Origin of the sequence: Kitasatospora griseola (assembly GCF_014648555.1) — a bacterium.
GTDB lineage: Bacteria > Actinomycetota > Actinomycetes > Streptomycetales > Streptomycetaceae > Kitasatospora > Kitasatospora griseola.
This window is the reverse complement of record NZ_BMRI01000024.1, coordinates 21,772-77,327: the sequence shown is the minus strand read 5'-3', so window position 1 is coordinate 77,327 and position 55,556 is coordinate 21,772. Positions and strand designations below refer to the sequence as shown.

At 73.1% G+C, this 55,556-nt stretch carries 55 protein-coding genes and 1 pseudogene; 27 read left to right on the top strand and 29 right to left on the bottom strand.

Features of this window, described 5'->3' with window-relative positions:
- Positions 1-70: 70 nt before the first annotated feature.
- The 14 genes from IEZ12_RS25825 to IEZ12_RS25765 all read left to right on the top strand — a co-directional run bounded on the left by IEZ12_RS25825 (position 71) and on the right by IEZ12_RS25765 (position 10,417).
- Positions 71-892, top strand: coding sequence for an alpha/beta fold hydrolase (locus tag IEZ12_RS25825; protein ID WP_189275143.1), 822 nt, complete (start codon positions 71-73; stop codon positions 890-892).
- The gene (locus IEZ12_RS25820) at positions 892-1,470 is read left to right on the top strand and encodes a TetR/AcrR family transcriptional regulator (protein ID WP_189275141.1); all 579 of its coding nucleotides are present in this window, start codon (positions 892-894) and stop codon (positions 1,468-1,470) included. The genes IEZ12_RS25825 and IEZ12_RS25820 overlap by 1 nt, the downstream gene beginning before the upstream one ends.
- A 31-nt stretch (positions 1,471-1,501) precedes the next feature.
- Complete coding sequence (locus tag IEZ12_RS25815) at positions 1,502-1,687, top strand: hypothetical protein (protein WP_043915533.1); 186 nt, start codon at positions 1,502-1,504, stop codon at positions 1,685-1,687.
- 168 nt (positions 1,688-1,855) lie between these two features.
- Positions 1,856-2,071: a hypothetical protein gene (locus tag IEZ12_RS25810; protein ID WP_043915532.1), complete on the top strand. Its 216-nt coding sequence runs from the start codon at positions 1,856-1,858 to the stop codon at positions 2,069-2,071.
- A gap of 185 nt (positions 2,072-2,256) precedes the next feature.
- Positions 2,257-3,519: a sensor histidine kinase gene (locus IEZ12_RS25805; protein WP_189275139.1), complete on the top strand. Its 1,263-nt coding sequence runs from the start codon at positions 2,257-2,259 to the stop codon at positions 3,517-3,519.
- On the top strand, positions 3,503-3,913 hold the full coding sequence (locus IEZ12_RS25800) for a roadblock/LC7 domain-containing protein (RefSeq protein WP_043915531.1): 411 nt from the start codon (positions 3,503-3,505) through the stop codon (positions 3,911-3,913). The genes IEZ12_RS25805 and IEZ12_RS25800 overlap by 17 nt, the downstream gene beginning before the upstream one ends.
- 23 nt (positions 3,914-3,936) lie before the next feature.
- Positions 3,937-4,254, top strand: a complete 318-nt coding sequence (locus tag IEZ12_RS25795; RefSeq protein WP_229847988.1) for a DUF742 domain-containing protein — start codon at positions 3,937-3,939, stop codon at positions 4,252-4,254.
- Entirely contained in the window at positions 4,232-4,828 is a 597-nt protein-coding gene (locus IEZ12_RS25790) for a GTP-binding protein (RefSeq protein WP_189275137.1), read from the top strand. The genes IEZ12_RS25795 and IEZ12_RS25790 overlap by 23 nt, the downstream gene beginning before the upstream one ends.
- Positions 4,825-6,228: a cytochrome P450 gene (locus tag IEZ12_RS39110; RefSeq protein ID WP_229847987.1), complete on the top strand. Its 1,404-nt coding sequence runs from the start codon at positions 4,825-4,827 to the stop codon at positions 6,226-6,228. Before IEZ12_RS25790 ends, IEZ12_RS39110 begins: the two co-directional genes overlap by 4 nt.
- Entirely contained in the window at positions 6,213-7,301 is a 1,089-nt protein-coding gene (locus IEZ12_RS25785) for a cytochrome P450 family protein (RefSeq protein WP_229847985.1), read from the top strand. Before IEZ12_RS39110 ends, IEZ12_RS25785 begins: the two co-directional genes overlap by 16 nt.
- A gap of 71 nt (positions 7,302-7,372) precedes the next feature.
- The gene (locus tag IEZ12_RS25780) at positions 7,373-7,633 is read left to right on the top strand and encodes a hypothetical protein (protein WP_189275134.1); all 261 of its coding nucleotides are present in this window, start codon (positions 7,373-7,375) and stop codon (positions 7,631-7,633) included.
- Positions 7,634-7,779: 146 nt separating this feature from the next.
- Positions 7,780-9,492, top strand: coding sequence for a pyruvate dehydrogenase (locus IEZ12_RS25775; RefSeq protein ID WP_189275183.1), 1,713 nt, complete (start codon positions 7,780-7,782; stop codon positions 9,490-9,492).
- Positions 9,493-9,608: 116 nt separating this feature from the next.
- A complete protein-coding gene (locus tag IEZ12_RS25770) occupies positions 9,609-10,214 on the top strand; it encodes a helix-turn-helix domain-containing protein (RefSeq protein WP_100588942.1) in 606 nt (201 codons plus the stop codon).
- A gap of 38 nt (positions 10,215-10,252) precedes the next feature.
- Positions 10,253-10,417, top strand: coding sequence for a DUF6126 family protein (locus IEZ12_RS25765; RefSeq protein ID WP_157815763.1), 165 nt, complete (start codon positions 10,253-10,255; stop codon positions 10,415-10,417).
- 7 nt (positions 10,418-10,424) lie between these two features.
- On the opposite strand, the gene pdxR is transcribed toward IEZ12_RS25765, so the two are convergent.
- The gene (gene pdxR / locus IEZ12_RS25760; RefSeq protein ID WP_189275132.1) at positions 10,425-11,849 is read right to left on the bottom strand and encodes a MocR-like pyridoxine biosynthesis transcription factor PdxR; all 1,425 of its coding nucleotides are present in this window, start codon (positions 11,847-11,849) and stop codon (positions 10,425-10,427) included.
- Between the two features lie 50 nt (positions 11,850-11,899).
- Here pdxR and IEZ12_RS25755 point away from each other — a divergent pair, with 50 nt between their 5' ends.
- The 5 genes from IEZ12_RS25755 to IEZ12_RS25735 all read left to right on the top strand — a co-directional run bounded on the left by IEZ12_RS25755 (position 11,900) and on the right by IEZ12_RS25735 (position 17,404).
- Positions 11,900-12,370, top strand: coding sequence for a carboxymuconolactone decarboxylase family protein (locus tag IEZ12_RS25755; RefSeq protein ID WP_189275130.1), 471 nt, complete (start codon positions 11,900-11,902; stop codon positions 12,368-12,370).
- A gap of 77 nt (positions 12,371-12,447) precedes the next feature.
- Positions 12,448-12,915, top strand: coding sequence for an SRPBCC domain-containing protein (locus IEZ12_RS25750; RefSeq protein WP_189275128.1), 468 nt, complete (start codon positions 12,448-12,450; stop codon positions 12,913-12,915).
- Positions 12,916-12,978: 63 nt separating this feature from the next.
- Positions 12,979-13,725, top strand: a complete 747-nt coding sequence (locus IEZ12_RS25745) for an HAD family hydrolase (RefSeq protein WP_189275126.1) — start codon at positions 12,979-12,981, stop codon at positions 13,723-13,725.
- Complete coding sequence (locus tag IEZ12_RS25740) at positions 13,722-16,121, top strand: glycoside hydrolase family 65 protein (RefSeq protein WP_189275124.1); 2,400 nt, start codon at positions 13,722-13,724, stop codon at positions 16,119-16,121. The genes IEZ12_RS25745 and IEZ12_RS25740 overlap by 4 nt, the downstream gene beginning before the upstream one ends.
- A 113-nt stretch (positions 16,122-16,234) precedes the next feature.
- Entirely contained in the window at positions 16,235-17,404 is a 1,170-nt protein-coding gene (locus IEZ12_RS25735; RefSeq protein WP_189275122.1) for a S53 family peptidase, read from the top strand.
- A gap of 93 nt (positions 17,405-17,497) precedes the next feature.
- Here IEZ12_RS25735 and IEZ12_RS25730 read toward each other — a convergent pair whose 3' ends face one another.
- A complete protein-coding gene (locus tag IEZ12_RS25730; RefSeq protein WP_229847984.1) occupies positions 17,498-18,094 on the bottom strand; it encodes a GNAT family N-acetyltransferase in 597 nt (198 codons plus the stop codon).
- A gap of 123 nt (positions 18,095-18,217) precedes the next feature.
- Between IEZ12_RS25730 and IEZ12_RS25725 the strand changes: the two genes are divergently transcribed.
- Entirely contained in the window at positions 18,218-18,757 is a 540-nt protein-coding gene (locus IEZ12_RS25725) for a SigE family RNA polymerase sigma factor (RefSeq protein WP_229847982.1), read from the top strand.
- A gap of 47 nt (positions 18,758-18,804) precedes the next feature.
- Complete coding sequence (locus IEZ12_RS40420) at positions 18,805-20,028, top strand: LCP family protein (RefSeq protein ID WP_189275120.1); 1,224 nt, start codon at positions 18,805-18,807, stop codon at positions 20,026-20,028.
- 7 nt (positions 20,029-20,035) lie between these two features.
- Here IEZ12_RS40420 and IEZ12_RS25715 read toward each other — a convergent pair whose 3' ends face one another.
- A complete protein-coding gene (locus IEZ12_RS25715; RefSeq protein WP_189275118.1) occupies positions 20,036-20,920 on the bottom strand; it encodes a phosphotransferase enzyme family protein in 885 nt (294 codons plus the stop codon).
- Between the two features lie 329 nt (positions 20,921-21,249).
- Between IEZ12_RS25715 and IEZ12_RS40670 the strand changes: the two genes are divergently transcribed.
- The 5 genes from IEZ12_RS40670 (at position 21,250) to IEZ12_RS25690 (ending at position 26,878) form a co-directional block, all read left to right on the top strand.
- Positions 21,250-22,962, top strand: coding sequence for a carbohydrate binding domain-containing protein (locus tag IEZ12_RS40670; protein WP_373295528.1), 1,713 nt, complete (start codon positions 21,250-21,252; stop codon positions 22,960-22,962).
- Positions 22,963-23,225: 263 nt separating this feature from the next.
- Positions 23,226-23,462, top strand: coding sequence for a hypothetical protein (locus tag IEZ12_RS25705; protein ID WP_189275116.1), 237 nt, complete (start codon positions 23,226-23,228; stop codon positions 23,460-23,462).
- 166 nt (positions 23,463-23,628) lie between these two features.
- On the top strand, positions 23,629-23,823 hold the full coding sequence (locus IEZ12_RS25700) for a hypothetical protein (RefSeq protein ID WP_100588951.1): 195 nt from the start codon (positions 23,629-23,631) through the stop codon (positions 23,821-23,823).
- A 55-nt stretch (positions 23,824-23,878) separates the two neighbouring features.
- Positions 23,879-25,723 carry an AfsR/SARP family transcriptional regulator gene (locus IEZ12_RS25695; protein ID WP_189275175.1) on the top strand — a complete coding sequence of 615 codons (1,845 nt, stop codon included), beginning with the start codon at positions 23,879-23,881 and terminating at the stop codon, positions 25,721-25,723.
- A gap of 159 nt (positions 25,724-25,882) precedes the next feature.
- Complete coding sequence (locus tag IEZ12_RS25690) at positions 25,883-26,878, top strand: helix-turn-helix domain-containing protein (RefSeq protein WP_189275114.1); 996 nt, start codon at positions 25,883-25,885, stop codon at positions 26,876-26,878.
- Positions 26,879-26,905: 27 nt separating this feature from the next.
- Here the strand turns inward: IEZ12_RS25690 and IEZ12_RS25685 are convergent, their stop codons facing one another.
- The 25 genes and pseudogenes from IEZ12_RS25685 to IEZ12_RS40660 form a co-directional block, all read right to left on the bottom strand.
- A complete protein-coding gene (locus IEZ12_RS25685) occupies positions 26,906-28,612 on the bottom strand; it encodes a DHA2 family efflux MFS transporter permease subunit (protein WP_189275112.1) in 1,707 nt (568 codons plus the stop codon).
- A 40-nt stretch (positions 28,613-28,652) separates the two neighbouring features.
- Positions 28,653-29,819 carry a hypothetical protein gene (locus tag IEZ12_RS25680; RefSeq protein WP_189275110.1) on the bottom strand — a complete coding sequence of 389 codons (1,167 nt, stop codon included), beginning with the start codon at positions 29,817-29,819 and terminating at the stop codon, positions 28,653-28,655.
- Positions 29,816-29,968, bottom strand: coding sequence for a hypothetical protein (locus IEZ12_RS25675; RefSeq protein ID WP_161801115.1), 153 nt, complete (start codon positions 29,966-29,968; stop codon positions 29,816-29,818). The genes IEZ12_RS25680 and IEZ12_RS25675 overlap by 4 nt, the downstream gene beginning before the upstream one ends.
- Positions 29,965-30,351 carry a hypothetical protein gene (locus IEZ12_RS25670; protein ID WP_189275108.1) on the bottom strand — a complete coding sequence of 129 codons (387 nt, stop codon included), beginning with the start codon at positions 30,349-30,351 and terminating at the stop codon, positions 29,965-29,967. The genes IEZ12_RS25675 and IEZ12_RS25670 overlap by 4 nt, the downstream gene beginning before the upstream one ends.
- Entirely contained in the window at positions 30,348-31,337 is a 990-nt protein-coding gene (locus IEZ12_RS25665; RefSeq protein ID WP_229847980.1) for a 4'-phosphopantetheinyl transferase family protein, read from the bottom strand. Before IEZ12_RS25665 ends, IEZ12_RS25670 begins: the two co-directional genes overlap by 4 nt.
- 8 nt (positions 31,338-31,345) lie before the next feature.
- The gene (locus IEZ12_RS25660) at positions 31,346-33,667 is read right to left on the bottom strand and encodes a beta-ketoacyl-[acyl-carrier-protein] synthase family protein (RefSeq protein WP_189275104.1); all 2,322 of its coding nucleotides are present in this window, start codon (positions 33,665-33,667) and stop codon (positions 31,346-31,348) included.
- Positions 33,667-34,704 carry an aminomethyl transferase family protein gene (locus IEZ12_RS25655; protein ID WP_189275102.1) on the bottom strand — a complete coding sequence of 346 codons (1,038 nt, stop codon included), beginning with the start codon at positions 34,702-34,704 and terminating at the stop codon, positions 33,667-33,669. Before IEZ12_RS25655 ends, IEZ12_RS25660 begins: the two co-directional genes overlap by 1 nt.
- Before the next feature lie 37 nt (positions 34,705-34,741).
- Entirely contained in the window at positions 34,742-36,769 is a 2,028-nt protein-coding gene (locus IEZ12_RS25650) for a GNAT family N-acetyltransferase (RefSeq protein ID WP_189275100.1), read from the bottom strand.
- 43 nt (positions 36,770-36,812) lie between these two features.
- Positions 36,813-37,331, bottom strand: a complete 519-nt coding sequence (gene fabZ / locus IEZ12_RS25645; RefSeq protein WP_189275098.1) for a 3-hydroxyacyl-ACP dehydratase FabZ — start codon at positions 37,329-37,331, stop codon at positions 36,813-36,815.
- A 2-nt stretch (positions 37,332-37,333) separates the two neighbouring features.
- On the bottom strand, positions 37,334-37,624 hold the full coding sequence (locus tag IEZ12_RS25640) for an acyl carrier protein (RefSeq protein WP_189275096.1): 291 nt from the start codon (positions 37,622-37,624) through the stop codon (positions 37,334-37,336).
- A gap of 55 nt (positions 37,625-37,679) precedes the next feature.
- A complete protein-coding gene (gene fabG, locus IEZ12_RS25635; RefSeq protein ID WP_189275094.1) occupies positions 37,680-38,432 on the bottom strand; it encodes a 3-oxoacyl-ACP reductase FabG in 753 nt (250 codons plus the stop codon).
- Positions 38,429-39,457 carry a 2,3-diaminopropionate biosynthesis protein SbnB gene (gene sbnB, locus IEZ12_RS25630; RefSeq protein ID WP_189275092.1) on the bottom strand — a complete coding sequence of 343 codons (1,029 nt, stop codon included), beginning with the start codon at positions 39,455-39,457 and terminating at the stop codon, positions 38,429-38,431. The genes fabG and sbnB overlap by 4 nt, the downstream gene beginning before the upstream one ends.
- Complete coding sequence (gene sbnA, locus IEZ12_RS25625) at positions 39,454-40,509, bottom strand: 2,3-diaminopropionate biosynthesis protein SbnA (RefSeq protein WP_043915507.1); 1,056 nt, start codon at positions 40,507-40,509, stop codon at positions 39,454-39,456. Before sbnA ends, sbnB begins: the two co-directional genes overlap by 4 nt.
- Entirely contained in the window at positions 40,506-42,848 is a 2,343-nt protein-coding gene (locus tag IEZ12_RS25620; RefSeq protein ID WP_189275090.1) for a lantibiotic dehydratase, read from the bottom strand. The genes sbnA and IEZ12_RS25620 overlap by 4 nt, the downstream gene beginning before the upstream one ends.
- Positions 42,845-44,050, bottom strand: coding sequence for an aminotransferase-like domain-containing protein (locus IEZ12_RS25615; RefSeq protein WP_189275088.1), 1,206 nt, complete (start codon positions 44,048-44,050; stop codon positions 42,845-42,847). The genes IEZ12_RS25620 and IEZ12_RS25615 overlap by 4 nt, the downstream gene beginning before the upstream one ends.
- Before the next feature lie 13 nt (positions 44,051-44,063).
- Positions 44,064-44,312 carry an acyl carrier protein gene (locus IEZ12_RS25610; protein ID WP_035864761.1) on the bottom strand — a complete coding sequence of 83 codons (249 nt, stop codon included), beginning with the start codon at positions 44,310-44,312 and terminating at the stop codon, positions 44,064-44,066.
- Entirely contained in the window at positions 44,293-45,876 is a 1,584-nt protein-coding gene (locus IEZ12_RS25605; RefSeq protein WP_189275087.1) for a class I adenylate-forming enzyme family protein, read from the bottom strand. Before IEZ12_RS25605 ends, IEZ12_RS25610 begins: the two co-directional genes overlap by 20 nt.
- Positions 45,863-46,813 (bottom strand): ACP S-malonyltransferase, encoded by a 951-nt coding sequence (locus IEZ12_RS25600; RefSeq protein ID WP_189275085.1) that lies wholly within the window; start codon positions 46,811-46,813, stop codon positions 45,863-45,865. Before IEZ12_RS25600 ends, IEZ12_RS25605 begins: the two co-directional genes overlap by 14 nt.
- Positions 46,814-46,880: 67 nt before the next feature.
- Positions 46,881-47,675: an ABC transporter permease gene (locus tag IEZ12_RS25595; protein ID WP_189275083.1), complete on the bottom strand. Its 795-nt coding sequence runs from the start codon at positions 47,673-47,675 to the stop codon at positions 46,881-46,883.
- Positions 47,675-48,652, bottom strand: a complete 978-nt coding sequence (locus IEZ12_RS25590; protein ID WP_052509848.1) for an ABC transporter ATP-binding protein — start codon at positions 48,650-48,652, stop codon at positions 47,675-47,677. The genes IEZ12_RS25595 and IEZ12_RS25590 overlap by 1 nt, the downstream gene beginning before the upstream one ends.
- 273 nt (positions 48,653-48,925) lie before the next feature.
- Positions 48,926-50,611, bottom strand: a complete 1,686-nt coding sequence (locus tag IEZ12_RS25585; RefSeq protein WP_189275081.1) for an LCP family protein — start codon at positions 50,609-50,611, stop codon at positions 48,926-48,928.
- Between the two features lie 74 nt (positions 50,612-50,685).
- A pseudogene (locus IEZ12_RS40665) lies at positions 50,686-51,118 on the bottom strand (phosphorothioated DNA-binding restriction endonuclease); the annotation flags it as partial.
- Between the two features lie 64 nt (positions 51,119-51,182).
- A complete protein-coding gene (locus IEZ12_RS25580) occupies positions 51,183-51,650 on the bottom strand; it encodes an NUDIX hydrolase (protein WP_189275078.1) in 468 nt (155 codons plus the stop codon).
- Entirely contained in the window at positions 51,637-52,260 is a 624-nt protein-coding gene (locus tag IEZ12_RS25575) for an XRE family transcriptional regulator (protein WP_308431077.1), read from the bottom strand. Before IEZ12_RS25575 ends, IEZ12_RS25580 begins: the two co-directional genes overlap by 14 nt.
- A gap of 664 nt (positions 52,261-52,924) precedes the next feature.
- Positions 52,925-53,182 carry a helix-turn-helix transcriptional regulator gene (locus IEZ12_RS40660; RefSeq protein ID WP_189275074.1) on the bottom strand — a complete coding sequence of 86 codons (258 nt, stop codon included), beginning with the start codon at positions 53,180-53,182 and terminating at the stop codon, positions 52,925-52,927.
- 364 nt (positions 53,183-53,546) lie between these two features.
- Here IEZ12_RS40660 and IEZ12_RS25565 point away from each other — a divergent pair, with 364 nt between their 5' ends.
- A complete protein-coding gene (locus IEZ12_RS25565) occupies positions 53,547-54,761 on the top strand; it encodes a PP2C family protein-serine/threonine phosphatase (protein ID WP_189275072.1) in 1,215 nt (404 codons plus the stop codon).
- A 49-nt stretch (positions 54,762-54,810) separates the two neighbouring features.
- On the opposite strand, the gene IEZ12_RS25560 is transcribed toward IEZ12_RS25565, so the two are convergent.
- Positions 54,811-55,179 carry a DUF5994 family protein gene (locus IEZ12_RS25560; RefSeq protein ID WP_268250269.1) on the bottom strand — a complete coding sequence of 123 codons (369 nt, stop codon included), beginning with the start codon at positions 55,177-55,179 and terminating at the stop codon, positions 54,811-54,813.
- Positions 55,180-55,556: the final 377 nt, after the last annotated feature.

Sequence of the window (55,556 nt, the reverse complement as noted above, 5' to 3'; positions counted from 1 at the left end):
TATGGCTATCGGCAGTCGGCCGGGCCTCCAGCGCCCGGCGCACCGCACCCGCCCGCCCAGGAGGCCCACCATGAACAGCACCCTCGGCACCACCCGGTACCTCGACGTCACCGGCGGCCGGATCGCCTACGACGACACCGCCGGCGAGGGCGTCCCGGTGGTCCTGCTGCCCGGCATGCTCGACAAGCGCGCCGCCTACCGGCACCTCGTCCCGCTGCTGACCGCCGCCGGGCACCGGGTGGTCACCATGGACCTGCGCGGCCTCGGCGAGTCCTCCACCGGCTTCACCGACCACTCCCCCGCCGCGATCGCCGAGGACCTGGTCGCCCTGCTCGACCACCTCGACCTGCGCGGCGCCGTCCTGGCCGGCAGCTCGTACACCGGCGCCACGGTGGTCCGCGCGGCCGCACTCGCCCCCGGGCGCACCGCCGGGGTGGTGCTGATCGACGCCTTCATCGAGAACCTCCCGCTGAACGGCTTCCAGAAGGCGATGTTCGGGCTGGCCGCCCCGCTGGTGTCCGCCTTCCCGGGCCTGTGGAGCGCGCTGCAGAAGTTCTACTACCCGACCGAGCGACCCGCCGACTTCGACGCCTACCGGGCCGGCCTCGCCGAGATGCTGCGCGAGCCCGCCCGCAAGGCCGCGCTGCGCGGCTACCTCAAGGGCGACTCCGCGCCGGTCGGCTGGTGCGAGGCCGTCGAGGTCCCCGCGCTGGTGCTGATGGGCAGCAAGGACCCCGACTTCCCGGACCCCGGGCTGATCGCCGACCGGCAGGCCGCCGCGCTGCGCGGCCGTAAGGTGATGATCGAGAACGCCGGCCACTACCCGATGGCCAGCCACCCGCAGGCGGTCGCCGACGCCCTGCTCCCCTTCCTGAACGAGGTCGCCCGCTGATGGCCCGCGCCGGACTCTCCCCCACCGCGGTGGTGGACCACGCCCTCGACCTGATCGACGCCCAGGGCGCCGAGACGCTCACCCTGGCCGCCGTCGCCGCCAGGGCCGGGGTCGCCACCCCCTCGCTGTACAAGCACGTCGCCGGGGGCCTGCCCGAACTGCGCCGCCTGGTCGCCGTCCGCACCCTCGACGACCTCACCGACCACCTGGCCGCCGCCGTCCTCGGCCACTCCCGCGACGAGGCGGTCGCCGCGCTGCTCACCGCGTACGCCGGGTACGCCACCGGGTTCCCGCGGCGCTACGCCGCACTGCCGCAGGCCCCCGACCCCGACCCGGAGCTCACCGCGGCCGGCGAGCGGCTGGTGAACGTGCTGTTCGCCGTCCTGCGCGGGTACGGCCTGGAGGGGTCCGAGGCGGTGCACGCCGCGCGCACGCTGCGTGCCGTGGCCCACGGGTACGCCTCGTTGACCACGGCGGGGGCGTTCCAGCTCGCCGAGGGCCTGGACGTGACGCTGGAGCGGCTGATCGGAGTCGTGGTCGACGGCCTCGCCGACTGGCCGGGCGGGCGGACGGCGTGACCTGAGGGGGGTCGGGCGCGTTCTACCCGGTATGAAGAAGCGCAGCCTGCTCGCCTTTGCCTCGCTCGCCGTCGGCGTGGTCGCCTCGCTCACCGCGCCCAGCGCGGCGCACGCCTCCCACGAGCACGCGGGCGGCACCACCCCGCACACCGACACCCTCTCCGCCCCGGACCGGCCGCTCGCCGAGAACGTCCAGGAGGACGGCACACCCGCCTGACCGCAGCCCACCTGCGCACACGCCCCCCGCGCGCGCCCCTCCACACCTTTTCGCAACCGGTCCACCACCGTTCTGTCACCACCGGTGCGTAACACTGTCCTTCGGTCGGGAAGTCATACCGCGTAGAGAACTTCCACGGTGTGACCGACAAGCACGGAGGACAGCGCAATGTCGCAGGCGACTCAGCACACCCGCACGGGACTGATCCCCGCCCCGCGGACCGCCCCGGACGGGTCGGCGCCCGTCGCGCGGGCCGTCGAGCCCCGGCCGGAGCGGTGGGGGGCGGTGCTGGCCCGCTGCTCCGCGGTGGCCCGGGGGCTGCGCTCGCTGCGGCCGGTGGCGGCGAAGGAGCAGCCGTCGTACGGCGAGGTCGACGGCCAGTAGTCGTCGCCCGTCGAACATGACGGAGCGTGAACGTCGGCCGGTCACCGGCACGTTGCCTTCCGGCCGTCGACCGGCCGATTTTCGGACATCTGGCCCTGCCGGTTCTGTCCGATATTGGCGCGCTCTGAACAGCAATGCTTCGATCAGTTCATACGGAAGTAGGAAGTCCACCCTAGAATTCGCGCGTGACGACCACTCAATGGTGCTTGGCAGCAGCCGCATTGCTCGCTCTTCTCGCTCTCGCGGCCACCGCTCGGTCCCGCGCCGTCACCCGAACCCTGCGCGGCCGGCTGGCCGACGCCGAGGACGAACTCGCCGCCGCCCGTGACCGGCTGGCCGCCGAGCTGGCAGACCGTCAGGCCGGTGCCGAATCGGTTCTGCGCGAGCAGGAGATGAACGCGGCCACCCACCGCGCCTTTCTCAGCGTGGCCCGCCGCATCCTGGTGATGGCGCACGACCAGCAGGCCGGTCTGGACGAGATGGAGCGCACCCACGACGACCCGGTGCTGCTCGAAGGCCTGCTGCGCGCCGACCACGCGGCCGCCCAGCAGGCCCGGCTCGCCCAGACCCTGGCGGTGCTCTGCGGCTCCCGCGCGGGCCGGCACTGGCCGGAGCCGGTCTCGCTGGAGGACGTGGTGCGCGGCGCCCAGTCGCGCATCCTGCCGTTCCAGCGGGTGGTCGTGCACAGCCGGGTCGACACCGCCGTCCTCGGCGCCGCCGCGGAGGCGCTGATCCACGCGGTGGCCGAACTGCTCGACAACGCCACCCGCTACTCGCCGCCCAGCTCGCAGGTCTACGTCACGCTGATGCCGGTCCACAACGGCGCGGTGATCGAGATCGACGACTGCGGCGTCGGCATGACCGAGGTGACGGTCGCCAAGGCGGGCGCCGCGCTGTCCGGCGGCGGCTCGCTGGAGGTGTCCCGGATCGGCGAGGTCCCGCAGCTGGGCCTGGCCGCGGTGGGCCGGCTCGCCGAGCAGTACGGCTTCCGGGTCACCATCAACTCCGCGCCCTCGCCGTACGGCGGTGTGCGGGTGGTCGTGCTGCTGCCGTCCGCCCTGCTCACCGACCCGCTGTCGGTGCCCGTGAGCCTCCCGCGCACCGAGCCGACGCCGGCCGCGGCCGCCGCGGTCTCCCGTCCGGCCGTCGTCGCCGCGGACCCCGGCCGACCGTCCGTTCCCACGCAGGGCGGCACCCTGCCGCGGCGGGTCAATCGCCGCAGCAGCGCCCCGCAGCAGACCGAGTCCCGGGCCGAGGAGCAGCCCGCGCCACCGCCGCGCTGTGCGCGCGAGGCGCAGACGTTCATGTCGCTGTTCCAGGCCGGGACCGCCAGCGGCCGTTCGGCCGCCCAGCAGGACCGGCGGTCCGACCAGGACCGCCACGACGAATTCCCCGCTTCCCCCCAACTTCCCCGGCGCGCAGGAGAATCCCATGACCGCAACCCCTGATCTCGGCTGGCTGCTGACCGACATCGTCGCCGTTCCAGAGGTCCAGCACGCCGTCGTGGTGTCCAACGACGGCCTGGAGATGGGCCGCAGCCCGAAGATCGGCCGGGACGACGCCGAGCGGCTGGCCGCCGCCTGCTCCGGACTGCAGTCGCTGTCCCGGGGCGTGGCGCAGGGCTTCGGCGACGGCCCGACCCGGCAGATCATCATCGAGTTCGGCGGCGGATACCTGTTCGTGGTCGCCGCCGGCGCCGGGACCCACCTGGCGGTGCTGGCCACCGAGGCCGTGGACGCGGGCCTGGTGGCCTACCAGATGCAGACGCTGGTCGAACGGATCGGCAGCCACCTGACCGCGGCACCGCGGCAGGAGCACGCCACCGCCGGGGACGTGCGGTGAGGCGGGGGCCGGTTCGGCCTTACGTGATCACCGGCGGCCGCAGTCGGGCCAGCCGGAACGTGCTGGAGTTCGAGAGCCTGGTGCGGACCGTGCCGGGGGCCGCGGTCGACCGTACGGCCTTGAACCGCGAACAGCAGGCGATCCTCGGGCTCTGCCGGGAACTGCTGTCGATAGCCGAGGTGGCCGCCCACCTCGGCCTGCCGATCAGTGTGCTGAAGGTGCTGGTCGGCGATCTCTTGGACCTCGGGGCCGTGCAGGTCCTGCCGCCGGTGCGGCAGGCCGAGCAGGTCCCGCTCGCACTGCTCGAGGAGGTGCTGGTTGGCCTCCGTCAACTCCGTTGAGCCGACCTATCTGCCGTCCACCGTCCAGGGGGCGGTCAAGATCCTGGTCACCGGCCCGTTCGGGGTCGGCAAGACCACGCTGGTCGGTGCGCTGAGCGAGATCGCTCCGCTGCGCACCGAGGAGACCATGACCGCGGCCGGCGCCGGGGTGGACGACCTGACGGGCCGTCCGCAGAAGACCACCACCACGGTGGCGCTGGACTTCGGGCGGATCACCCTCAACCAGCACCTGGCGCTGTACCTGTTCGGCACGCCCGGCCAGCAGCGGTTCTGGCCGCTGTGGGAGGACCTGTCGCGCGGCGCGCTGGGTGCGATCGCGCTGGTGGACTCCCGGCGGATCGAGGAGTCCTTCGACATCCTCGGCCTGCTGGAGGAGCACCGCATCCCGTTCGCGGTGGCGGTCAACGTCTTCCCCGACACCCCCGTCTACCCGGACGATGAACTGCGGGCCGCCCTCGACCTGCTGCCCGACGTCCCGATCCTGGCCTGCGACGTCCGCGACCAGGACGCCGCGCACCAGCTGCTGGTCGACTTCGTCGACCACCTGCGGGCCGCCGCCGAGGAGCTCTCATGACCGTCCCCGACCACCGGGCGGCCACCGGCTGCCCGTACACCGTCTCCCAGGGCTCCGCGCTCTACGGGGCGGCGGTCGCCGAGAACCCGCACAGCCTGTACGCCCGGCTGCGCGCGCAGCACGGCCCGGTCGCGCCGATCGAGCTGGAGCCCGGTGTCGAGGCCTGGCTGGTCCTCGGCTACCAGGAGCTGCTCGAACTGACCCGCAACGAGCAGCTGTTCTCCAAGGACTCGCGGCGCTGGCGGGTGCAGCGGGAGGGCCGGCTGCGGGTCGACTCGCACCTGATCCCGATGACCATGTGGCGCCCCACCCTGCAGAGCATGGACGGCGCCGCCCACCACCGGCTGTCCACCGCGATCGCCGACACGCTGGCGAAGATCGACCACCAGCAGCTGCGCGAGACCACCGAGGAGGCCGCGCTCGCGCTGATCGAGAGCTGGGGCCCCGACGGCACCGCCGACCTGGTCACCCAGTTCACCCGGCGGCTCCCGCTGCTGGTGTTCACCCGGCTGCTCGGCCTGCCCCCGGAGGACGGTCCGCGCCTGGTCGGGCTGATCACCGCCCTGGTCGACAGCAGCAAGGACTCGCAGCGCGCCGCCGCCGAGTTCTTCGGCCTGCTGATGGACCTGGTGGTCAGCCGTCGCACGCAGCCCGGCGCCGACCTGGTGTCCTGGCTGCTGGCCCACCCGGCCGGGCTCAGCGACGAGGAGATGGTGCACAACCTGATGGTGATGCTGGTGGCCGGCAACGAGCCGTCCATCAACTGGATCGGCAACGCCGTCCGGCTGCTGCTCACCGACCGCCGCTTCCGCACCACCCTGACCGGCGGCCGGGCGACCGTCGCGGACGCCCTCGACGAGGTGCTGTGGCGCGACCCGCCGGTGCAGAACTTCCCCGGCCGGTGGGCGGTCTCCGACACCATCCTGGGCGGCCAGTACATCAGCGCCGGCGACATGCTGGTGCTCGGCCTGGCCGGCGCCAACGACGACCCGTCCGCGCACGGGCCGGACGGCATCGCCGGCAACCGGGCGCACCTGGCCTGGGGCGCGGGACGGCACGTCTGCCCCGCGCAGGACCCGGCCCGGCTGATCGTCGAGACCGCGATCGAGACCCTGCTGCACTGTCTGCCGGACCTCCAGCTCGCCATCCCCGCACACGAGTTGACGTGGCGTCCGTCGCCCTGGTCGCGCGCCCTGGTCAGCCTGCCGGTGCTGTACAGCGCCTTCGTCCCGCCCCGCCCCGCCACGCCCGAGAGGACCGCATGGACACCGCAGACCAGCTCCAGCCCGTCAGACTCGACCCCGTCGGGGCCGACCAGCACGCCGAGAACGAGCGGCTCCGCGCCAACGGACCGGCCACGCTGGTGGAGCTACCTGGTGGAGTGGTGGTCTGGGCGATAACCCACCACGACACCCTCCAGGAGCTGCTCGCGGACCCCCGGGTCGGCAAGGACGCCAAGCACTGGAACCTGTACCGGGAAGGCCGGCTGCCCGAGGGCTGGCCGCTGATGACCTTCATCACCGTCCCCGGCATGACCACCTCCGACGGCGCCGACCACCGCCGCCTGCGCGGCCTGGTCTCGCAGGCGCTCACCCCGCGCCGGATCGCCGAACTGGCCCCCGCCATCGAGCAGCGGGTGGCCCGCCTGCTGGACGGCGTCGCCGACCTCGAAGGCGACTTCGACCTGCGCACCCACTTCGCCTACCCGCTGCCCATGCAGGTGATCGGCGAACTCCTCGGCCTGGCCGAGGAGCAGCAGGGCCTGCTGCACGAACTCTCCAACACCCTGGTCAGCTCCTCCGCCACCCCCGGCGCCGGCGCGGCCGCCGCCCGCAATCTGGCCGGACTGCTCGCCCAGGTCGCCGCCGCGAAGCGGGCCGAGCCCGCGAACGACCTGACCACCGCGCTGATCGCCGCCCGCGAGGAGCAGGACCGCCTCAGCGAGGCCGAACTCATCGGCATCCTCATGCAGTTGGTGGTGGCAGGCCACGAGACCACCCTCAACCTGATCTGCAACGCGGTGCGCGCCCTGCTCGCCAACCCCGACCAGCTGGCGCTCGTCCTCGACGGCACCGTCTCCTGGTCCGCGGTGGTCGAGGAGACGCTCCGCTACGACGGCCCGGTCGGCCAGTTCCCGATGCGCTACGCGCTGGAGGACATCCAGGTCGGCGACGTGCTGATCCGCCGCGGCGAGGCGATGCTCGCCTCGTACGCCGCCGCGGGCCGCGACGACCGCCACTACGAGGACCCGAACCGCTTCGACCTGACCCGGGAGAACAACCGGCACCTGGCGCTCGGGCACGGGCCGCACTTCTGCATCGGCTCCTCGCTGGCCCGGCTGGAGGCCGAGACGGCGCTGCGCGAGCTGTTCGCCCGCCACCCCGGCCTGCGGATGGCCGACGACGCGGACCCGCGGCCGATCGCCTCCTTCGTCAGCAACAGCGTCAGCACCCTGCTGGTGCGCACCTCCTGACGTTCCCTCTGGGCCGTCCTCGCCGGGTCACCGCACGTGACCGGGCGGGGGCGGCCCTCGTTCTACCAGCCATGAACAAGCTCACCGCGCTCGTCGCCCTCTCCCTCTCCGGCCTCGCCCTCGGCGCGACCCCGGCCCACGCCGACGCTCCGATCATTCAGGTCAGCGGCCTCGACGAGGTCCACGGCATGGACAACGGCTACCTCGACGGCATGCCCCCCGCCACCGAGCTCTGCCACCGCGACCTCGCGAACTACCCGATCGTGGGCGAGACGGTCGACCGCACGACGGGGGTGTGCGAGGCGCTCGGCAAGACACTGGACCGGCGGTAGGCGCAGGCGGGCGCGGGAGCAGGGGGCTCCACGCGCCCCTGTTTTCGCGCCCGCCTGCGTTCCATGCCCGTTTTCACCCGATATGTTCGGCTCGTCCGAAACTTCTCGTGGCATGAGGTGATCCCGTGGGCAGCGTGGCCGACCAGATGGTGGAAGTGCTTCAGCAGGCGGGGGTCGAGCGGGTCTACGGGGTGGTGGGCGACAGTCTGAATCCGGTGGTGGACGCGATTCGGCGGGCCGAGGGGATTTCCTGGGTGCACGTCAGGAACGAGGAGGCGGGGGCGTTCGCGGCGGCGGCCGAGGCCGAGCTGACGGGGCGCCTGGCGGTCTGTGCGGGGAGTTGCGGGCCGGGCAACACGCATCTGATCCAGGGCCTGTACGACGCGCACCGCAGTGGCGTTCCGGTGCTGGCGCTGGCGTCGCACATTCCGTCCGCGCAGATCGGGACGGGGTTCTTCCAGGAGACGCATCCGGAGCGGGTGTTCACCGACTGCAGCGGTTGGTGCGAGTTGCTGTCGAGCCCGGCGCAGCTGCCGCGGCTGTTGCGGGTGGGCATCCAGCACGCGTTGGGGGCGCGCGGTGTCGCGGTGCTGGCGTTCCCGGGCGATGTCGCGGCGCTGGCGGCTCCGGCGCCGACCGGGCACAGCACGTTCCTGACCGAGCAGGCCGTGGCGGCGCCGCCGTGGTCGCAGGTGCAGGCGCTCGCCGAGGCGTTGAACGCGGCGCGGACGGTGGCGGTGTTCGCGGGCGCGGGGGTGCGGGGCGCGCACGAGGAGCTGATGAAGCTCGCCGGGACGCTGCAGGCGCCGATCGGGCACTCGTTGCGGGGCAAGGAGTGGGTGCAGTTCGACAACCCGTACGACGTCGGGATGAGCGGGCTGCTCGGCTACGGGGCGTGCCACGAGGCTTTGCACGAGGCCGAGTTGGTGCTGCTGCTGGGCACCGACTTCCCGTACGACTCGTTCCTGCCGCAGGCCCGCACCGTGCAGGTGGACCACGACGCGACCCGGCTGGGCCGGCGTACCGCGCTGGAGCTGGCGGTGCACGGGGACGTGGCGGCGACCTTGCGGGCGGTGCTGCCGCTGTTGGAGCAGAAGACCGACCGGTCGTTCCTGGACGGTCTGCTGACCCGGCACTGCCGGGCGCTGGAGACGGTGGTCGGGGCGTACACGTCGGGGATCGAGAAGCACCGGCCGATCCACCCGGAGTACGTGGCATCGGTGCTGGACGAGGTGGCCGCCGACGACGCGGTGTTCACCGTGGACACCGGCATGTGCAACGTCTGGGCGGCCCGCTACCTGACCCCGAACGGGCGGCGGCGGGTGATCGGTTCGTTCCTGCACGGCTCGATGGCGAACGCGCTGCCGCATGCGATCGGCGCCCAACTGGCGTTCCCCGGGCGGCAGGTGGTGTCGATGTCGGGCGACGGCGGGCTGGGCATGCTGCTGGGTGAGCTGCTGACGGTGGCCAAGCACCGGCTGCCGGTGAAGACCGTGGTGTTCAACAACGGGGCGCTCGGCATGATCAAGCTGGAGATGCTGGTCTCCGGCTACCCGGAGTTCGAGATCGACAACGGCGACGTGGACTACGCGGCGATCGCCCGGGCCTGCGGCATCCCGGCGAAGCGGGTGACCGACCCGGCGAAGGTCCGCGAGGTGCTGGCGGACGCGCTGGAGCGCCCAGGTCCGGCCCTGGTGGACGTGGTCACCGATCCGAACGCGCTGTCCATCCCGCCGCGCATCACCGCCGCCCAGCTCAAGGGCTTCGCGCTGGCCGCCGGGCGGACGGTGCTGGCCGGCGGCGTCGGCCGGATGATCGACCTGGCCCGTTCCAATCTGCGCAACGTGCCCCGTCCCTGACCTGTCATTGACGGTCGGATAAGGGCGAGGAGACTGGAAACCGAAGGGGGATCCACCCGATTTGCCTGTGGGGCAAAGATGTTGCCTATGAGGCACGGAGGGTGTGGACTGGAGTCATGACAGACAGTCCACTCGGCGACGACCAGGAAGTCGCGGGCCTCGGCGCGCGGCTCCGGGAACAGCGGGTCTCCAGCCGGCTCACGCTGGAGACGGCGGCGGCCCGGGTCGGCCTGTCGCCAGCCTACTTGTCGCGCCTGGAGACCGGGCGGCGCCAGCCTTCGCTGCCGGTGCTGCTCGGCCTCGCCCGGGCGTACGGGACCAGCGTGTCCGGGCTGCTCGGCGAGCAGGTGGCCGAGCCCGATCCGGTGATCCGCGGCGGTGTGGTCGAACCCGGCCGGGCCGGCGGCTGGGGGTACCGGCGCGCCGGTGCTCCGGGCCGGGCCATGCAGGCCCTGCGGGTGCACGTCCCGCCGGGCACCCAGGACTCGGTGGTGCGGGTGCACCCCGGCGAGGAGTGGCTGTACGTCACCAAGGGCCGGATGAAGCTCACCCTGGGCGACCGGGTGCACCTGCTCGCCGAGGGCGACTCGGCGCACTTCGACTCGCTGACCCCGCACGTCATCGCGGCGGACTCCGAGGCCGGAGTCGACCTGATCTTCGTCCACACCCTGCTGCAGAGCCCCGCCGGCGACCTGTGCCTCGGCGACGCCCCCCGCCTGTAGCCCCCGAACCCGTCCGCCACCACCGTCAGGAGACCGCCATGGCCGACACCAAGCCCGCCGTTCCGCAGTACAAGGAGACCGTCGACGCGGGCTACCGCGCCTCCAACCGGGTGTGGATCCGGGTCTGGATCTACATCGTGTCGGGCCACGGCTTCGTGGGCTTCCTGTTCCTGCTGTTCTACGTCGGCCGCCACGGCAAGTGACCGACCGTCAGGGGCCGAGCACGGCGCACAGCGCGTCCAGGGCGGCCTCGAAGGCGTGGTCGGGCGGCGTGCCGTAGCCGATCACCAGCGCCGGGGGCCGCTCCGGCGGCCGGTCCGCCGCGTCCACCCGGCTCCACCCCAGGGTGTGCACCCGCAGGCCCGCCCGCAGCGCCCGGGCCTGGCACTCCTCCTCGCCCGGGGACCCCTCGGGCAGTTCCAGGACGGCGTGCAGGCCCGCGCTGATCCCCGTCACCCGCACCCGCGGGGCACGCTCGGCGAGCACCTCGACCAGCCGGTCGCGGCGGCGCCGCAGCAGGTGGCGGCTGCGGCGGATGTGCCGGTCGTAGCCGCCGGACTCGATCAGCTCCGCCAGCGTCAGCTGCTCCAGGGCGCCGCTCTGCCCGTCCGCCAGCTGCTTGTGCCGCGCCACCGGCTCCACCAGCGCGGCCGGCAGCGCCAGCCAGGCCAGTCGCACGCCCGGCGCCAGCGACTTGGACGCGGTGCCCGCGTACACCACCCGCTCCGGGTCCAGCGCCTGCATCGCCCCGATCGCGTGCCGGTCGTAGCGGAACTCGCCGTCGTAGTCGTCCTCCAGCAGGTACCCGCCGACCTGCCGCGCCCAGTGCACCGCCTCCGTCCGCCGACCCGCCCGCAGCACCGCCCCGGTCGGGAACTGGTGCGCCGGCGTCAGCAGCGCCAACCCGGCGTCCGTGCCGCCCAGTCGACTCGTCACCGCGCCGCCCTCGTCCAACCGCAGCGGGCGCAGCGCCAGCCCCTGCGCGGCCAGCACCGCGTGCTGCGGGGGCAGCCCGTACGCCTCCACCGCGACCGCCCCCAGGCCCTGCTCGCGCAGCGCCGCGCACACCAGGCCGAGACCCTGCTGCACGCCCGAGCAGATCAGCAGCCGCTCCGGGTCGGTGCGCACCCCCCGCGCCCGGGCCAGGTAGCCGGCGAGCGCCCGGCGCAGCTCGATCCGGCCGCGCGGGTCGCCGTACCCGAACGCGTCGTGCGGGGCGGTCGCCAGGGCCCGGCGGGCCGCCGCGAGCCACGCGCCGCGCGGGAACCCGCTCAGGTCGGGCGAGCCCGGCTTCAGGTCGTACCGCACCGCGACGGGCTGCCGCAGGCCCGGCGGCGGAGCGGACGGCGCCGGCTGCGGGCCGCGCTCGGCGACCACCGTGCCCGACCCCTGACGGGACATCAGCCAGCCCTCGGCGACCAGCTGGGTGTACGCCTCGGCGACGGTGTTGCGGGCGATCCCGAGATCGGTCGCCAGCGCCCGGGAGGACGGCAGCCGGGTGCCCGGCGCGAGCCGTCCGTCGCGCACGGCCGTCCGCAGCGCGTCCTCCAGCGCGGCGCGCAGGCCGAGACCGCGGGCGCGGCCGGCGGTCAGGTCGAGGTGCAGGTCACCACCGAAAGTGGCCCAGGAACTCATCCCTCAAATGAACCACACCGGTAGGACAACTCCCGCCTAGCGTGGACCTCATGACCGACGACGCCACCGTTCCCGCCCCTGCCCAGCGCCTCGCCCTCGCCAAGGCCGCCCCCGAGTTCCACCGCAACCTGATCGCCCTCGACCGCCTCGCCCGGACCGGCCTCGGCGACCCGGTCGTCGCCGAACTGGTCAACCTGCGCGCCTCCCAGCTCAACGGCTGCGCGTTCTGCCTCGACGCCCACTCCCGCGACGCCCGCAAGAACGGCGAGTCCGAGCACCGCCTCCACACGCTGGCCGCCTGGCGCGAGACGCCCTTCTTCACCCCGCGGGAACGCGCCGCGCTGGCCCTCACCGAGGCCGTCACCCTGGTCGCCTCCACGCACGTCCCGGACGAGGTCTTCGACGAGGCCGCGAAGCACTTCTCCGAGACCGAACTCGCCCACCTGATCGGCGTCATCACCACCATCAACGCCCTCAACCGCGTGGGCGTCTCGACCCGGATGTCGCCTGCGGCAAGGTGACCGCCCCCGTCGGTGCGCCCGCCTGCGTTTCGCACACGAGTGCGTTTCGCGCGATGGTGGGTGGTGAGGTGAGTGCGATGGCCGAGATCGCCTTGCAGGTCGATGTCGCGGCGTCCCGGGAGCGGTTGCTGGCGGCGTTGGACACCCGGGTGGGGTTGACGTCGTGGTGGAGCACAGGGATCGACCGGGACGGGGAGGATCTGCTGGTCACGGTGCCGGGTGCGCCGGAGCCGCTCCGGCTCCGGCGTGAGCGGGCGGACCTGGACCGGGTGGGGTGGCGCAGTGTCGGGATGTATCCGCCGACCTGGCAGGGCACCACGGTGACGTGGGACCTGTTCGACCATCCGGACGGGTCGCGGCGCACGCTGTTGCTGCTGCGCCACCTCGGGTGGGGCCCGGACACGGTGGCGTCGGTTCCGGCGACGGCGGGCGGTTGGGCGGAGGCGATCGTCCGGTTGAAGGACTACGCGCAGAGCGGGCGTCCGCAGCCGCTGTTCGTGCCGGACGGCCACTCGCACCCGGGGGTGCACGCGGCGGCGGACTGATCGCGACGCGCCGTTTCGGGCGATGACCGGCATGGAGCGGCGGCGACGGGTGAGACTGGCTGCATGTTGGGACTTCCGGACCGCATCAACGCCTTCCTGTTCGACCTGGACGGGGTGCTGACCCAGACCGCGAAGGTGCACGCAGCCGCGTGGAAGGACATGTTCGACGCTTTCCTGCGGTCGGAGGCGGAGCGCACCGGCGCTCCGTTCGTCGCGTTCGACCCGGTCGAGGACTACGACCGGTACGTGGACGGCCGGCCGCGGTTGGACGGCACCCGGCAGTTCCTGGCCTCGCGCGGCATCGAACTGCCGGAGGGCGCCTCGCAGGACCCGCCGGGGTCGCGGACGGTGAACGGGCTGTCGGCCGCGAAGAACGACACCGTGCTGCGGATGATCCGCGAGCAGGGCGTGCAGCCGTACCGGGGTTCGGTGGCGTACCTGCAGCGGCTGCGGGAGTTGGGGCTGCCGCGGGCGGTGGTCTCGTCCAGTGCGAACTGTCGGGACGTGCTGAAGGCCGCCGGGATCGACGGGATGTTCGACGTGGTGGTGGACGGGATCACCGCGGCCCGTGACCACCTGGCGGGCAAGCCCGCGCCGGACACCTTCCTGGCCGCGGCGGAGCAGCTGGGGGTGGCCCCGGAGCACGCGGCGGTGTTCGAGGACGCGCTGGCGGGCGTCGCGGCCGGCCGGGCCGGCGGGTTCGGCACGGTGGTCGGGGTGAACCGCACCGGGCAGGCCGCGGCGTTGCGGGAGCACGGCGCGGACGTGGTGGTCGACGACCTGTCGGAGCTGCTCGGGGAGCGCGGATGAGCCCGTCCGAGGCGTTCACCGTCGATCCGTGGGGCATCAGCGAACACGGGCTGGACCTGCCCGGGCAGGCCCGTGCGGAGTCGGTGTTCGCGCTGTCCAACGGCCACATCGGGCTGCGCGGCAACCTGGACGAGGGCGAGCCGCACGGCCTGCCCGGCACCTACCTGAACGGCGTGTTCGAGCTGCGTCCGCTGCCGTACGCGGAGAGCGGCTACGGCTTCCCGGAGTCCGGGCAGAGCGTCATCAACGTCACCAACGGCAAGCTGATCCGGCTGCTGGTCGACGACGAGCCGTTCGACCTGCGGTACGGCGAGCTGCGCAGCCACCGGCGCAGCCTGGACTTCCGGGACGGCATCCTGCGCCGGGAGGCCGAGTGGACCTCGCCGGCCGGGCGGACGGTGCGGGTCAGCTCCCGGCGGATGGTGTCGCTGACCCAGCGGGCGGTGTGCGCGATCGACTACACCGTGGAGGCCGTGGACGGCCCGGTGCGGATCGTGCTGCAGTCGGAGCTGGTCGCCAACGAGCAGCTGCCGGGCGGCGGGGACGGCGATCCGCGGGCCGCGGCCGTGCTGGAGGCGCCGTTGGCGTCGGAGCTGCGGCACGCGGAGGGCACGAAGGGCGTGCTGGTGCACCGCACCCGGTTCTCGGGGCTGCGGGTCGCCGCGGGGATCGACCACGCGATCGACGGCCCGGAGCGGATCGACACCGCCGCCGAGGCCTCGGACGACCAGGCCCGGCTCACCGTCACCACGGTGCTGAAGTCCGGCCAGAAGCTGCGCCTGGTGAAGTTCGTGGCGTACGGCTGGTCGGCGACCCGGTCGCTGCCCGCCGTCCGCGACCAGGTGGAGGCGGCGCTGACCGCCGCCCGCTACACCGGCTGGGACGGGCTGGTGGCCGAGCAGAAGGAGTTCCTCGGCCGGTTCTGGGGCGACAACGACGTCGAGATCGAGGGTGACGTCGAACTCCAGCAGGCCGTCCGGTTCGCGCTGTTCCACGTGCTGCAGGCGGGCGCCCGCAGCGAGGAACGGGCCATCCCCGCCAAGGGGTTGACCGGGCCGGGCTACGACGGGCACTCGTTCTGGGACACCGAGACCTTCGTGCTGCCGGTGCTGACCTACTGCCTGCCCGAGGCGGTCAAGCAGGCGCTGCGCTGGCGGCACACCACGCTGCCGATGGCCCGCGAGCGAGCGGCCCAACTCGGCCTGGCGGGCGCGGTGTTCCCGTGGCGGACGATCCGCGGCGAGGAGTGCTCCGGGTACTGGCCGGCCGGCACGGCCGCGTTCCACATCGGCGCGGACATCGCGGCCGCGGTGGTCCGCTACGTGCGGGCCACCGGCGACACCGAGTTCGAGCGCACGCACGGCCTGGAGCTGCTGGTGGAGACCGCCCGGATGTGGCGTTCGCTGGGCCACCACGACGCCAAGGGCAACTTCCGGATCGAGGGCGTCACCGGCCCCGACGAGTACAGCGCGGTCGCCGACAACAACGTCTTCACCAACGTGATGGCACAGTCCAACCTGTGGAACGCCGCCGACACCGCGCTGAAGCACCTGAACGAGGCGTCGCTGCTCGGGGTGGACACCGAGGAGGCCGCCGCCTGGCGCGACGCCGCCGACAAGATGTTCATCCCGTACGACGAGCAGCTCGGCGTGCACCCGCAGGCGGACGGCTTCACCGACCACCAGATGTGGGACTTCGACGCCACCCCGCCCGAGAAGTACCCGCTGCTGCTGCACTACCCGTACTTCGACCTGTACCGGAAGCAGGTCGTCAAACAGGCCGACCTGGTGCTCGCCATGCAGGTCCGCGGCGACCTCTTCACCCCCGAGCAGAAGGCCCGCAACTTCGCCTACTACGAGCGCCTGACGGTCCGCGACTCCTCGCTGTCCGCCTGCACCCAGGCCGTGATCGCCGCCGAGGTCGGCCAACTCGACCTGGCCTACGACTACACCGCCGAAGCCGCCCTGATGGACCTGCACGACCTCGGCGGCAACACCCGCGACGGCCTGCACATGGCCTCGCTGGCCGGCGCCTGCATCGCCCTGGTGACCGGCTTCGGCGGCCTGCGCGACGCGGGCGAACAGCTCGCGTTCCGGCCCCGGCTGCCCGCCGGGCTGCAACGGCTGTGCTTCTCGATGTCCGTGCACGAGCACCTGCTGCGGGTCGACATCACCCACGCCGCCACCACCTACACGCTGCGCCGCGGCAGCGTGCTGACGATCCTGCACGACGGGGTGCCGCTGCGCGTCGAGGTCGGCAAGTCCGTCAGCCGGCCCACCGCGAAGGTCAGCGCCCCCGCGGATCGGCCCGGCCAGCCGCCCGGCCGCGAACCGGCCCGCCGGCACAGCCAGGCCGGCGTCCAGGTCGGCGGCGTCGACCATCTACCGGCCGAGTGACCGGACGCATAAATCGCTGACTCCGCGTCAACACTCTCTGTACGAACCGTGACCGGTCGTGCAGGGAGCTCCACGCGCGCCACCGGTCCGCCGTCCCGACCGGAGGCCCGTCCGTGCGCACCTTCGCCCTCACCACCGCCGCAGCCCTGCTCACCACCCTCACCGCCGCCGCCCCCACGCACGCCGACACCCACCACCACGCCGCCCGCTGGGTGCGCAGCTGCGCCCGCCCCACCGCCGCCGACACCGCCGCCTGCAACGCCCTGCGGGTCGTCAGGCCGGCCTCCGACCAGGGCGGCTACGGCCCCGCCGACCTGCTCGACGCGTACGGGCTGCCCGCCGACGGCGGCGAGGGCGCCACCATCGCCGTCGTCGACGCCTACGACGACCCGAACGCCGAGGCCGACCTCGGCGTCTACCGCAGCCACTACGGCCTGCCGTCCTGCACCACCGACAGCGGCTGCTTCCGCAAGACCGACCAGCGCGGCGGCAGCCGCCTCCCGCGCACGGACAGCGCGTGGGCCGGCGAGACGGCGCTCGACCTCGCCATGGTGTCCGCGATCGCTCCGCGCGCCCACCTGATCCTCGTCGAGGCCGACAGCGCCGGCATGTCCGACCTCGGCACCGCCGTCAACACCGCCGTCGGGCTCGGCGCCAAGTTCGTCTCGATCAGCTGGGGCGGGCCCGAGAGCGTCAACTCCGCGACGTACGACAGCCGTTACTTCGACCACCCCGGGGTGGCCATCGCCGTCGCCTCCGGGGACGGCGGCTACGGCGTGATCTTCCCGGCCTCCTCGCCGCACGTCACGGCCGTCGGCGGGACCTCCCTCCGCACCGACGTCTCGCTGCGCGGCTGGACCGAGAACGTCTGGTCGACCACCTCCTCCGAAGGCACCGGCAGCGGCTGCTCCGCCAGGCTCGCCAAGCCCACCTGGCAGAAGGACACCGGCTGCACCCGCCGCACCGTCGCCGACGTGGCCGCCGTCGCCGACCCCGAGACCGGCGTCGCCGTCTACCAGAGCTTCGGCGGCTCCGGCTGGTACACCTACGGCGGCACCTCCGCGGCCGCCCCCATCATCACCGCCGCCTACGCCCTCGCGGGCGCCCCGCCCGCCGGCAGCAACCCCGCGAGCTTCCCGTACGCCCACTCGGCCGCGCTCAACGACGTGGTCACCGGATCCACCTCCACCTGCCGCCCGGCCTACCTCTGCACGGCGGGCCCGGGCTACGACGGGCCCACGGGGCTGGGCACCCCGAACGGGGTAGGGGCGTTCCGGAACTAGCCGGGCGACCGACGGCGAAGTCGGGGAGAGCACCATCAGGGACGCGTGGGGGCGCCCGGGTGTGCTCTCCCTGTTCTCGTGCCCCTCAGCCGGCTACCCGTCCTCGCGCCACTCCGTGCTGAGCACTCCCATCTGGACCTGGTCGTGCCAGCTGCCCGCGCGGAAAACGGCCTCGCGGCGGCGGCCCTCCTCGGTGAAGCCGGCGCGGCGGTAGGCGGCGAGGGCGCGGGTGTTGTAGCCGTTGACGGTGAGTTCGATGCGGTGGAGGCCGAGCTCCTCGAAGCCGTAGCGGATGGTGGTGCGCAGGACGTCGGTGCCGAGGCCGCGGTCCTGGTGGGGCGGGCCGATGATGATGGCGAGGGTGGCGCAGCGGTCCTTGGGGGTGGCGCCGTAGAGGGTGACGTGGCCGGCCAGGTCCTCGGAGTCGAGGGTTTCGACGGAGAGGCCGAGGTCGGTGCCGGTGTTCTGGCTCCAGGCGCGGAACATGTCGGCGAGGCGGCCGTCCGGCTGGGGGTGGACGGGGCCGGTGACCTGCTGGATGGCGAGGCCGGGTTCGCGCCACCAGGCGGCGAGTCGGGGGAGGTCGCTCTCGCGGAGTTCTCTGAGCCGGACGAGTCTGCCGGTGAGTGGATCGTGGGTGATGGCCATGGCGAACTCCAGCGCGGGGGACGAACGGTGGGGCTGTTCCATCCTTCCAGCGGGCGGGCCTTGGGGAGCTGTCCGCTACCGGACAGGAATCTTTTCGGGGGCTGGATGAAACATCCTGGCCGTGCCGGGTCGTCATAGGGCGGACTCGGCGGAGGGAGAGGAAACGTGGCCACAGCTCGACGGCGGGCGGCCCTGGAGGAGGAGTTCGTCGCGTTCGCGACGGCCCGGTCCGGGCAGCTCTACCGCTCGGCGTACTTCCTCACCGGCGGTGACTCGCACCTGTCCGAGGATCTGGTGCAGGAGACGCTCGGTCAGATGTACACCCAGTGGCACCGGCTGCACCGGCCGAGCTGGGCGGGGCGGATCGACAATCCGGCCGGGTACGCGCAGACCGTGCTGGTGCGGGCGTACCTGACGCATCAGCGACGGCGCAGCAGCAGTGAGCGGCCGAGCGAGGTGCTGCCGGAGGTGGCCGCGCAGTCGCCGGACTCGGCCCTGCGGCTGGCGCTGGTCGACGCGCTGGGCCAACTGCCGCCGCGGGACCGGGCGGTGGTGGTGCTGCGGTACTGGGAGGACCGCAGCGTGGAGGAGACCGCGGCCATGGTGAAGGACAGTTCGGCGGCGGTGCGCACCCGGTCTTCGAGGGCGCTGGCCAAGTTGCGGACCTTGCTGGGCGGGGAACTGGCGGAGCTGGTGGCGCGGTGAGCGGGGCGTACGGGGAGCACGGGGAGCTCGGTCGAGGGAGTGGTGAAGTGAACGGCGGGGACGGGGAGTTCGAGGTGCAGTTGGAGGCGGCCTTCGGGCAGGCGGGGGGCGGTCCGGGGCCGGAGGTGACGGCGCGGCTGGTGGACGGCGGGTTGGCGATCGGCCGGCGGCGCAAGCGGGCCCGGCGGCGGGCGGTGCTGGCGGCGAGTGCGCTGACCGCGGCCGTGGTGGTCGGGGCGGGGATGCTGACGGTGCCCCACGGGGTGCCGGGGACGCGGTCGAACGCGATCGACATGGCCGATTCGACATCGCCGCCGCATGCACAGCCGGTGGACAAGGGCGTGACGATCCTGCTGATGGGGCTGGGGCCCGGCATCGACACGCTGGGCGGGCCGGTGCCCACCGATCCGTTGCTGCGCCACCAGGACATCCCCGACACGCTGATCCTGGTGCACATCCCGCCGGACGGCGGTGAGGTCCGGCAGCTGTCGATCCCCCGGGATCTGTTGGCGCCGGACGGGCGCAGCTGGGACGGCCCGGTCAACGGGGTGTACCCGAAGGCGGAGGCCGCCGAGCTGGACCGGCTGCGCGGGCAGAACCTGTCCGACGACGAGCTGCGCCGGCGCGCCCGGGAGGCCGGGCGGGCCGCGCTGATCACGGCTGTGACGCGGCTCGCGGAGCTGCCGGTGGACCACTTCGCCGAGATCTCGATGGCCGGCTTCGTCCGGGCGGTGGAGGCCCTCGGCGGAGTGCCGGTCTGCCTGAACGAGGCGGTGAAGGACGCCTGGAGCGGGATCCGGCTGCCCGCCGGGAAGCAGGAGGTGGGTCCGGCGCAGGCGCTGGCGTTCGTCCGGCAGCGGCACGGCATCGGCGACGGCTCGGACGTACAGCGGACCACCCGGGCCCAGGCGCTCCTGGCGGGGGTGCTGACGAAGCTGCGCACCGGCGGGGTGCTGACGGATCCGGCGAAGCTGTCGGCGCTGTACGGCGCGTTCTCCGACCAGTTGGTGACCGACAAGGGGTGGAGCCCGGTGGACTTCGTCCGCCAGGTGCCGGCGCTGGCGGCCGGCCGGGGCACCGCATCGACGCTGCCGATCGCGTTCGAGGGGAATCGCGTGCGCACCGTGGACGGGGCGGCCAAGCAGATCCTGCTGGGCAACGGGCCGGTGGCGCCGGTCCCGTCGAGCACCTCCGCGGAGACCGGGGAGGTGTACTCCGGGAACGCCGGCCAGGCGCCGGTGAAGCTGGACGGGGTGCCCTGCGTGGACTGACGCCGGGTCAGGCAATGGCCGTCCACCGCCAGGGCCGGGGCCCGTGTTCGCCGCGCAGACAGGCCACCCGGTAGTGGGCCTGGGCGGTGTGCCGGGCCGGGTCGGCGGCAGCCTGCTGCAACGCGTAGCAGGCGACCCGCAGTTCGCGGACGGCGCGGAACACGGGGTAGCCGGGCCACTCGGTGACGTCCGCGCCGTAGGCGGCGCAGAAGGCGGCGTAGCCGGGGGCTGCGAGGGTGCCGAAGGTGTCGTGGGCGACGGCGGTGGAGGTGAGGTCCCAGGCGGGCGGGCCGAGGGCGGTGCGTTCGAAGTCCAGCAGGTGGGCGGCGGTGGCGGTGACGGCGAGGTTGCCGCCCCAGGCGTCGCCGTGCACCACGGTGGGCGGTGCGGTCGGGGCGCCGAGTTCGGCCCAGGCGGTGCGGAGTTCGGCGAGCCGGCCGTGCAGCCAGCCGCGCTGCGGGGCGTCGAGGGTGGCGGCGCCGTCGATCCGGGCGGGGAGCCGGACGAACGGGTCAATGGCGCCCAACTCGGCGTCGGGCGGCGGCAGTCGGTGCAGCCGGCGGAGGACCGCGGCCAGTTCGGGGGCGGTGGCGTGCCGGTGCGGGGGCAGCTCGTGCCAGAAGGTGACGGGGCGGCCGCGGACCAGGATCGGGCCGGGCGGTTCGTCGAGCGGGCGCACGGCCGGGACGCGGTGCTCGCGCAGCCACCTGGCGACGGTTAACTCGCGGGCGGCGACGGCGCCCTGGCCGGTCCGGCCGATCCGGGCGACGACCCTGCCGGGCAGTCGCCACAGGGTGTTCTCGCCGGCCCGGATCAGCCGGGCGCCGGCGCTCGGGCGGCCGGCGGCGGCGCAGGCCTCGGCCAGCAGTCCGGCGGGTTCTCGGCAGTCCACGTCTCGGGCCCGTTCCACTCGGTGTGCCGGGCCGCGACCGGCGGGGTGCGGCGCGTCGGGGTGCCGGGTGGGCGCCCAGGCCAGTGTCCACCCTGCCTACGTGGGGCGGGACTTCGGGGCCGCGCGGCCCGGCCGGCCGGCCGTCCCTCGCTGATGGTCCAGACCACCCTTGCCTTTGGTCCAGACCTATTGACGGGCTCTGCCAGCGCTTTTACGATCCGGTCGGCACAGCCCCACATGTCCCCCACCTCACCCAGAGCCTGGCGTCACGCCCCCACGCAGCATGGCCACACCCATGCCCATGGCGCTCGGCGGGAAGGGAGCACCACATGTTCCGTCGGAGCCCGCGCACGTCACGCCCGCAACAGGCGGGCGTGGAACGCGCAGTGCAGGTGATGCGGCCCGAACCCGGCCCGAGCGTTCTCAAGCGCTCCCTCGCCGGGGTGTGCGCGGCCGCCGTGGTCGGCGCCGGCCTCGCCGTGGCCGGCTCGGTCACGGCCGCCGCCGACACCACGAACCTGGTGGCCAACTCCGGCTTCGAGAACGGCCTTTCCGGCTGGACCTGTTCCGGCGCCACGGTCGTCGGCAGCCCCGTCCACTCGGGCAGCTCCGCGCTCCAGGCCACCCCGAGCGGCCAGGACACCGCCCAGTGCAGCCAGACCATCAGCGTGCAGCCCAACTCCCAGTACACGCTGAGCGCGTACGTCCAGGGCAGCTACGTCTACCTGGGCGCCACCGGCACCGGGCTGACCACCTCCCCGTCCACCTGGACGGCCGGCAACGCCTCGTACGGTCAGCTCAGCGTCGGCTTCACCACCGGCGCGAGCACCACCTCCGTCACCATCTGGGTGCACGGCTGGTACGGGCAGCCCGCCTACTACGCGGACGACTTCACGCTCTCCGGCCCCGGCGGCAGCAGCCCGTCGCCGAGCACCAGCCCGTCCGGCAGCCCGTCGTCGAGCCCCTCGGCCAGCCCGTCGAGCAGCCCGTCCGGCAGCGCCTCGTCGAGCCCCTCGGGCAGCGCCTCGTCGAGCCCCTCGGGCAGCACCTCGGCCAGCCCGTCGTCCAGCTCGACCTCGGGTGACGCGACCTGCCCGACCAAGCCCAAGCCGGCCGGCAAGGTGCTGCAGGGCTACTGGGAGAACTGGGACGGCGCATCCAACGGCGTGCACCCGGGCATGGGGTGGACCCCGATCACGGACAGCCGGATGGCGCAGCACGGCTACAACGTCATCAACGCCGCGTTCCCGGTGATCCTGTCGGACGGCACCGTGCTGTGGCAGGACGGCATGGACAGCGGCGTCAAGGTCTCCACCCCGGCCGAGATGTGCCAGGCCAAGGCGGCCGGCGCGACCATCCTGATGTCGATCGGCGGCGCCGCCGCGGGCATCGACCTGAGCTCCAGCGCGGTGGCCGACCGGTTCGTGGCGACCGTCGTGCCGATCCTGAAGAAGTACAACTTCGACGGCATCGACATCGACATCGAGACCGGCCTGTCCGGCAGCGGCAGCATCGGCACGCTGTCCCCCTCGCAGTCCAACCTGATCCGCATCATCGACGGCGTACTGGCCCAGATGCCGGCCGGCTTCGGCCTGACGATGGCCCCGGAGACCGCTTACGTGACCGGCGGCAGCGTCACCTACGGCTCGATCTGGGGCTCCTACCTGCCGATCATCAAGAAGTACATCGACAACGGCCGACTGTGGTGGCTGAACATGCAGTACTACAACGGCTCGATGTACGGCTGCTCCGGCGACTCCTACTCGGCCGGCACCGTCCAGGGCTTCACCGCCCAGACCACCTGCCTGAACAACGGTCTGAACATCCAGGGCACCACCATCAAGGTCCCGTACGACAAGCAGGTCCCGGGCCTGCCGGCCCAGCCCGGCGCGGGCGGCGGCTACATGGCGCCCAGCCTGGTCAACCAGTCCTGGAGCGCCTTCAACGGCCAGCTGAAGGGCCTGATGGACTGGTCGATCAACTGGGACGGCTCGAAGGGCTGGAGCTTCGGCGACAACGTCAAGGCACTGCAGGGCCGCTGACGCACCACCGTGACGCCTGTCCACAGGGCTGTGGACAGTGAACCGGGCAGGGCCCCGGGAGCGCAGGCCGCTCCCGGGGCCCTGTCGTCGCTGTGCCCGAATTCGCCCGATGCCTGGCCTGGTCGGTTTATGACATGGCATGAATCGACCAGCACGAAATTGTTCGAGCACCTAGTGGCGGGGCCGAAGATAGGAGTATGTATCTGGTGCATGCGCGACTACGCTCGCCGGTCGGTCGAAATTCCCCTCCCGACCTGGCGGAATTGATCCGTTCCCACGCGGAGGACCGGGACGCGCTGGAGCACGTGAGCGTCCACCCGGCCGGATCCGGCGAGGTCACCGTGGGGGTGTTCAGTCTGGCGGTCACCCTGCTGGAGGCGGAGGAGCGGGCGGCCCGACTGGTGCGGCGGGCCGTGGACAAGGAGCCCGCACTGGCCGGCTGGGGCGTGCTGGCGGTAGGCGCCGCACTGGTTCCCGGGCCCTGGTGGGGCTTCGAGTAGCCGCCGCGTGGACGGCTTAGGACAGTGCATGTTCCGTCCAGCCGCCCACTGTTCCCACGGTGGCGCAGGTGGAGCACAGTAGTGGTGTCGGCAGCGGCGAGGACGCCGACCGAAACCCCGGGAAAGCGATTCCGGGGAAATTCCACCACTTTCGAGGAGAATTTCCGTGCTGGTCACCCGTGTCTCCAAGTTGGTCGCTCTCTCGGTCGCCGCAATCGCCGCACTGGCCTTTTCCGCGGCGTCGGTGGAATACTCCGGAAATGTCGCCGACGGCACCGGCGCCGGCCAGGTCGTGCCGGTCGCGACGGCCACTCCGAGCCCGGTCGTCTCCCCGAACGGCGACGTCACCTGGGGCGGCTGAGCCCCACGCACGACGACCGCACATCCGACCGATCGCACTCACGGGGGTGAAGACGATGGAATACCTGGTCCTGGGCGCGCTGGAGACGCGTCAGGGCGGCGTCCTGGTGGACGTCCGGGGCATGCGGCAGCAGAGACTCCTGGCGCTGCTGCTCCTGAACGTCGGCCGGGTGGTGCCGATGGACTTCCTGGTGGACGAGCTGTGGGAGGACCCGCCGCCGTCGGCCAGACCGCAGGTGCACAACGCGATCCGCGACCTGAGACGGGTGCTGGCCGCGGGCGAGCACCGACTGGTGACGGTGGACGTCGGGTACCGGCTCGCGGTGCCGGAGGACGCGGTGGACGCGCACCGGTTCACCCGCAAGGTCCGGGAGGCCCGGGCCGCCGAACGGGACGGGCGGTTCCCGGAGGCGATCCGGCTGCTGCAGGCCGCGGTGGACCTGTGGCGCGGCGACGCCTTCGCGGGCATCCACTGCCCGGCGGTGACCAGCGCGGCGGTGAAGCTGAACGAACAGCGGCTGACCGCGCTGGAGGACCTGATGGCACTGCGCCTGAAGGTCGGTGAGACTTCCTCGCTGGTGGGCGAGTTGACCGCGCTACTGGCCGAGTACCCGCTGCGCGACTCGCTGCGGCGGAGCCTGATGACGGCGCTGTGCCGCAGCGGCCGGCAGGCGCACGCGCTGGCGGTGTACGACGAGGGCCGCCGGTTCCTGGCGGACGAACTCGGCCTGGAGCCGAGCCCCCAACTGCGGGCCCTGCACTCGGAGATCCTCGCGGACGCGCCCGGCGTGCACGACGCGCCGGAGCGGCCACCGGCCCGCCCGGCAGCCGCGGAGGACCCCGCGCCCGGGCAGCGGCCCAACTGCCTGCCGCACGACCTGACCGACTTCACCGGCCGCAGCGCCGAACTGGCGCTGCTCCAGGAGGCGGTGGCCCGCCGGGCGGCGGGAGCCCCGCTGATGCTGGCGATCGACGGCATGGGCGGCGTCGGCAAGACCACGCTCGCGGTGCGGGTGGCGCACCGGGTGACCGCCGACTTCCCGGACGGCCAGTTCTTCGCCGCCCTGGACGGCTTCGACGAGTCCCGGCCGCCGGTGCCGCCGAGCCAGGCGCTGGCCGCGCTGCTGCGCGCCGACGGCCTGGGCCCGGAGCGGATCCCGGCCTCGCTGGAGGAGCGCTCCGCGCTGTGGCGCTCCCGGCTGGCGGGCCGGCGCTGCCTGCTGGTGCTGGACGACGCGGCGACCAGCGCCCAGGTGCGCCCGCTGCTGCCCGGCGCCGGGGAGACCCTGGTGCTGGTGACCAGTCGGCGCAAGCTGAGCGCGCTGGACGGATCGGTGTCGCTGCCGCTGGACGTGCTGCCGCCGGGCGACGCGGTGGAGCTGCTCGCCCGGGTGGCCGGGGAGCGCCGGGTGGCACGGGAGCCGGTCCGGGCGGCGGAGGCGGCGGCGCTGTGCGGCTACCTGCCGCTGGCGATCCGGATCGCCGCGACCCGGCTGCGGGACCGGCCGGCGTGGTCGGTGGCGGACCTGGTGGACCGGCTGGCCGACCCGGAGCGGCGGGCCCGCTGCCTGCGCACCGCGGACCGCGACCTGATGGCGCTGCTGCGGGCGTCCTACCAGTACCTGGACCGGGCGCAGCAGCGGTTCAGCCTGTTGATGAGTCGTCAGCCCGCCGGGTCGTTCGACGTGGACCGGGCGGCGGCGGTGACGGGGCTGAGCGCGGACGAGGTGGAGGGCTGCCTCGACGTGCTGTACGAGAACAACCTGATCCGGCAGGAGGCGGCGGCGCTGTTCTCGTTCCACAGCCTGGTGCGGGACTGCTCGCGGCTGCTGCCGGAGCCGTCGGACGGGAGCGGACCGCCGGTCGATCTGACCGTCGGTCAACTCGCGGTGACAGCCTGAGAGCGGGCCCGGTCGGAACGCTCCGCGGGTCGTGTCCGGGCCGCCGTTGTCCTGACATGTTTGTGGAATCTTGGGGTCAAGGTGTGGTTGCCCTGTGTCAGTAAGCTCAGGAAAAGATGTAGACCTTACTGGCAAGCTGATCGAAACGGGGACCGATCCATGCTGGACGTTCTGGGGCTCGATGCGGAGGCCGAGTCCATCTACCGCAGGATGCTCGCCGACCCGCAGGCCGGGGTGGCGGCGCTGGGCAGAGCCTTGTGTCTCACCGAGGACAGAGTCCGCACCGGACTCGACAGACTCAGTGAACTGGCCCTGATCCAGCCGTCGGCCCGGGAGGGCATCGGCTTCCGGGCGGTCGGACCGGAGACCGCGATGGAGGTGCTGCTGGCCCGCCAGCAGGCCGAACTGGCCGCCCAACAGCTGCGGGTGGAGGCGTCGCGGGCCGCGGCGGCCCAACTGATCGCGGAGTGCTCGGCGTTCCGGCCGACCGCCACCGACGCGGCGTCCGAGCAGCTGAACGGCCCGGAGATGATCCGCGAGCGGCTGGCCGAACTGGCCGGGTCGGTGCGCCAGGAGGTGGCGACCTTCGCCCCCGGCGGCGCCCACACCGAGGAGGACCTGCGGGCCAGCCGGCAGCCGAACGCGGCGTTGCTGGAGCGCGGCGTGCAGATGCGCACCGTCTACCTGGACAGCGTCCGCAACCACCGGCCCACCCTGGACCACGTGACCTGGCTGAATCTGCAGGGCGGCCAGGTCCGCACGGTGCCCGAACTCCCGATCCGCATGATCATCTTCGACCGGCAGCAGGCGGTCCTGCCGATCGACACCGAGGACGCCCGGGCCGGTGCGGTGGTGCTGCGCGGCGCCGGCACGGTGGCCGCGCTGTGCGCGCTGTTCGAGGGCGTGTGGTCGGACGCGATCCCGGTCGGGGACGCCCCCAAGTGCGACGAGAACGAGATGCCCCCGCACGAGCTCGCGGTGCTGAAGATGCTCGCCCAGGGCCACACCGACGAGGCGATCGCCAAGCGGATGGGCGTCTCCCCGCGCACGGCCCGCCGGTTCGCCGCCAACCTGATGGAACGCCTGGACGCCCGCAGCCGGTTCGAGGCCGGGGTGCACGCCGTCCAGGACGGCTGGCTCCCCGCCACGCGCTGACCGCGGGCGTCCTGCTCCGATGCTCCGTCAGGCCGCCTGCGCGGCCTGCTGGCGCTTCTCCCGGCGGTCCGCGAGGAGGAGCGCCAGCGCGGGCAGCAGCGTCACCCCGTACACCCCGAGCAGCCAGCCGAAGGAGTGCGCGAACGCGGCCGGCACCATGCCGTGGTGGCTGCGGGCGGAGTCGGTGAGCACCACCGTGACCACCGCGATGGCCAGCGCGCCGCCGATCCGCTGGGTCAGGTTGAGCTGCGAGGAGGCGTCCGGGATGGACTCCTGACGGATCGACTGGAACGCCCGGGTCATGGTCGGCACGATGGTCAGGCCGGTGCCCAGACCGCGGATCACCAGGCTGCCGCAGATCAGCCAGTACGGGGTGGCGCCGGTCAGGCCGGTCATCGGGACGGTCGCGATCATCGTCAGGCTGATGCCGATCAGCACCGTCGCACCGCCGCCGATCTTCCGCAGCAGCACCCGGGACAGCCAGGCGGCGGTCACCACGCCCAGGCCGCCGGTGGACATCAGCAGGCCGGTGGTCACCGCGGACTCGCCGCGGGCGTCCTCGAAGTACAGCGGGATCAGCATCATCGGCGAGTACAGGACGAAGCCCAGGCAGAAGATGTTCACCACCGCGGTCGCGTACACCGGGATGCGGAACAGCCGCAGGTCGAGCAGCGGGTGCTTCGCCTTCAGCTCGCGCACCACGAACACCGTCGTGCCGACCACCGCCAGGCCGAGCGGCACCAGCAGCGCCGCGCTCGCCTCGGCGCCGCGCTCGGCGTACGCGTGGATGGCCAGCACCAGGGAGACGGTGGCGGTCGCCGAGGAGACCAGGCCCAGCAGGTCCAGCGGCTTGGCGCTGCCGGCCGGCGGGGCGTCCTTGCGGACCCAGCGCACGGCGGCGAACAGCAGCACCGCGCAGAACGGGATGTTCACCACGTACACCGCCGACCAGCCGCCCCAGGCGACCAGCAGACCGCCGATGGTCGGGCCGAGCAGCGGGCTGATCAGCATCACCGAGCCGTTCAGGCCCTGCACCTTGGCCAGGTGCTCGCGCGGCACGCCGCGGGTCAGCAGGATCGTCGAGGCCGGGGTCAGGATGCCGGCCGCCGCGCCGGACAGGCCGCGGGCCGCGATCAGCTGGTCCAGCGACTGGGCGGCGGCGCAGCCCAGCGAGCCCAGCGCGAACAGCGCGGCCGCCGCGGCGAACACCCGCTTGGTGCCGAACCGGGTGGACAGCCAGCCGGTCGCGGGCATCGTCGCCGCCAGCGCCAGCAGGTAGGCCGTCACCACCCACTGCACCTGGTTGATGCCGCCGAACCGGGCGGTGGTCTCCTGCATGGAGACGTTGACGATGGTGGTGTCCAGCAGTGCGATGAACCCGCCGGCGATGGCGACGGCCATGGTGATCAGCGCGGCCTTGGACGGACCGCCGTCCTGGGCCGGCGGCGCGTCGGCCGGCTTGTCGGCCGGCTTGTCGGCCGACCTGTCGGCAGCGGACGTCGACGGGGGTTCGGGCTCCGCCACGGCGACCGCGACGGTCTCCTCGACCACCGCGGTCGGCTCGACGGTCTTCACGACGGCGGCCTTGGCGGGCTTGGGGGCGGCGGGCTTCTGGGCGGTGGGCTTCGCGGCGGCAGCGGGCTTGGCGGCGGGCTTGCGTGCCGGGCCCGGCGTGCGGCGGGCCTTGCCCTTGGCCGCGTTCACCGTGGTGCGGGCGGGCTGCTTGGTGGGCATCTTCGCGGGTCCTTCATCAGCGGGAGGAGGGGTGGCCGGGTCAGTCGACGGCGAGCAGGGCGCGTTCGACCTCGTCCAGGACGGCCTCGGCGGCCGGGCGGGCGTCGGGCCGGTTGCGGCAGGACAGGGTGACTTCGGTACGGCCGCCCAGCTGGCAGGTGCTGAGGAACATCTCGGCGTACGGGACGAGCATCGGCAGCGTGCAGTAGTCGGTGGGACGGAAGTGCGCGGTGCGGAACAGCTCGGTGTCGATCCGGCCGTGGTCGGTGAGGATCGCGGTGCACGGGAAGCGGGTGCCGTCCAGCTCCTGGGCCTCCCGCAGCGAGTTCGCGAACGGGTTGTTGCGCAGGAAGTCCCGGTCCAGGGCGGCGACTTCGCGCTTGCGGAGCATGGCGGCGAGCAGCTGGCTGTGCAGCCGGTTCCAGCGGTCCTCGCGGTGCAGGTCGAGCACCAGCTGGGAAGTCAGGTTGGCGGTGGAGCGCACCTCGCGGTCGTGCCGGCGGAGGTCCACCGGGATGATCAGGCGGCCGGCGTCGGCGGTCAGCAGCCGGGACACCGCCGCGCCGATCCGGGCGGTGGCGGCGGACGGCGTGGCCGCGATCGAGCGGCGCAGCCAGAGCGCCGTTCCGTCGGCGGTCCCCTGTCCGAGGATCGCGGGGCCTCCCTCCACCCGGGCCGGGACGGGGGCGGCCGGGACGGGGGCGGCGGCGGTCCGGAAGTGGGTGTCGTCGACGGTGGAGTCCGCTCCGACCGTGGGCTCGTCGCGCAGTGCGCGGAACAGGTCCTCGATCCAGTACCGCAGGCCGCGGCCGTCGGTGACGATGTGGCTGGCCCGGACCACCAGTCGGGTGGTCACCGGCCCGTTGGCGAGGCCGACCTCGCAGATCGGCCCGGCCACCACGTCCAGGTCGCGGTGGAAGAACGGGTGGTCGAACCCGGCGTCGGCGGGCAGTTCGGTGATCGGCGGGAGCGCGTCCTCGGCCCGCCAGTTGGGGCCCTTGCGGCGGACCGCGAGGCCGGGGTTGGCGAGGGTGGCCTGCCGTACCGCGTCGGCGAGGCGCTCCGGGTCGATCCGGCCCTCGCCCGCGACGACCATCTGGATCAGCTGCGGGGTGCCGGTGGCGTTGGCGTTCAGGTAGCCGCGCTCGATCTGGGAGATCCGCCGGGTGTAGGCCCGGGCCGGCGTGGCAACGGCGGTGGCGGTCATGCGACGAGCTCCAGGGTCGGGGCGGCGAAGTCCTCGGGCCGGGTGGCCAAGTCCTCGGGCAGGGTGCCGAGTTCGAACTGCGAGGCGGGTCGGCGGACGGCGGCGGTAGTGGCTGCGGTGGCGGTCGCGGTGGTCGCGGTGGCGGTCATGCCACGAGTTCCAGAGTCGGAGCGGCGGGTTCGGGCAGGCAGTCCCACCGGGAGCAGCTGCTCGCCACCACCTCGCGCCGCGCGCGGCCGGGTTCGGCCGACGGCGTCGGGGCGGCACCGGAGTCCGCCTGCGGGCCGACGGGTTCGGCCGAGCAGTCCCACCGCGAGCAGGCGCGGGCGGAGGCGCGCTGCGCGCAGCCCGGACCGGCCTGCGACGCCACACCGAACTCCTCGACCGGATAACGGAGTTCGGCGGAGCCGTCCAGCACCGGGTGGGCGGTGAGCAGTGCGGCCGCACCGGAGTTCTGCGGCCGGCGGGGTTCGGGCCCGACGGCGGGCCGCTGCTCCGTCCCGGCCTGCCCCGCGCAGCGGGCGGCGGTCATGCGGCGGCCTCCAGGCCGAGCGCCTCGGTGCGGACGGCGGGTGCGGACGGCTGCGGCTGCCACCACCAGCGGACGGCGGCGGGGGCGTCGGTGGCCAGGGCCAGGTGCAGGCCGTGGCCGAGGTCGGCGGAGCGGACCAGGTGGCCGACGTTGGTGGGGCGCCAGCCCGGCCGCCAGTCCGGCAGCCGGACGCCCGCGAAGGTCTCCTTGCGCAGGTGCGAGGCCTTGATCAGCGCCTCGCACTCGGCGAAGTCCCGCATGGTGGCGGGCTCGCCGTCCGGGCGGCCGAGCAGCGCGCCCAGCCACTGCATCGCGAACGGCCGGTCCCGGTGGTCCTGGAGGTCCACGCCGACGGTCTGGCCGGACACCAGCGCCACCGTCGAGTACGCGGCGCAGTGCGCCACCGAGGCGGTCAGGTCGAGCTCCGGCACGCTCCACCGCCGGTGCTCGTCGCGGGCCAGCTCGCGGGGGCTCAGCCGGACCCCGTACAGGCTCGCCACCGCTTCGGTGATCAGCCACCGGCCGGCGTCGTTCAGCCGGTGGCCCATCCGGTCGCGCGGCAGGTGCGGGTGCCGGGTGACGAGGCAGTCGATGGCGGCCTCGTCCGCCGGGCCGCCCTGCGGCGAGTCCGCGGCGGGCGACGGGCGGTTCGGCTGCGCGGGGGCGGACAGGGCCTCCGCCGTCGCCCGCCGGACCGCCGGCCCGGGTGTCGCCCGGTCGGGCCGGCCGTCCGCCGGGGCGGGGGTGGGTGCCGGGGCCTGGGTGGGTGCCGGGCCGCCGCCCGGCACCCGGCCGAAGTCCGGTGCCCCGCCGGGCACCGACTCCGGCGTCCGGAGCCGCTCGGCCGTCGCCGTCGCGGAGGCCGCGGCGAGCACCGGGCCCAACCGGCCGGCCCAGCCGAGCATCACCAGGTCCGTCCCGACCAGGTCGGTCTCCGGGCGCTGCTCCTCCAGCCAGTCCCCGGCGGCCCGCAGCACGCTTCGCACGGCGCCCATCACGGCCTCGCGTCGAACACCGCGGCAGCGTAGGAGCCGCCGTAGGCGAAGCTGGACAGCAGCAGGCGTCCGGCGGGGGCGTCGCCGGCCAGGGCGGCGACCAGGCCGAGGGCGCCGGCCGAGCCGTACGTCTCGCCGAGCAGCGCCTTGGGGGTGACCGTGGGGCGGTCGGAGAGGCCGGCCAGGGTCAGGGCGCGGGACTGGGCGACGTCCACCAGGCGGTAGCCGGAGGCGGCGGAGACCACCGTGTCGATCTGCTCGGGCGTGGAGTCGGCCTCGGCGAGGGCGCCACGCAGGGCGCGGGCCCAGGCTTCGCCGTCGCGGCCGATCCGGCCGATGCCGGCCGCCTCGCCGGAGGCTCCGAAGCCCCGGACGTCCGCCAGGACGCTCGCGCCGCGGGCGGCGGCGGAGGCCTCGGACTCCAGCAGGATCGCGGCCGCGCCCTCGGAGAGCACGGTGCCGGTGCCGCCGCCGGGGACCACCCGCGTCGTCCTCGCGTATCCGGGCAGCCGGGCCTGGGTGGCCAGGGCCTGCTCGGGGAACTCGTCGGCGACCACGACCATGATCCGGTCGGCCATGCCGCGGGCGATCACCCGGGCGGCCAGTTGGAGCGCGAGCACCGAGGAGGTGCCGCCGTTGGCGATGGTGGCGGTGTAGCCGCGGTAGCGGTGCAGCATTCCGACGTGTCCGGCGGCGGCGTTGACCACGGTGTTGGCGAACATCGCCGGGTTGGCGCCGGTGATGCCCTGCTCCAGCACGCCCTGGTGGAAGCTCAGGACGGAGGTGACCGGGCCGTAGCCGGTGGCGAACACGATGCCGGTGCCCTCGGCCTCGGCGCGGGACGGCTTGCCGTGCCGCTCGTACAGGTCGCCGACGGCGCCGGCGGCGAGCACGCCCAGCGGGTCCATCCGGCGGGCCTTGCTGGGGTTGAGGCGCTTGGCGACGGCCTTGACGTCGATCCGGCCGATCGGGCGCTCGCCGACGCCGGCGACCTGCTCCAGGTTGTCGAAGCCGACCCGGCCCTCGGCGAGCGCGGCGGTCAGTTCGGCGGTGGAGCCGGCCGAACCGGCCAGGCCCGCGACGCCGGTGACCACGACGTGGTGCACGGGCTGCGTGCGCCGGGCCGAACGGGCGGGCCGGCCGGGCTTGTTGAGCACCACGGTGGCGTTGTTGCCGCCGAACGCGAAGGAGTTGGAGGCGACCACTTCGAGGGGGGCGGGCCGCCCGGCGTTGGGGACGATGTCCAGCCCGAACGGGGAGTCCACGCCGCGGGTGCTGACGGTCGGCGGGATGACGCCCCGGTCGATCGCCATGGTGGAGACGATCGCCTCCACCGCGCCGGCCGCACCCAGGGTGTGGCCGAGCATCGACTTGGTGGAGCTGGCGGGCGGCACCTCGGCGCCGAACAGCAGCTTCACGGCCTTGGGCTCGGACACGTCGTTGGCGGGGGTGCCGGTGCCGTGCAGGTTGACGTAGTCGACGTCCTCGGGGGCCAGGCCCGCGGTCTGCAGGGCCTGGGCCATCGCGGCGGCCGCGCCCTTGCCGCTCGGGTCGGGGGCGGTCTGGTGGTAGCCGTCGCAGGAGAGGCCGTAGCCGCCGAGTTCGGCGAGCGGGGCGGCGCCGCGTTCGGCGGCCCGCTCGGCGGACTCCAGCACCATGAAGCCGGCGCCCTCGCCGAGGGTGAGCCCGGTGGAGGCGGTCATCGGCGCGCACGGCTCGGGATCGAGCGCGCCGAGGGCGGAGAAGCCGTACGCGGAGAGCTGGGCCAGCGGGTCGACGCCGCCGCAGATGACGTAGTCGACGTCGCCCTTCCAGAGCAGTTCGGCCGCGTAGCCGAGGGCCACGGCGCTGGCCGCGCAGGCGTTGGAGAGCACCACGCGGGGGCCGCGCAGGTCGAACTCGGCGGCGATGAAGTCGCCCACGCACGGGAGTTGGGAGGCGGCGGCCTGGACGGCGTCCAGCACGCCGTCCTTCACCAGGCCGCGGTGCACGCTCTCCAGGGTGGGCATCGCGCCGAGGCTGGAGCCGACCACCACGGCGACCCGGTCGCGGTCCACGGTGTCCAGGTCGAGGCCGGAGTTGCGCAGCGCCTCGCGGATCGCGGTGGCCGCCAGCGCGTAGCAGCGGTCCAGGTCGGCGGGCTGCTCGGCGGTGACCATGCCGGCCCAGTCGGTGAGCAGCTCGGCGGTGTCGAACAGGGTGTTGGTGCGGATGCCGGAGATGCCCTGGGAGATCGAGGCCCAGCTCTTCTCCACGTCATCGCCGGCGCCGGTGATCAGCCCGAGGCCCGTGAGGGCGATGCGTTCGGTGGTCTTGGTCATCAGTGGATCCGGGTGGTGAGCGAGCGGGCGATGACGCGGGGCTGGGTGACCGTGCGGACCGGGGTGTCGGCGCCGTCCTGGTCGGCCGCGGAGAGCTCCAGGCCGGGGACCCAGAACGGGGCGTCCAGCTTGGCGACGATCAGTTCCTCGTCGGCGTTCGCGGACGGGGCCTGCCAGATGACGGCGCCGATCTGCTGCCCGCCGGCGGTGACGGGGGTGCCGACGGCGAAGGCGGCGCCGGCCGGGGCGGCCAGGGCGGTGATCTTCGCGTTCTCGGCGGTGGGCTTGACCAGCTCCTCGGAGCCGAGGAACTCGCCGATCCGGTTCCAGTCGACCATCCAGGCCAGGTCGGCCTCGTGCACCGGCAGGCCGGCGAAGCCCGCGGCGTAGACCGCCATGCCGGCCTCGGCCTGGACCCGGGCCAGGCCCTCGGCGCCGACCTCGGCGCCGCCCTGGGCGAGCACCGCCTCGACAGCGGCGGCGTGGCCGGCCTCGGGGGCGTTGGACAGCAGCAGGTAGCCGTACTCGCCGGTGGTGCCGACCCGGGCCAGGTGGGCGAGCGCGGCCGGCTCGCCGGGGACGGCGGACTCGGTGACGCCGTGCAGGGTCAGGCCGGAGATGTCGAACTCGACGAACGCGGCGGCCGCGGCCCAGGCGTTCGGCCCCTCGAACGCGGTGGCGCCCCAGCCCTCGGGGGCGACCTCGACGGTGACGTCGGCGGGGGCGTCCAGCGCCTCCAGGTAGCCGGTCAGGGCGTCGGCGGAGACGGGGGTGCGGGGCAGCAGCCAGGAGTCGTCGCCGATCTCGAAGTGCAGCAGGATCGCGAACGGCGAGCCGTCCTGGTTCAGCGCCAGCGCCTCGCGGACGGTGTCCGGCTCGACGTACTCGCTGGACTTGGCGAGGAACAGGTCGAGGAACTCGTAGCGGTCGCCGCCGGAGATCCGGACTAGCGGGGCGGTGATCGGGTAGACGCCGATGGCGGTGCGGACGGTGGTGTAGTCGTCCTGCGCGGTGCGCACGGCAACGGTGGTGGTCATGGCTCTGGTGGTCCTTTCGAGGATGTTTCGACGGGTGTCAGATCGCGGGTGCGGGGTGGACGGACAGCTGCCAGGCGGCCTCGGCGCCGGCCGTCGCGCAGCCGATCAGCAGTCCGGAGGAGGTGGTGCGCAGGACGATTTCCGGTGCGCCGCTCCCGCCGTCGACGGGGGCGAGGTGCAGCCAGTGGCCGCTGGTGAGGCGGATCGCCGCGGCGGACGCCCAGACCTGTCGGAAGGCGGCGGCGTCGAGCTCGTGGCGCTTTCCGGCGGAGTGCAGCACCACGGCGGTGTCGGCCGGGGTGTCCGGGGTGAGCCAGAGCACCGTCTCCTCGTCCGCGCCGGGGGCGTGGACGTCGATCCGGACCGGCTCGGCGGCCTGCTCGGGGGCGGTGACCTCCCAGCTGATCCGCTCCTGCGGGGCGGCCAGCCCGAGCGGGTGCTTCTGCTCCCACTCGCGGGTGGTCGGCACGCCCCAGCCGAGGCCGGTGGCGAGACTGTGCCGGTGGTGCTCCAGGGTGACCCAGGCGCCGGCGCTCCACCGCGGGTTGTTGCCGAAGGCGCGGGTGCGGGGGGCGGGGCTGCGCAGCACCTTCTTGCCGCCCTCGGTCCAGGAGGTGATCCCACCGGCGTTCGCCTTGACGATCAACTTCCGTTCGCCGGTGGCGAGTTGCGGTGCAGCGGTGGTGCGGGGGGCATCGTGGTCGGCGCCGGTGCGGAGTTCGGTGCGCAGCCGGGCGGTGCCGTCGGCGTCGGGCTCCAGGTGGCGTTCGACCAGGGTGGTGTGGATCAGCCGGACCGGGCGGCCGGCCGGGAGGGTGATCCGGGTGGCGCCGTCGGTCCAGGCGAGGGTGGAGCCGGCCGGGGCGGTCTGCGCGGCGGCGACCACCTCGGAGGTGTCCCGGACGCCGATGCCGGTGCCGATCAGGTGCTGGACGGCGGTGGTGTCGGGGCCGGTCAGGGTGAAGTCGCCCTGGCGGAGTCCGACGGTCTGGAAGATCCGGCCGGGCCGGGTGGTGTACGTGAACTGCTGCTCCAGCACGCCCCGGTGGAGCGTGAGGGTGCCGGTGACCTGGTTGCCGCCGGTGGTCTCGCGGACCTGGACGCCGTGTTCGACGGGGTGGATCTCCAGTTCGCGGGCCTGGCCTTCGCGCCAGCCGGCCGAGCGGTCGGCCTCGGCGCTGGGCCAGGTGGAGACGAACACCGGCCCGTGGTGGCCCTCGGCGTGCACGGTGAGGGTGCCTTCGGCGGTGTCCAGCTCGGCGGTGAGGCCGCTGTCGCCGAAGCGGTGCGGCTCGGCCGGCTCCCGGCTCCGGATCTCGTAGGGCGGTTCGGCGATCTTCAGCGGCCGGGTGGCGCCGTCGGGGGTGGTGAGCGCCGCGTCCAGCATCAGGCCGCGGTCCACGTCGATGGTGGCGGTGAGCTTGAACTCGCCGAGGGCCAGAGCGTAGGCGACGGTGCGGATTCCGTCCACCACCCGTACGTCGGAACGGAGTTCGTCGTCCCGGCCGCCGGCGACGTTGCCGAAGCTGCTGAGCTGGCCGAGCGCCGCCAGCGCCTCGGGGTCGAGGTCGTGGAAGACGCTGCGCAGGATCAGCGGGATGTAGTTGTGCAGCTCGACGTTGCCGTCCTCGCCGGGGACGGTCTCGCCGACCGACACGCAGCCGACCCGCCGGTACAGCTTGAAGGCCACGGTGTTGGCCGGGTTGACGGTCAGTCGGAGCACCAGGCAGCCGCAGCGCATCATCCATTCGACGGCTTCGGTGAAGAGCCGTCCGGTGATGACGCCGTTGCGGTAGGCCGGGGCGACGAAGAACATGTCGGCGATGAGCTCGCCGGCCCGGGCGGAGCGGCGTCCGGTGCTGTGGAACAGCCCGAAGGTGCCCACCACCCGGTCGTCGTCGACGGCGATCAGGAATGTCGCGGTGTCGCGTTCGGCGAGTTCGCGTTCCAGTTCCTCGCCGGTGATTCCGCCCGCCACCGGGTTGGGGTTGTCGCGGTGACGGTTGTAGAGCTCGGCGATGTCATGCGCGTCGCCCTCCTGGTACGGGCGGATCGTGATGGACATTCCACACCTCCTTGTCTGCTCTGGTCCGAAAGGTGACGGGGGGTCAGCCCTTGCGTTCGGTGGTGACGATCAGCGAGCCGGCGGCGGCGAGTTCGGTGCCGACGGAGGCCCGGACGGAGACGGAGCGCAGGCCGCCGAGCTTCTGGCCGAGCTTGGCCTCCAGGGTGAGCTGGTCGCCGGGGACGACCAGCCGGGAGAACTTCATCGAGCTGATCGAGCCGAGGTAGCCGACGCTGGCCGACGGGTCGCCCTCTGCGGGCGCCGGGGATTCCAGCATTTCGGCGACGTAGACCACGGCGACCAGCTGGGCCATCGCCTCGACGATCATCACGCCGGGCATGATCGAGTGGTCGGGGTAGTGGCCGGCGAAGAACGGCTCGTTCACCGAGACGCTCTTGATGCCGCGTCCGGAGACGCCCGGGACCACGTCGTAGGCGCGGTCGATCATCAGCATCGGCCAGCGGTGCGGCAGCATCCGCTTGATGTCGTCGGAGGAGTAAGCGAAGGTCTTGCTCGGCTTCTCCTTGACGGCCACCTTGGTGGGTGCGACGGCGGTGGCCATGGTCAGACCTCGCGGGCTTCGATGAAGTCGACCAGGGCGTTGATGGAGCCGAAGGCCTCGAAGTCGTCGTCGCTGATCAGCACGTCGTACTCGTTGTTGATCATGACGACGATCTCCAGGGTGTCCAGCGAGTCCATCTCCAGGCCGCGGCCGAACAGCGGCTGGTTGTCGGAGACGGCCTCGGCCTCGGCGTCCAGGCCCAGGCGGTCGATGATCATCGACTTGATCTTCAGGTTCTTCTCCAGGCGCTGCTCGGCCTGGGTCCGGACGTCCTCGAAGGTGGCGGTGGACATGATGTGCCTTTCCTTTGGTGGGAATTGATGGAACGTCAGTTCGATTGAGGGGTGGTCAGCTGTAGAGCATCCCGCCGTCGACGGTGAGCACCTTGGCGGTGATGTACGAGGCCGCCGGGCTGGCCAGGAAGACCGCCGCCTGCGCGACCTCCTCCGGGGTGCCCATCCGGCCCAGCGGGATCGCCGCCGCGGCCTCCTTCAGCTGGGCGCGGGGCACCTTCTTCACCATGTCGGTGTCGATGAAGCCCGGGGCCACCACGTTGACCCGGATGCCCTTGGGGGCGCCCTCGTAGGCCAGGGTCTTCGCCATCGCGATCACCCCGCCCTTGGAGGCGGCGTAGTTGGCCTGGCCGACCCGGCCGGCGATGCCCGAGGTGGAGGCGATGAAGACGATCGACCCGCCGCTCGCGTACATCTGCTTGGTGGCCTCACGCGCCGTCAGGAAGGCGCCCGTCAGGTTGGTGGAGATCACCTCCTGCCACTTGGCGGCGCTCATCGCCGCGAAGTGGCCGTCGGCGGTGATGCCGGAGTTGAGGACCGCGACGTCCACGCCGCCCCAGGCGGTGCGGATCTCCTTGTACATCGCGGTGACCTGCGCCTCGTCGGACACGTCGGCCTGCACCAGCAGCGCCTTCCGGCCGAGGCCCTCGATCTTCTCCGCCAGCTGCTCGGCCTTGCCGGCGCTGGAGCGGTAGTTGAGCGCGACGTCGCAGCCGTGCTCGGCCAGGTGCAGCGCGATCGCCGCGCCGATGCCCCGGGAGGCCCCGGTGACGACGGCCCTGGTGCCTTCGGTGAACAGCTGACTCATGCCGCGCTCCCGGCGAGGTTGGAGGTGACCTTGTGGCTGCCCGGGTCGAAGCCCTCGACCTCGGTGCCGAGCCCGTGCTTCTCGGCGTGGTTCAGCACCGCCTCGGCGACCGCGAGGTCGAGCACTCCCAGTCCGAACGGGGCGAACACCACGGTGCGGGCGGCGGGCAGCTCGGCGGTGCCGTCGAGCAGCGCGCCGATCTCGGCGGTGACGAAGCGGCGGTGGCCGGCCTGCTGCTCGGCCTTGTGCAGCGAGGTCTGCTCGCGGATCGCGTGGTCCGCGTCGTCGGTGACGTTGACCGCGCCCAGCACCGAGGCCACCGACAGGTCGCGCAGCGACAGGTGCAGGATCACCTGCCCGTGCGGGCGGTTCGGGTAGTCCGCCAGGTCCAGCCAGTACGAGGAGTCGGTGGTGGCGATCGAGACCGTGTCGGCGGACAGCGCCTGACCGAGCGTCACCGCCTTGAACTCGACGCCCGGGTACTCGGCGGCCAGCTCTGCGGCGAACACCTTGGCCCGCTCCGGGAAGGCGTCCTGGAGCAGGACGGTCTCCAGGCCCTCGTGCACCTGGGTGAGGAAGTGCACCACCTGGTTGTTGATGGTGCCGCAGCCGACCAGGCCGATCGTGCGGACCTCGCGTCCGGCGTTCAGCAGCCCCGAGGCGAGCGCCGCGCCGGCCGCGGTGCGGACCGCGGAGATCTGGCTGCCCTCCATCAGGGCGAGCGGGTAGCCGGACTCCAGGTCGTTCAGGATGCACAGCGAACTGGCGCGCTGCATACCCCGGTTGACGTTCTCCGGGAAGGACGAGATCCACTTCAGGCCCATCACCGGGGCCGGTCCGCCGAGGTAGGCGGGCAGCGCGATGATCCGCGACTCGGAGCGGTGCAGCGGGCGCAGGAAGGTGGAGAACGGGAGGTCGGACTTGCCCTGGCTGTGCAGCACGTAGGCGTTGCGGACCAGGTCGATGACGGTGGAGTCGAGGTCCGCGAGCGCGGCCCGGACGTCCTCCCGGCCGAGGATTCTCATGACTGGCTCTCTTCGTGGTCGGTCTGCGGCAGGTACTGCCGGAGGTAGGACTCGACCCACTGGTCGTCGTAGATGGTGTCGAGGTAGCGGTCGCCGCCGTCCGGGAGCACGGCGACGCAGGTGGCGCCCGGCTCGATCCAGTCGGCGGACTGCTGCAGGGCTGCGATCACCGCGCCGGACGAGCCGCCGGCCAGGACGGACTCCTCGGCCAGCAGGCGGCGGCAGCCCCGGATGCACTCCGAGTCGGTCACCTTGACCACCCGGTCGGCGAAGCCCGGCCGCAGCAGGGCGGGGACGACCGCGGCGCCGTGGCCGGGGATGGTCCGCCGGTGCGTGGACTCCCAGGGCTCCGGCGGGCCGAAGATCACACTGCCCACGGCGTCCACCGCGACCACCCGGGTGGGCAGCCCCTGGTCCTGGATGAACTCGGCGCAGCCGCGCAGGGTGCCGGTGGTGCCGGCCGCCAGGAACAGGTAGTCGGGGGCCTCGGGGAGGGCCTCCACGATCTCCCGCATGGTGGTGTGGTGAGCGCGCGAATTGTCCTCGTTGGCGTACTGGTTGGGCCACCAGGCGTCGGGGACGGTGGCCAGCAGGTGCTTGACCCGGCCGATCCGGGCCGGCAGGAACTCGCCAGTGGCGGGGTCGCGGTGCTCGACCACCTCCACCCGGGCGCCGTAGGCCCGCATGATGGCGAGGTTCTGCGGGGTGGTGCGCGGGTCGACCACGATGATCAGGCCGAGCCGGTAGAAGTTGCAGAGCTGGGCGAGCGCGATGCCCAGGTTGCCGGAGGAGGACTCCACCACGGTGGACACCCCGGGCACGATCCGGCCGGTGGCGATGGCCTGTTCGACCATCGACTTGGCGGCCCGGTCCTTGATGGAGCCGCCGGGGTTGAACCGCTCGCACTTGGCGTACACCTGGAAGCGGTTCGGCGGGAAGAGTCGGTCCAGCGCCACCAGCGGCGTGCCGCCGATCGTGGCGACGATGTCGGGGTCCGACGGACGGTGCGGGCGGACCCGCAGCCCGGCGCCGTCGGGGACGAGCACGGTCATTCCGGCACCTTTCGGCTGATCTGGAGCCGAAGCTCACTGACGTACTGCTCGCCGTCCGCGTCGGGCAGCCAGGACTCCTCGGGGGCCGGCAGCGGTTCGCTGACGGTCACCCTGGCGTCGGGGTCCGACTGCACCGCCCGGCGGACGAGGTTGGCGAAGGAGAGCACCAGCGTCGGGCTGGTGAAGTCGACCAGGGACGGCTTCGTCTCCTCGGGGAACTTGACGAAGGCCCGGTCGGGCAGCGCGTTGTCGGTGACCCAGCGGCGCACCGCCAGGTAGTCGCGGCTCCGGTCGGCCTTCGGCGTGAGGGCCACGCCGGTGGCGGGCAGCCGCCAGGTCTCCCGGAACAGCACCAGGTCGTCGAGGGTGACCCGGGGGGCGTGCGGCCGGTCCAGGCCGATCTTGAACGCGTCGCAGGCGATGATCGAGATCAGCACCGCGAGCAGTTCGGAGAGCGTCCGGGTACGGCCGTCGGAGGTGGTCGCGGTGATCGTGCCGTCGTGCTCGGCGAGGGTGATCGCGACGGCGGGTTCGATCCGCTCCCGCTGGTCGAACGGGGCGCGGGTGAAGCCGATCAGCCGGTCGCCCGCGCCGATCGGGGCGGGCACCATGCGGCCGCTGTTGCGCTTCCAGCCGACCGGCAGCAGCGGCACCAGCCGCTCGCCGCCGATCGCCCGGTTGACCTTGTCGCGCAGCGAGCCGGCGTCGGCCGTCCAGTCCAGGAACGGCAGGTCGAGGGTGGCCAGGCAGGCGTGCAACTCGCCGAGCACGACCAGGTGTCGGCCGTTGTTGACGGCGTCCGCCGAGCGGGCCGCGATCTGCAGGTCGGGGCTGTGCACCGCGAGGTGCGGGGAGCGCACCGGGCCGGTGGCGAACACCTCCCGGGTCTTCGCGGCGATCTTCTCGACGCTCAGGTCGATCCGGGTGGCGCCCTCGGGCACCTCGCCGATGACCTCGCGCCACTTCAGCGCCAGCTCCCGGACGGCCTGCTGCACGGGGTGGTTGTGCTCGCCCCAGAACAGCGCCAGGGTCTGCGGCCAGACGTCGGCCAGCGTGACGGCGGTGCCGGGGCGCTGCCGGGCGGCGGCCTTGCGGACCAGCTCGACCACCTCGGCCTCGACCAGTTCGGCGAGCCGGTTGCCGAACCAGTCGGCGGCGTCGGCGACCAGGGCGAGCGGGCGGGCGATGCCGTCCAGGAAGTCCCGGCCGAGCTCCATCCGGCAGTCCCGCAGGGTGTCCTGGTAGACCAGGGTGCGGCCGGCGTACGCCTTGCCCTCCTCGCGGGAGGCGGCCTGGCCGGTGGTCTCCACGAAGTACGCGTCCAGCGCGTCCAGCGCCTCGACCAGCTGCTCGGCGGTCTCCGCCCGGTCGATCTCGCCCTTGTGGCGGGCGAGTTCGGCGAGCACCGCGTCGTAGCGGACGAACAGTTCGGGGTCGCCGATCGCCGAGACGCGGCGGCGCAGCACCTCCTCGGCGCGCACGTCGACCGGGATGTTGGCGTCCCAGCCGAGCACCCGCTGCCGCAGCAGCCGGTTCAGCACCTTGTCGACGGCGCCGCGGGCGCTCGCGGCGTCCCAGCCGTGGTCGGCGACCAGCAGGTCGGTGATCTGCTCGGCGTTGCGGTCGCCGTCGGCGAGCCGCAGCACCTGGCCGTCCTCGGGGCGCAGCCGGACGGTCTTGCGGTTGGCCAGCACCAGCTGCTCGCCGTCCAGGTGGACGTCGGGGCGCAGCATCGGCGGGAACCACCAGCGGGCGCCGGGCTGTTCGGCCATCCAGTCGGCGATCGCGGCGACCGTCCAGCGTTCCAGCGAGGTGCGGGCGGCGGCGACCAGGGCGGGGCCGTGGTCGATGCCGATGGCCTGCTGGGTGCGACCGACGCCGATCCAGGCGCCCGGGCCGAAGAAGCCGATGGTCTCGGCCTTGGCGCAGTAGCGCAGCCAGTACATGGCGAGGGTGCGTTCGCGCTGGCGGCGCTTGGTCTCCTTGCCGCCGGGGGCGGCGAGCGAGTCGAGGATGCGGAAGACGGTGCGGTTCTGCCAGGCGATGGCCAGGCGGAGCTTGGGGTCGGTGGCGAGGGCGGCGAGCCGGGCGGCCTCGGTGTCGACGTCGGTGCGGTAGGCGGTGTCGAACTCCTCGGCGGTGGCCTCGCCGGCGGCGAGCCGGGCGGCGGCGGCCGGGGCGAGGGCGCCGCCGATCAGGTCGAGGCCGGAGACCGGGAAGCCGGCGTTGCGGAGCAGTCCGACGCCCCAGACCTGCCAGTCGGAGCCGGCCAGCGGGTGGAGCGGGGCGAAGTCCGCCCAGTCCACGGCGCGGGCGGCTTCGACGGCGGGGGCGGTCATCCCGACACCTCCGCCAACTCGCGTGCGGCGGCGGGGGTTTCGGTCAGTACGGCGGCGAGCCGGGCGATGCCTTCGGTGATCTTCTTGCGCGGCACGTTGCTGAAGCACAGCCGGATGCCGTCGTTGTGCTCGCCGTCGACGGAGAAGTGGCCGCCGGGGACGAAGGAGACGCCGTGCGCGGCGGCGGCCTGCGCGTAGCGGGTGGCGTCGGCGCCGCCCTGGTGGCGCAGCCAGAGGTAGAAGCCGCCGTCGGGGCGCTGCCAGGTCCACGGGCTGTCGGCGCCGAGCTCGGCGTCCAGCGCGTCGGCCATCAGGGTGCAGCGCTCGCGGTAGCTCTCCCGGTAGCGGTCGATCAGCTCGGTCCAGCCGTTGCGGGAGTAGTAGGCGGCCAGCGTGCCCTGGGCGAGCGCGGACGGCGAGAGCGAGATGATCTCGGCGACCCGGGCGAGGTCGAAGCGCAGGTGCTCGGGGGCGGCGATCCAGCCGGAGCGCAGGCCGGGGGCGAAGATCTTGGAGAAGGTGCCGAGGTAGACCACCTGCTGCGGGTCGAGGGCCTGGAACAGCGTGGTGGTGGCGCCGTCGAAGCCGAGCAGGCCGTACGGGTTGTCCTCGATCAGCAGCAGGTCGAGCTCGCGGCAGGCGGTGAGGATCTCGGCGCGGCGCGGGACGGAGAGGGTGGCGCCGGTCGGGTTCTGGAAGGTCGGGTTGACGTACAGCAGTCGGACGGTGCGACCGGCTTCTCTCAACTCGCGGACGGTGGTGCGCAGTTGCTGCGGGTCGAGGCCCTGGGGGTCCTCGGCGGCCGCGTGCAGTTCGAGGCCGGCGGTGCGGAAGGCGGCGGTGGCGCCGGGGTAGGCGGGGGTCTGCACCAGGATGGTGTCGCCGGGGGTGCCGAGGGCGAGGGCGACGGCGGTGAGGCCCATCTGGGAGCCGCTGGTCGGGATCAGGTTGTCGGCGCTCGCGTGGCCGTCCTCACGGGCCATCAGGTCGGCGACGGCGGGCACGAGGGCCTTGGCGACGTGCGGGGTGGTGTACTGCAGGGCGAGCTTGCCGCCGAGGCGGACGAGTCGGGCGAGCTGCTGGGAGATGTCGCCCAGCGGGAGCACGTCCAGGTCGGGCAGTCCGCCCGCCAGGGATATGACGTCCCCGCCCCGCTCGAACAGCCGGGGCATTTCGGCCGCGGGTCTGGTGTCGGTCCACATGGCTGGCGGTCCCTCAGACTCGGGCCGGGGCGGCGTCGGCGGCCCAGGCCTGCACGTAGCGGAACAGTCCGGCCGGGGAGGCCAGCGCCGGGTCGGCGAGGGCGTCGGGGTCGACCTCGATGCCGAACTCCTCCTCGACGGCCATCACCAGGGCGATGGTGTGCAGCGAGTCCACGCCCAGGTCGACGAGCGGGGTCTCGGAGTCGGTGACCTGCACGGAGCAGATCCGCTCGACGAGCTGATCAAACTGCGACTGGTTCATGGCTGCCCCTCGGGGATGCGGTGACGGTCTGGTGGATTCGGTGGTGCTCGGCCGCGACGACGGCGGCTGCGGCGGCGGCCGCTTCCGCGGCTTCGGCCGCTTCGGCGGTGGCGGCGTCGACCAGGCGCTTGGCGGCGGCCCGGTCCGGCTTGCCGTTGGCGGTCAGCGGGACGGTGTCCAGCGGGACGACCCGGTCGGGCATCCGGCTGGGGTCGAGCCGGCCGACCAGCGCGGCGCGGACCTGCTCGGGCGGGAGGGTGCCGTGCACGGCCAGCAGCAGCGGTCCGCCCTCCTCCTCGGGGCGCAGCGCGACGGCGGCGGTGACGCCGGGGAGGCGCTCGGCGGCGTCCTCGATCTCGGTGAGGGCGATCCGCATGCCGCGGCGCTTGATCACGTCGTCGTCGCGGCCGACGAAGTACAGCCGTCCGTCCTCGTCGAGCCGGCCGCGGTCGCCGGTGTGCAGTTCCAGCGAGCCGTCCGGGCGGCGGATGAAACGGTTCTGCTCTTCCAGCGGGATCCGCCAGTAGCCGGCCATCACGGTCGGTCCCCACACCACGATCTCGCCGGTCTCGCCGGGGCCGAGCTCGGCGCCGTCGGCCGCGACGATCCGGACCTTGTCGCCGGGGATCGGCGGGCCGACCGAATCGGGGTGCCCGGCGTACTCGGCCGGGTCGAGGATGGAGATCCGCTTGCACTCGGTCATGCCGTACATCGAGGCGAACTCGGAGCCGGGGAAGACCTCCAGCAGCTCCGCCATCACGGCCCGGCCGGGGCGGGCGCCGGTGTTGGTGAACAGCCGCACCCGGGTGGGCCGGTGCAACTTGCTCTGCAGCAGGTGGAGCATCTGGGCCAGCGAGGGCACCAGCGGGACGACGGTGACGCCGGTGCGCTCGATCAGCCGGAGCAGTCCGACGTCCTCGCTGCGGCGGGCCAGTACCAGGGTGCCGCCGACCAGGGCGGACAGCAGGGCCTGGTAGAGGCCGTAGTCGAAGGAGAGCGGCAGCCGGCACAGCACCACGTCGTCCGGCCGGTAGCCCAGGCAGGCGTTGATCGCGTCCAGGGCGGCGAGCATCTGGCGGTGCGGGCAGACCACGCCCTTGGGGCGGCCGGTGGTGCCGGAGGTGTAGATCAGCATCGCCACCGCGTCCTCGTCGACGTCGGCGCGGTGGCCGTCCTCGGCGGAGGCGAGCACCTGCTGCCAGGCCTGCTCGACGTCGACGGTGCGGGCGGCGCGGGCGCCGGCCGCCGGGCGGCAGACGGCCAGCGCGGCCTCGGAGTCGGCCACGATGTGGTCGATCTGCTGGTCCGTCAGGTCGGGGTGGACCGGGACGAAGATCGCCCCGATCCGCAGGGTGGCCCAGAACAGGGCCAGGAAGGAGCGGTCGTTGCCGCCGGCGTACACCACCCGCTCGCCGGCGGTGAGGCCCTGGCCGCGCAGCCAGCCGACCGCGCGGTCCACGGCGGTGCCCAGCTCGCGGTAGTTCAGAGTGCCTTCGCCGTCGGTCACGGCGGGGTGGTCGGCCCGCGCCAGGAGCGGGTAATCGAGCAGGTCAGACACCGGCATGGACGGCCACTCCCTCGCTGATCGCGGCGACGGCGAGCCGCTCCTGGGCCCGGGCGACGTCCCGGGCGGTGTTCACGGACAGCACGTCCAGCCCGGGGTGCCGGCGCTTGAGCAGGTTGGCGAGGGTCTTGGCGGGCGGCAGCGAGATCGTCGTCTCCGGTGCCAGTTCGCCCAGTCGGTCCAGGCAGAGGTCCCAGCGGACCGGGCTGACCACCTGCTGGACCAGTCGGCGGCGGATCTCCGCCGGGTCCTCGACGAGCGCGCCGTCCGCGTTGGACAGCAGCGGCTGCGTCGGCGGGGCGAACGGCACCGCCTCGGCTGCGGCCGCGAAGGTCTGCCGGGCCGACTCCATGAACGGGGTGTGGAAGGCGCCGGCCACGGTGAGCGGCTTGACGGTGGCCCCGGCGGGCGGGGCGGCGGCCAGCTGTTCCAGGGCCGTTCCGAGACCGGCCGCGACGATCTGGCCGGGGCCGTTGAAGGTCGCCGGGGTCAGGCCCAACTCGGCTATTCGCGCCAGGACTTCGCTCTGCTCGCCGCCGACCACGGCGGCCATCGAGGTGGGCGCCTCGGCGCAGGCCGCGGCCATCGCCCGGCCGCGGATCGCGGCGAGCCGCACCGCGTCGGCGGGCTCCAGCACCCCGGCGTACACCGCGGCGGTGAGTTCGCCGACCGAGTGGCCGGCCGCCACCGCCCCGCCCGGCCGGGCGGCGCCGGCCAGGGCGTGGTGGGCGAGCAGTCCGGCGGCGACCAGCAGCGGCTGGGTGTGCTCGGTGCGGGCGATCTCGGCGGCCGGGGCCTTGGTGCCGAGGTGGACCAGGTCCAGGTCGGCGGCCTCCGACCAGGCCCGCACCCGCTCGGCGGTGGCCGGGTCGCGCAGCCAGGCGGCCAGCATGCCCGGGGTCTGGGAGCCCTGACCCGGCGCAATGAATGCGAACATTTGTTCGAACCTCCTTTCGAGTGGGGCCTGCGCCCGGCGCGGGAGCGCGGGCTTCGGTGGGTGACCGCTACGGGCGGCCGGTGGACTTGCGGAAGCGGCGGATCGCCAGGAACGAGAAGCCGGCGAACCAGGCCAGCAGGTTGAACACCGCGCCGGCCACGCTGGAGTGCTCCCCGTGGAACGAGAAGCCGTCGTTCAGCGGGTACCGGGCCAGCGTCGCCACCCCGTACATCGGGGTGTAGCGGGAGATCTCCAGCATCACGCCGCTGAGCGGGATGAACAGGTTGCCCAGGAAGGCGAGGGCGGTCATGGTCAGGCCCGGCATGTGCATCACCACGTCGGGCTTCAGCGCCAGGCCCATGCCGATGCCGAGCGCGGCGAACACCGCGGCCCCGACCCAGGCCACCAGCAGCGACGTCACCCAGACGTTGGCGTCGGCGTGAGCGCCCGTCAGCGCACCCAGCGCTCCCACGATGGCGACCGGGACACCGGCCATCAGCACCGAGCAGAGCACCTTGACCAGCAGGTAGCCGGGCGGGGTGAGCGGACTCATGGCGATCGTCCGCATCCAGCCGACGGATTTCTCCACCGAGATGGTGGCGGCCGAACTGACGGCCGCGGTGGCCGCGCCGTACACCGCCTGACCGATCATCATCCAGGCGGCGAAGTTGCCGTGCGGCAGGTCGGCCCCGCCGGACGGGGCGGTGCGGAACAGGGCCAGGTACAGCACCGCGGGAAGCAGCACCGTGAAGATCGTGGTCTGCCGGTTGAACCGGCGGCGCAGCTCGTAGCGGACGAAGGTCGGGTTCACCCCGTTGAAGACCGAGGTGCGGGCGGCGGCGGGCGCCGTGACGGCGGCCATCAGACGTTCTCCTTCTGGGCGTTGGCGGCGTTCTCGACGCGGCCGGCGTTCTCGGTGATGGCCATGAAGGCCTCCTCCAGGCTGCGCGGCGCCACCTCGATGTCCCGCGCCTGCGTCTCGCCGACCAGCACCCGCAGCAGCGCGTCCGAGTCGGTGCAGGTGAAGTAGGTGCGCTCGCCCCGGACGGCGCTGGAGCGCACGCCCGGCGTCCGGGAGACCAGGCCGGCCTCGTACGGGCTGAGCACCGCCGAGACGGTGCGACCGCTGGTCGCGGCGCGGATCGAGGAGGCCGAGCCGTCGGCCACCACCGCGCCCTTGTTGATCATGACCACCCGGTCGGCGAACTGGTCCGCCTCCTCCATGTAGTGGGTGGCGAACATGACCGTCATGCCGCGCGCCGCGTCCTCCCGGACGGCCGCCCAGAAGTCCCGCCGCGCCACCACGTCCATGCCGGCCGTCGGCTCGTCCAGCACCAGGAAGTCCGGCCGGGACAGCAGCGCCAGCGCGAACCGCAGCCGCTGCTGCTCGCCGCCTGAGCAGGCCGCCACCCGGCGGGCCCGCAGCTCGGTGATGTTCGCCCGCGCCATGCACCGCTCCGGGTCCGCGCCCGGGTGCAGCGAGGCCAGCATGTGCACGGTCGCCTCGACCGTCAGATCCGGCAGCAGACCGCCGGACTGCAGCACCGCCGCCACCCGCCCGGCCCGCACCGCCTGCTCGGGGCTCACCCCGAACAGCCGCACCTCGCCCTCGTCCGGCCGGGTCAGCCCCAGCAGCATGTCGATCGAGGTGGTCTTGCCCGCGCCGTTCGGCCCGAGGAACGCCACCACCTCGCCCCGCCGAATCCGCAGATCCAGCCCGTTGACGGCGGTGAACACCTCGCCCTTGGCATTGGTGAACCGCTTGACCACACTGGACAGTTCAGCCGCCAGGGGGGACGCCGTCCCCCTCGACGCCGTACGGTTCTGGTAATCGATCATCATCCGAGTCCTCACGATTCGGCGGAGGTTCGCCTCTTGTGAGCACTACTCTCCCGGCCCCCCCTATCGCCCCGAACCGGCCCGGCTATCGGCCCCCTATCTCCCCCGAAACCCTCCCGATGGCCGGCCCGGAAACGCCGGACGCGGTGCCGCGGAAACCTCGCGACACCGCGTCCGACCAGCGACATCGGCCCGGAGAGGACGGGCCGGGCCGGAGAGGACGCACCGGGCCGACTCCTCCGCCGGGGGCGGCGGCGGGGCGCCGACGGCGCGTCACTGTGCGGAGACCGGGATGTCCTTGCTGCGCTCGAACGCCTTGATCGGGGTCATTCCGCCGTAGCCGGGGAGGCTGACGGTGTTCTCGTGGCTGACCTGGGTGCAGGAGCTCTCGTCGTCGGCGGTGATGGCGTCGGCGCCCTTGAGCGCGGCGGACGGGTCGACGGGGGCGGCCGGGCCGCCCGGCGCGGCGGGGAAGCTGGTGCCCTGCTTCCAGTCGGCGCCGATCAGCAGCTCGATCGAACTGCCGCTGCCCGCCTGGACGGCGCTCGCGGGCAGGCCGAGTGCGGCGGCCACCTGCTGGGCGTCGGCCTCCTTGCCGGCCGGGTAGCGGACGGTGCTCTGCTCGGTGGGCGTGTCCTTGCCCGTGCCGGTGTTCTTGGAGAACCCGGCCGCGCGCAGCGCCTCGGCCAGCACGCCGGCCCGGCCCCCGACACCACTGCCGTTCCGCACCACCACGGTGATGTTCTTGCGCGGCGTCGCGTCCGCGGGCGGGGCGGCCGGCGCGCTGCTGGCGGGAGCCGAAGGCGGCGGCGAGGCGGGCGCGGTGGCCGCACCGGACGGGTCGGCGGTCAGCGACTGGTCGTTCTTGATCGACGCGAACAGCTTCCTCGCGTCGGGACCGGCCACCAGCCGGTTGTCGTTCTTCGGGTCGGCCTCGGTCTGCATGGTGGTGAAGGTGACCCGGGACGGCGGCACCTTGTTCAGGTCGTCGGCCAGGCCCACCAGCTTGGTGATCCCGTCCAGGCCGGGGTCCACGGTGAGCGCCTTGGTGGCGGCGTCGGCCAGCGCCAGCACCTTGGTCGGGTCGGTGAGCGTCCCGGCGCTCTTCAGCTGACGGATCATCGACCCGAGGAAGGCGTGCTGGGCGCTCGCCCGTCCCAGGTCGCCGCCGTCCCCGAAGCCGTGCCGGGTGCGGACGAACTGCAGCGCCGCCATGCCCTTCAGGGTGTGCTTGCCCTGGGACAGCTTGAGGTGCGAGTACGGGTCGTAGACGTTGTCGCTGACGCACACCGGGACGCCGCCCACCGCGTCCGACATCTTGATCACGCCGACGAAGTCGACCTTGACGAAGTGGTCGATCGGTATGTCGGTGAGCTTGTGCACGGCCGCCACGGTGCAGCCCGGACCGTACGCCAGGCTGGAGTTGATCTGGCCGCGGTGCGCCGAGGACTTGGTCTTGTTCTCGTTGTCGACACAGCCCGGCAGGTCGGTCATCAGGTCGCGCGGGATGCTCATCACGGTGGCGTTGGAGCGGTCCGCCGAGATGTGCAGCACCAGTTGGACGTCGGCGTTGGCGCCGGCGCCGCACTCGGCGCCGCCGATGTCGCAGTCCTCCGGGTTGTCGCGGCCGTCGGAACCGATCACCAGCACGTTGATCGGGGTCCGTCCGAACTCGTCCGGCACCTCGTGCCCGGCGTCCCCGCTCTCACCGGCGAACAGCGGCGCGGACTTGATGTTGCCGTTGTACCGCATGTACAGGTAGCCGCCCGTCCCGACGGTCAGCACCACCAGCCCGGCCACGCTCCAGGCGACGATCTTCAGCCCACGCCGCCGCCCCCTGCGCCCGCGCTTCGCCGCCCGCCGGGCCCCGGCCCGCCCCTCGTCCCCCGAACGCTGCCGGGGCACCTTCCCCCCGCCCCCGTCCGCCACCGGCTCGACGGTCTCGGCCTGTCCGCCCATCACATCGCACCCCCGTCGCCCGGCCCCTCCGAGCTTGTCTCCTCCTATTAGATGCACGGCCACCTCCCGATGTTTCACCCGGGGTTGCGATCAGCCCTGCAGAGCCGCCCAGTTGGCCACCCACCCCACCCCGCACCGACGCCGACCGCCGCCCGGGGCACGCCGCGGAACACCTGCCGCGCATGCCACTCGCGGTGCTGCCGCGCGACGGGAGGATCGCCCGTCCGCGGGCCAAGAACCGACCGGCCGACCAGAGCGAGCACCTGGTGTCGGCCGGCCTCGCTGCGGCCGACGAAGCGCTGGGGGCCCGACCGAGGTGGGATCGAGCATCCCGCCGTGACCGCAGAACGCGCACTGGAACTCGTAGGCCGTGAGCATCGGTTCACGCATCCGCCGATCACGCCCCCACCGGGCCGCGGCATCGATGCCGGTCACCGCGCCCGTCTCGGCGAGCTCCAGATCAAGCCTGACCGCCTCGCCCAGCTCCAGGTGCAGCGACGGCGGGAACGGCCGGGGAGGAGGCGCGTACTTGATGTGCCCGTCTCGTAATACCGCCCCGCCCGAACGATGATCAGCGAACGACCGGACTCTGCCCCGACCGCCAGTCCGACAGGCGCTTGCGGATGCTGGACACCATCGGCAGCTCGTCGGTCTGTTCGGGCGTGAACCACGCGACCTCGAACGACTCGTCGGAGATGTGGAGTTCACCGCCGATCGGGCGGCCGAGCAAGCAGATGCTGAACTCCTGGCGGACCTCGCCGTCGTCGTAGGCGAAGACGTGCCCGGGGTTGGTGTAGGTACCGACGATCCCGGTGATCTCGATGTCGAGGCCGGTCTCCTCCCGCGTCTCCCGGATGCCGCAACCGGCCAGGGACTCGCCGATCTCCATCACACCGCCGGGAAGGGCCCACATGCCGTTGTCGGTCCGGCGCTGGAGAAGCACCCGGCCGTCCTCGCCGACCACCACGACGCTCGCCGCAGGAACGAGGCTGTTGGCCTTCGGCGCGTGCGGGTCGTCCTCGTAGTCACGCCTGGGCATCAGCGTCCTCCGTCGTCGGGATCGTCCACACGTCACGGCCACGCCCCCAGAGGTCCTCGACGTGGCCGGCGAACCGGTCGAACACGCCGTCGTCCTGGGTCCGCCGCAGGTGCATCATCGGGGCGTCGTGGCCGATCCTGCCGGGCAGCAGAGGCGTGACGATCATGTCGTCGTCGAAGCGGAACACCGAGAGCGAGACATGCCCGGTCTCGTAGCGGGCCTCGACCGCCGTGTCCTTCAGCTTGGCCAGTTCGGACAGCGTCACCCCGATCCGGGTGGACAGGGTGAGCGGCACGTCCTCCTCCAGCTCGCGCTGCCGGGTCACCGGGGATGCCGGGTCACCGAGGATGAAGCGGACCCGGCACCCTTGGGAGACCTTCCTCCGCAGCACCTCGCCGAACCGGGCCTGCTCCAGCCACAGGAAGTAGTTGGTGTAGCCGGCGAACGTCAACTCCCGTTGCGCCTTGCCGATCGGCTGCCGCCAGAGCGAGGTGGGGGCCGCCGACCGGTACGGGTACATCTGGACGAGCTCACGGTCGGGGCCGCTCTTGACGAGCTGCTGAACTGCCGGCCAGAGCACGGTCTCCTCCTCGTCGAGGGCCCGGCTCACCGCAGCACGGTGGCGGGCGTGAGGCACGCGCGTGGCGTTGCCGATCCACCGGCCGACCGTCTTCGGGTCCACTCCGCACGCGCGCGCGATCTGGGACTCCGTCATATTCGCACGGGCCATGGCCTGCCGCAGTGGCTCGTTCACGGGCTCGCCTCTCCGGTCTGCAGGGACGAGTCAAGATGTACCAGCGAGATGTCCCAAACGTCCCTGAAACGTGGTGTGTTCGTCCCTTCGACCGACCGACCATCGTCGTGTCGGAGCGCTGCCCGACACGGAACGATCGACAGGGAGCCGGGCATGAGCGAAACCAGTCGGCGAGACGTTCGGCCCAGAGCTGGGCGTCGGAACGGATCCACGAACGGCGATCCGTACATCGAGTGCAACGACTGCGACCGATGCCTCACCGGCGTCGGCCGCGACGTCGACCCCGCCGCTTCCGACTGCTGGGTCGACCACCTCGACGCCGCCACCAGGCAGGCATCATGAGCGACCAATCCACCGAGCAACCCCAGCAGGAGATGCTCGGATACTGCGTCAGATGCGGCGGCTACGGCCGGGGCGAGTACGCCGGCGTCATCAGCAGCCACTCCGATGCCATCCGCAACCACCGCGGGTGCAACGAGGCCCAGACGCCCAGTCCCACCGCAGCTGGCCCCTCAACCGGCTAACCGTAGAACAGCCTCCAGGTTTGGACCTGGAGTGCTCGGGCAAGGGCTGACAGATCGTCCACCGTGGGTGGCGTGACGGCCCGTTCCCACAGGCCAACTGTCTGTCGATCCCGGTCGACAGCCTCGGCCGGCCGCTCCGGGCTGAGCCCACGCTGGTGCCGGAAGTGGCGGATCCGGACCCGAAGCAGCTGCGCCGACGCCTCCCGTTCCCCACCCGCTCCGACGCCCCGGTCGCCCCACCTCGCCGACGACACCCTCCTCGCGGTCGGCGAACTGCTGTCCAGCGCCTGCGACCACGTGGCGGGCCGCGCTACCTCGCACTCGAACGCCTCCCCGGCGCCGTCCGCGTCACAGTCGGCGACCGAAGTTCCGTCCTGCCCCGCCGCCGGCTCACCGAGCCCGGGGCGCCCGGCGGCTACGGCGCCGTCGTCCTCGACCGGCTCACTACGGGATGGGACGCAGCGACGGAGAGCGGTGGGAAAGGCCGTCCGGGCGAGGTTGCGGTCGGGGCGGCGCTGCGGTCCCGTGCCGGGGGCGGACCGGGCCGATCTCGGGCGTAATGGAGAGGACCGGTCCGTCGGGCCGGGCGCGAGGCCCGGGGTGGTTCGGGAGGCAGGTATGGCGGTGAGCGGCGACGGCGGGCGGCGGGCCGCGGCGGGCCCGGGCCGGACTACGAGGTCCGGGGAGCACCTGCTGGATGTGCTGCTGGACCGGGCGCGGGAGTTCGCGCCGCCGCTGATCGCCCCGCTGGTCGCCGAGGCGGTGGCCGAGCTGGGCGGCCGGGAGCCGGCGCTGCTGCTGCAGGACTACGGCCAGTCGGTCCTGGTCCCGCTGCCCGGCGGCGGTCTGACCGAGGGCCCGCCGCTGCCGATCGCGGATTCCGCCGCAGGCGAGGCGTTCCTGCGGGGCACCGTGGTGGAGGTGCCGCAGGACGACGGGATTCGGGTGTACCTGCCCCTGCTGGACGGCGGGGACGAGGCGGGGGTGCTGGCCTTCACCCTGGACGCGGTCGGTGACGGCGACCGCTTGCCGCTACGACGGCTGTCGGCCCTGGTCGCGGACCTGCTGATCACCAGGAGCGGCTACACCGACCTGGTCTTCCAGGCCCGGCGAATGGAACCGATGAGCGTGGCCGCCGAGATCCAGTGGTCGCTGCTGCCGCCGCTGTCGATGTCCGTGCCCCGGGTCGCGGTGGCCGGCATCCTGGAGCCGGCCTACCAGGTGGCCGGCGACAGCTTCGACTACGCGCTCAACGGCGACGTGCTGCACGTCGCCACCCTCGACGCCATGGGCCACGGCCTGGACGCCGCCACCATGGCGACGGTGGCCGTCGGCGCGTACCGGCACGCCCGCCGCGCGGACGTCGGACTCGCCGAGATCTACGCCTTCATGGACCGGGCCATCGCCGAGCAGTTCGGCCCCGACCACTTCGTCACCGCGCAGATGATGCGGCTCGACACCGCCACCGGCCACCTCCAGTGGGTCAACGCCGGTCACCCGAAACCGCTGCTGATCCGCGACCACGCGGTCGTCGAGCGGCTGGAGAGCGCCACCACCCTGCCGGTCGGGTTCGGCGGCGAACAGCCGGTGATCAGCGAGCGGGAACTCCGGCACGGGGACCGCGTACTGTGCTTCACCGACGGCCTGGTCGAGGAACGGGGCGCGAGCGGCGAGCAGTTCGGCGAGAAGCAGCTGATCGACTCGGTCGACCGCATCGAGCGCTCCCGCTCCGGCGTGCGGGCCACCGTACGCGCCCTCTCGCACGCGCTGAAGGCGCGCCGGGGCGGGCACACCAGCGACGACGCCACGCTGTTCCTGATCGAGTGGCGCTGAGCGGCCCGGGAGCCGCCCGCCGGAACCGCCCGTCCGGCGTCGACCCGCTTCAGCCGGGCAGGAGTTCCGCCGCCGGCGTGTGGTTGCCGGTCACAGAGGCCTCGGCCATCGCGGCCGCAGCGGTCGCGGGCGGGGTGTCCGGGGGCACCACCAGGAGCAGGAAGTGGTCCTGGAAACCCCGGGTGACGCTGATCGTGGCGTCACTGCCGTCGAACCAGCTGATCCTGACCATGAGGCCGTCGACCACGACGGACCTCGGCACGCCGTCCCAGGCCGGGGTGTCCAGGCCCACCCGGACGATCCGTCCCAGATGGGCACCCAACGCGGTTACCAGATCCGGGAGTTCGGCGAGAACGTGGGTGGTGCGGGGCCACCAGGCGCCATCGAAGAGGCCTTCCCGGGACATGGTCGGCTCCATCGTCAGACGCGGGAGCGAAGGGTCCCCGGGCACCGACCACGGGCCGGGGGAGGAAGGAACAGGGAGGGGGATCGACATCATGGCCGGCCGCCCGTCCGGTCCGCTGCGGGACCACTCATCACCCAGGGCGACGTCGGCGCGGATGCCGGTGTGCGGGATGTCCTCGGCTGCACTCCCACGGTACTCCGCGCACACTCGGTCAGGGCCGCACTCGGTTCCTGCTCGGCAGACGGATGGAGCTGTCCATGCAGAGGCCTTCCTCGGGGCGGCCCCGGCACAGTCGAGGGACGGGCGCTGACATGCCGAGGGGCCCGCACCGGGCGTGATGCACGCGGTGCGGGCCCCTCGCCGCCGGGCGGGTGCCGCGGCGGTGGAAA

Coding starts and splice junctions, on each gene's coding strand:
- IEZ12_RS25660 (WP_189275104.1), bottom strand. CDS start 33,667: ATGACCAAGACCACCGAACGCATCGCCCTCACGGGCCTCGGGCTGATC.
- IEZ12_RS25730 (WP_229847984.1), bottom strand. CDS start 18,094: ATGGAACAGCCCCACCGTTCGTCCCCCGCGCTGGAGTTCGCCATGGCC.
- IEZ12_RS25600 (WP_189275085.1), bottom strand. CDS start 46,813: ATGTTCGCATTCATTGCGCCGGGTCAGGGCTCCCAGACCCCGGGCATG.
- IEZ12_RS25680 (WP_189275110.1), bottom strand. CDS start 29,819: ATGACCGCCACCGCCGTTGCCACGCCGGCCCGGGCCTACACCCGGCGG.
- IEZ12_RS25770 (WP_100588942.1), top strand. CDS start 9,609: ATGACAGACAGTCCACTCGGCGACGACCAGGAAGTCGCGGGCCTCGGC.
- IEZ12_RS40670 (WP_373295528.1), top strand. CDS start 21,250: ATGTTCCGTCGGAGCCCGCGCACGTCACGCCCGCAACAGGCGGGCGTG.
- sbnA (WP_043915507.1), bottom strand. CDS start 40,509: ATGACCGTGCTCGTCCCCGACGGCGCCGGGCTGCGGGTCCGCCCGCAC.
- IEZ12_RS25755 (WP_189275130.1), top strand. CDS start 11,900: ATGACCGACGACGCCACCGTTCCCGCCCCTGCCCAGCGCCTCGCCCTC.
- IEZ12_RS25565 (WP_189275072.1), top strand. CDS start 53,547: ATGGCGGTGAGCGGCGACGGCGGGCGGCGGGCCGCGGCGGGCCCGGGC.
- IEZ12_RS25825 (WP_189275143.1), top strand. CDS start 71: ATGAACAGCACCCTCGGCACCACCCGGTACCTCGACGTCACCGGCGGC.
- IEZ12_RS25655 (WP_189275102.1), bottom strand. CDS start 34,704: ATGACCACCACCGTTGCCGTGCGCACCGCGCAGGACGACTACACCACC.
- IEZ12_RS25580 (WP_189275078.1), bottom strand. CDS start 51,650: ATGCCCAGGCGTGACTACGAGGACGACCCGCACGCGCCGAAGGCCAAC.
- IEZ12_RS25690 (WP_189275114.1), top strand. CDS start 25,883: ATGCTGGACGTTCTGGGGCTCGATGCGGAGGCCGAGTCCATCTACCGC.
- IEZ12_RS25675 (WP_161801115.1), bottom strand. CDS start 29,968: ATGACCGCCACCGCGACCACCGCGACCGCCACCGCAGCCACTACCGCC.
- fabG (WP_189275094.1), bottom strand. CDS start 38,432: ATGAGTCAGCTGTTCACCGAAGGCACCAGGGCCGTCGTCACCGGGGCC.
- IEZ12_RS25815 (WP_043915533.1), top strand. CDS start 1,502: ATGAAGAAGCGCAGCCTGCTCGCCTTTGCCTCGCTCGCCGTCGGCGTG.
- IEZ12_RS25650 (WP_189275100.1), bottom strand. CDS start 36,769: ATGTCCATCACGATCCGCCCGTACCAGGAGGGCGACGCGCATGACATC.
- IEZ12_RS25780 (WP_189275134.1), top strand. CDS start 7,373: ATGAACAAGCTCACCGCGCTCGTCGCCCTCTCCCTCTCCGGCCTCGCC.
- IEZ12_RS25585 (WP_189275081.1), bottom strand. CDS start 50,611: ATGGGCGGACAGGCCGAGACCGTCGAGCCGGTGGCGGACGGGGGCGGG.
- IEZ12_RS25590 (WP_052509848.1), bottom strand. CDS start 48,652: ATGATCGATTACCAGAACCGTACGGCGTCGAGGGGGACGGCGTCCCCC.
- IEZ12_RS25605 (WP_189275087.1), bottom strand. CDS start 45,876: ATGCCGGTGTCTGACCTGCTCGATTACCCGCTCCTGGCGCGGGCCGAC.
- IEZ12_RS25810 (WP_043915532.1), top strand. CDS start 1,856: ATGTCGCAGGCGACTCAGCACACCCGCACGGGACTGATCCCCGCCCCG.
- IEZ12_RS25560 (WP_268250269.1), bottom strand. CDS start 55,179: ATGGAGCCGACCATGTCCCGGGAAGGCCTCTTCGATGGCGCCTGGTGG.
- IEZ12_RS25740 (WP_189275124.1), top strand. CDS start 13,722: ATGAGCCCGTCCGAGGCGTTCACCGTCGATCCGTGGGGCATCAGCGAA.
- sbnB (WP_189275092.1), bottom strand. CDS start 39,457: ATGAGAATCCTCGGCCGGGAGGACGTCCGGGCCGCGCTCGCGGACCTC.
- IEZ12_RS25670 (WP_189275108.1), bottom strand. CDS start 30,351: ATGACCGCCGCCCGCTGCGCGGGGCAGGCCGGGACGGAGCAGCGGCCC.
- IEZ12_RS25820 (WP_189275141.1), top strand. CDS start 892: ATGGCCCGCGCCGGACTCTCCCCCACCGCGGTGGTGGACCACGCCCTC.
- IEZ12_RS25745 (WP_189275126.1), top strand. CDS start 12,979: ATGTTGGGACTTCCGGACCGCATCAACGCCTTCCTGTTCGACCTGGAC.
- IEZ12_RS25620 (WP_189275090.1), bottom strand. CDS start 42,848: ATGACCGCCCCCGCCGTCGAAGCCGCCCGCGCCGTGGACTGGGCGGAC.
- IEZ12_RS25775 (WP_189275183.1), top strand. CDS start 7,780: ATGGTGGAAGTGCTTCAGCAGGCGGGGGTCGAGCGGGTCTACGGGGTG.
- IEZ12_RS25615 (WP_189275088.1), bottom strand. CDS start 44,050: ATGTGGACCGACACCAGACCCGCGGCCGAAATGCCCCGGCTGTTCGAG.
- IEZ12_RS25695 (WP_189275175.1), top strand. CDS start 23,879: ATGGAATACCTGGTCCTGGGCGCGCTGGAGACGCGTCAGGGCGGCGTC.
- IEZ12_RS25750 (WP_189275128.1), top strand. CDS start 12,448: ATGGCCGAGATCGCCTTGCAGGTCGATGTCGCGGCGTCCCGGGAGCGG.
- IEZ12_RS25685 (WP_189275112.1), bottom strand. CDS start 28,612: ATGCCCACCAAGCAGCCCGCCCGCACCACGGTGAACGCGGCCAAGGGC.
- IEZ12_RS25595 (WP_189275083.1), bottom strand. CDS start 47,675: ATGGCCGCCGTCACGGCGCCCGCCGCCGCCCGCACCTCGGTCTTCAAC.
- pdxR (WP_189275132.1), bottom strand. CDS start 11,849: ATGAGTTCCTGGGCCACTTTCGGTGGTGACCTGCACCTCGACCTGACC.
- IEZ12_RS25765 (WP_157815763.1), top strand. CDS start 10,253: ATGGCCGACACCAAGCCCGCCGTTCCGCAGTACAAGGAGACCGTCGAC.
- IEZ12_RS25640 (WP_189275096.1), bottom strand. CDS start 37,624: ATGTCCACCGCCACCTTCGAGGACGTCCGGACCCAGGCCGAGCAGCGC.
- IEZ12_RS25800 (WP_043915531.1), top strand. CDS start 3,503: ATGACCGCAACCCCTGATCTCGGCTGGCTGCTGACCGACATCGTCGCC.
- fabZ (WP_189275098.1), bottom strand. CDS start 37,331: ATGGCCACCGCCGTCGCACCCACCAAGGTGGCCGTCAAGGAGAAGCCG.
- IEZ12_RS39110 (WP_229847987.1), top strand. CDS start 4,825: ATGACCGTCCCCGACCACCGGGCGGCCACCGGCTGCCCGTACACCGTC.
- IEZ12_RS25610 (WP_035864761.1), bottom strand. CDS start 44,312: ATGAACCAGTCGCAGTTTGATCAGCTCGTCGAGCGGATCTGCTCCGTG.